The organism is Bacillus cereus group sp. BfR-BA-01453 (genome assembly GCF_022662915.1).
Lineage (GTDB): Bacteria > Bacillota > Bacilli > Bacillales > Bacillaceae_G > Bacillus_A > Bacillus_A paranthracis.
The window spans coordinates 173015-230685 of the sequence record NZ_JAKUEN010000003.1 but is presented as its reverse complement, the minus strand read 5'-3'; the positions used below and the strand labels follow the sequence as shown (position 1 = coordinate 230685).

Sequence of the window (57671 nt, the reverse complement as noted above, 5' to 3'; positions counted from 1 at the left end):
AGCGATTCCTCAAACTCTTTTTCAAAATGCTCGGCATATGAATTATGACATCCATACGGATCTGGTATATCACAGTATGGCATTCCGATATACTTTACAAAAGATGAATCAACATTTTTAGGGACTTTTCTAAATCTGTCGTAATCATCCCATGAAAATATAAAACGAGTCTTTTTCCCTAAATCTTGAAGCGCCCTTACAACAAAATAAGTCGTTACGATTTCACGAAAGTTCCCAATATGAACAGAACCAGATGGACTAATTCCAGATGCGCAAACAAAAGTTTCTTTGTTTGGATGTTTTCTAATTAATTCGTGTGCTACTTCATACGCCCAATGCATATACTACTCACCTCAATTATATTTTTGTTCTCACATTTTCATTTTTTTGCACTAAAAAAACTCCCACCCCCAAGATTATTCATCTTGAGGACGAGAGTTATTAGCTTCGTGGTACCACCTCAGTTTGTTAATATGTCGCCATATTAACCTCTTCAGGTACGGCAAAATATGCTTATACCCTATCTCTATAACGGGAGATCCCGTCGCACCATCCCTAAATAAATTAGTTCCTTGCGCAGCTCCAAGTCTTTTTTCATTAAGATGTATACTGCTCTTTCTCAGCTACCAGAGCTCTCTGTACGTATTCTTTCTTAACTACTCTTCTCTTCCATGCCATTTTACATATTAGTTTTTTCATATGATAATTTAAAAAAGTTTTATTGTCAAACTTTTCCGAATCAAAAACGTATACTTATCTAAAAAAATTCTTTATCGCCTCTAATTGAATTTTATGACTACACTCATCACAACAATATACCCCTTTTGGTTTCTCTTTAAATCGCTTATATTTTTCACTGCCTTCATAAACACGAAATATATTTTTACAAGAAAAACAAACAATTTCATAAAACATCATATGCATTTTCCTCTCCAGGTATATACATTTTTTTAATCACTTAAGAAAAGCAAATTTCTATAGTACAAATCTTAATATCCTCTGACTAAAAGGTTTATCTTCATTCTTATCGAATTATATAAATATCTTATAAAGCGAGGTGAACATCTTGGACAGTAATATAGAATTAGTTGTAGATGCGAAAGCAATTTTAGCCGAAGGACCATGTTGGGATGAAAAAAAGCAACTTTTATACTGGGTTGATATTGTGGAGAAACAATTATGCATATTTAGTCCTACCGCTAATACAAACCGAGTAATTGCTCTCGATCAACAAATTGGCTGTGTTGTTCCATATTTAGATGACGTACTACTCCTAGCTATGGAAAATGGCTTTTATTCTATTAATATCAAAACAGAAAAACTGACACATATTTTTGACCCTGAACCACATTTATTTAAAAATCGTTTTAATGATGGAAAATGTGATCCGGCAGGACGTTTTTGGGCAGGTACTACAGATACATACGGTATTAATGCTGCTGGCTCCTTGTATTGTTTAAATAATAATTGGAGCGTAGAGAAAAAAGTTTCACATGTAAATACATCAAATGGAATTGCTTGGTCACCTGACCATACATACCTTTACTATATCGATACACCTACTAAAAAAGTAGTTCGTTTTCATTATGATATAAGTACTGGAGAAATTTGCAATCCAAGCGATGTAATCCTTTTCTCTGAGAATGAAGGTTTACCTGATGGTATGACAATTGATGAAGAAGGTTGTTTATGGATTGCGCATTGGGGAGGTTCAAAAATTACTAGATGGAACCCTTCAACTGGTGAACAAATATTAATTATCCCGATTCCAGCGCTATATGTAACATCTTGTACATTTGGAGGGCCTAATTTAACCGACCTATATGTTACAACAGCCAGAACAAGAATGACGGATGACGAATTAAAGCAATATCCACATGCTGGTGGTATTTTTCGAATTCAAACAAATGTAAAAGGTTGTCCTACCCATTCATTTTGCAATAATAATATTGGAGCTGAAACACTATGAATCGTATCGATTACATTAGACAAGAAGAAAAGAAATATCATGACCTTTGCTATGAACAATATAAACTATTTGAAACTGGTTCTTGGCTGTATAAGCCGGTTAAAACAGTTATGGATTTGATGGATTATTTTGAAGGAAACAACAACTTGCAAGTACTTGATCTCGGCTCTGGCGTTGGAAGAAATAGTATTCCCATTGCCCAAAAGATTCAAAATGCGAGTGGTACTGTTACATGTGTGGATTTACTTGATTCTGCTTTAACAAAATTACAAACTTATAGTAAAGAATATGGTGTAATTAATAATATGAAAATAGAACAAGCAGCAATCGAAAACTACTATATCCAACCTAATACTTATGATTATATCGTTGCAGTATCCAGTTTAGAGCATGTTCAATCAGAAGAAGATTTAAAAAACGTGCTCCATTCTATGAAAGAAGGTACAAAAAGCGACGGTATGAATTGTTTAATTATTAATTCGAACATACAAGAAATTGACTTACATACAAATGAAGAATTAGATGCTTTAATTGAAATTAACTTTCCTACTGAAGATATGATACATCTATTAAAAACTATTTATAAGGAATGGAAAGAAATTAAAGTTGAAATAAAAGAATTAGTTTATAATATTGTTCGCGATGAAAGGCATATTCAATTAAAAACAAATGCTATTACGTTTGTTGTTCAGAAATAAAACTATAAAAGGTAAGGTTTTTCCCTCATATATTCAGAGAAACACCCTTACCTTTCAATTATAAATTCTTCAAAAAATTGCTTCGTTATTACTTCATCTAAAACATTATTTTTATTAGAAATACTATTCAGCTAGTAATTGAATTCATTCATTTATTAATAATTGCTTGTCGAGCTTTTTCTTTATCATCAAAATGAATAGTTGAATCTTTTAAAATTTGATACGTTTCATGCCCTTTCCCTGCAATCAAAACAATATCATTAGAAGATGCCATGTTTATTGCGTGATTTATTGCAAGTTCACGATTTACTTCTACTTTATAATTCAAATCATTTTGAATCAACTTTCACTCCGTTATTCCCCATGAGCCCCGTATGATATCCATAATCACTTAAAATTTTTTCAAGTAAATAGGAAGTAGTTGTTTTTCCATTTGTACCTGTAATTCCAATTAGCTTCATTTTATTAGATGGATAACCATAGAAGTGTGACGCAATAACTGCCATAGCATACCTAGCATCTTTAACAATTATTTTAGGTATCTCAATATTTACATCCCTTTCTACAATTAACGCTACAGCACCATTCTTCACTGCATCTTCAACAAATTGATGTCGATCTTCAAGAAAACCATCGATACCTGATACACATATAAATAGATCTCCATCAGTTATCTTTCTAGAATCCATTTCTAACCCTGTAATTTCTACATCCATATTGCCAATAGTTTCTTTAATCAATAACAAATTCGCCAGCTCTTTTAGTTTCAAATCTCCCGCCCCCTTAAACATTTCCCCTATTTATTTTACCACTTTATATAAAATAATGGCTTAAAATCCCATACGGGTTTAAAGAAATTTATTCATCTTAAATAAACAAAAAATAAAAGAGCACTTGTTTCCGCAAGTGCTCTTTTGGGGATTTTGAGATACCCTATTAACGAAAGTTAAGGTTACTTAAAGTTAAAAGGTATTTATATTATATGCTTGTCCTTTTTATTTGTGCACAATCAATATCTAAGAATTTATATTAACACTAAATAATTTTATTAATTACTGTTTTAGAATAAAGGTTATTCAACTCATTGCAAATAGCCTAAAAAAGATAAGCCAAAACTATTTTTAAAATATAAAATTATATGCAAACAATCAAAATTAACCTAAAATATATAAAGGGTATACCATTCTAACAGTTAAATGCTTAGATTTGTCCTTTTCCATAATTAACAAGGATAGAGTAACATGAAAATAGAGAACTAGTACCGTTACTAATCACATGAAGGTTCTATGAAAATTACATTTTCATACTATAAACATAAATAAAAGGGGTACATATGAAATGAATGGTTTAATGGAAAATAATTCAAGAACTTTGTTCCTTCTCTTTGTAAGTATAATTGTCCTAGTATTTCAAATTATTGTTTTTGTAAGAATAGTAAGAAACTGGTTCAAAACCAAAAATATAGATAAATTAAAAGAAGATACACAGTATATTAAGAAGCTAACTATAATATACATAGGAATTATGGTAATAGGCGCTATTACAAACTTACCTTTATTCGGATTTATATTGTTAGGTTTTATGTCTAATACTATTATATTAATGTCTTTAAAGATAGAATTGTCTAATACAAAATCAAATCAGTTGAAAACTGTGAAGAACTCAAAGCTCATGTTATGGTTTGTAATGAACACTGTACACTTAGTACTTTTCTTTGTTGAGGGGATAAAACTCATTAAAAGTATTTAAAGCGATACTTTGAGATAACGATACATCACTTAATTGCATTACATTGACAAATTTATAGAAGCGATCGTATCTTTTAAAAGAAACAGTCGCTTCTATAAACATATATGTATTAAGATTTATATTTTTTTACTGTACAAGGAATAGTTACGATATACAAATCTATAGCATAGATTGTAACCCAAATCCCTTTCCCTTCAGCTTTTAACTTTTTATTTAGTTGAGATAAATGCTCTGAAACTTTTCTTTTCCCCCACCTTCTAGGAAACCATTGAAAAACTTTAGGGACATTATGTTTCTTATTATACCAAGCATTCAATCTCCAGAAAGCGAAAAAAAACAAGACAATACTTATAATACAAAAAATATCAAAATATGAAATCCCTAAAATCATATTTTCTCCTCTTCTTCTTTTTCTGACATTAAAACTCCACAAAAAATATTTAAACACATTTTGTTTCTAATTTTATCACTGTATTTCCCCGTATTTTAAGCGCTATCTAATCTTGTTTCTCTAGATTTATCTTTATTCAGACTTCTAGTTCATTTATAATTCCTAGTATGTTTGCCTTTATTATTTATGCAGAATATACAATTAATATATACTAATTTTTCACAGGTCTTTTCTACATTTTATCATTAAGAAATTAATTGCAGGTTTATTTGCCATGTTTTTATTTGGTTCATCAATTTCCGAAACTTGTACTAATCCATATTTTTCAAAACCTTGTTTTATAGATTCAGAATCATAGAAGAACATTTTTACACCTTCCATTATCTCATAATAATCTTTATCCAACTGTTTTCCTTTGCCATACATTGGAGCCTTTTTAGAAACAGTTGTAAAAACCATATATCCACCAGGTTTTAACTGATTATAACAATCTTTAATAAATTTCTCTCTTTCCTGTTCATTCAACAAATGAAGAAGAGCATGACTAAATATCCCATCATAAGATTTATTATCAAAAGGCATTTCGTTTACCGAGCCGTGATATATACTAATATCTTCTAATCCGTTTTGTTTCGCTAAATCAATAGCTCTTTTTGAAATTTCAATCCCTGTTACATTTATATCATTATCGATAAACACCTTTGCGTTTCTGCCATATCCAATACCCGGAATTAATATATCCTTAACATTCTTTTCTAGAAAAAAATCTTTTGTCAAAATTGTAGATTCTGTAGGTTCAAAACCCCACATCGTTTGTTTCTCAATAAAACTTGATTCCCAAAATTCCATTATGATTCTATCTCCTTGTTCTAATCCTATTTTTAGTATCACATTAAAAACTTATAAATTTTAGTGCTGCGGTTACCTATGCCAAATTAATTTTTCACCACATTCACTATAGGTTCATTGAATATAGCATAATAATAAGCCTATATCTAATTTTAAGATTGGCTTATTATTTCCCCTATATTAGTGTGTAAAAAAATAGAAAAACCAATACTTCCGTTGTAGTATTGATTTTTCTTAAGATAAATTATCTTTTTATATTGTACTGATCTATTACTTTTTCTAACACTTCTAAAGTGATTGGCTGAGCTTTCTCTATTAATTGGTAACCAATCCGCCCATTTGGTTCAGCTGTAACTTGCTGTAAACTTTTTAAATCATGAATCCCTTTTTCTCTTAGTTGCATATATAGTTGTTGTTCAGACATTTTTGCCTTCATCAAGTTCGCTTTAATAATCTCTCCATTTTCAACAATTACAAAACTACTGCCATTTAGGAATCGTTCCACCTTCCTTGATTTCAATTCAAAGAAATGAATGATAAGAAGTATGCTTGCAAATATTACAGCCGCAAATATAGATGGGACTACTTTCCTACTTAATACAGGCTCTACAATAATACGTCCAATCGATACTACTATAATAATTTCAGCTCTTGTCATTTGGCTAACAGATGTACTACCAGTCATTTTTAATGCTATCATTCCAGTGAAAATTAATATAATGCTTTCCAAAATAATATTCATTATGGCCCAATCCTTTAATTGTGAATATTATTAGCATTCCCATTTCATATAGCATTCTAAATGAATTTCAATTAAATTTTTTTGTAAAAATCAAACAATCTATTTTGATTTACCTTTTTTCAATAAAGATTTAATACTACATTGTCCAAAAAATAAAAAGCACCCAAATGGATACAAAGATTAAACTTATTCATTATTACTTTCTTCACTTTTATCATCAACTGATTTCAAGTCTAACATGCTGCCTATATCAGGCGGTAAAGCTAACTCTATTCCAGCTACTGGTTGATTATCTTCATTAAACCATTGTTTCTTAAATTTAATCAATTCTTCATTTTTCTTTTTTTCATCCATATTACCCCGCCTTTTATGTACATGATATGAAACATTTTACTTAATATGTACATTAAGAAAGATAATATACTATATATACTATTTGTACATATTGGAAAAGCAAAACCTCTTCTTTGTTTACACAACTCGTTGTACCTGGTCATTTATCGATCTGTTTTGTGTTTGACATAATTATGAACGTATTCCCCGCTCTTTTTGTAAAGACGTTATAAGTGATATTGTAATCGATTTAGATAACGACTATATTTATTTACCTAATAGATAAGCCTATCCTTGTCCTTTGCCTTTATTTATTGTACATTTCTGCCCAGCATTTAATAAAACAATTAACCATACATTACGATTACTATTCTGATAACATTTTCAAAAAAGTTGTTGCCGCCCAAATGAAATACGCAAGTTGCGTCACGATATACATCGTAATTTCAAAACCTGTAAGTTTTCTTTCCCTTTTTATTTTCTTTAAATATCTATAAAAACAAAATGAACATAAGATTAGTAAAACAATAGACATTTGATATAGATTTTCCACTAAAAGAACTGCCATTCATTTCATCACCTTTCCAATAAAAAAGTATATAGTTCAAGCATATCATGTTAACGGAATTAATTACCATAATTTTCAAATCAAATGATTTTCCTAAGTAAAAGAAGTCACTTTTTTTAAATGTTTCAATACAATATTATGTAATTCACTACGCTCTATATACTTTTTCTTTTAATGTACATGCTTAGGAGGAAGTTTTACATGCAATTGATTCATAACATAAAAAAAGCGTTTCATAACTTATTTGACTACGATACGGCAAATCTAATATCCGCTATTCAATCATTAAATATTACACTTCATAAAATATCTCCTTTTATTACTTCACCACTTAACCTTGAATACGGAAGAAATGTTATCTATAAGTCTGAATTTGTGGAGATTTTAGTATTAAATTTCCCTAGCAAAGCAAAGACTCTTATTCATGATCATGGAATATCTATAGGATGTATATTAATAGTCAATGGTACGCTACAAAATATTACGTACGAAAAAAATAGCGAACGGATTGAAGAGTTTACAGAGGGAAATATTTTCACCGTAAAAAAAGATACTGTGCATAAAATGTATAATGGTACAGATTCAACAGCAATAACATTCCACGTATATTCACCACCATTAAAAGATGTACAAATATATGAGTAGTCTTTAAAAGGAGGAAATATGCAAAATTTAAAGGATCACTATATAAAGAGCTTACAAGATGGTCGAAATGTTTGGCTCTATGGAAAAAAAGTAGATGTAACTACAGACAACAATTTTGCGGGGACACTATGTACCATTTCTAATTTATTTTCGTTATTTGATGATCCCAAACAGAGAGATTCTATTGGATATGTGAGCCCAAAAACGAAAGACTTTGTTCATAAATCATTTTTAGTTCCCAATTCCTATAATGAATTATTAATGAGAAGAACTGCATTTGAAACATGGAGTTATGCTACAGACGGTGTAATGAGTAGACTATCTGATTACGCAAGATCAAGACTTACTGGCTGGTACGTATCAAGAGATTTTTATAAAAAGTTCGATGCACAGTTTCCAAATAAAATCGCATCTTATTACGAAAAAGCTAGGGATAATCACTTGTTTTTAAGTGTAGTCCAACGTGATCCACAAATAAATCGCTCAACAGAATCAATGTTAAATGCAAATGACTTAGGGTTGCTAAGAGTTACAAAGGAAACTTCTGATGGAATTTATTTAAGTGGTGCGAAAATGATAGGAACTGCTTCTCCTTATTCAAATGATTTATTAATCTACCCATTAACAAAACTGACTGACGCTCAAAAAGATTTAGCTCACTTTCTTATCGTGGCAGCCAATTCTCCAGGATTACATATGGTTTGTAGAGAACCGTATGCGAATACAACTTCAAGCACAGTTGATTCCCCCATTAGCTCACAGTACGATGAAATGGATGCACTATTGATCTTTGATAATGTATTTGTCCCTTGGGAACGTGTTTTACTTTATAATAATCCAGAAGCAATATGGGCTATAAAATCAGATACAGCCTCTAGTAGTTTAGCTTATCATCAAGCTATAGTACGATTACTAATAAAGCTAGAATTTATAACTGCGATTGCTTTTGAAATTGCTGAAGCAATTGGAGCTCACACTTATTTGCATGTTCAAGAAAAACTCGGAGAATTAATTATGCAAATCGAAACAATTCGCGCACTTTTAATTGCTGCAGAAGTTGAAGGTACTACAAATGAAACAAAAACTTATTTACCAAACTTTAAATATATCGAGACTGCAAGGAATCTTGGTTCTAAATACTATCCCCGTGCAATAGAAATTTTACAATTAATTGGAGCAGGTGGCTTCATTCAACTTCCTTCAAGCTCGATTGATTTCCAGAGTCCAATAGCTGATTTATTAAAAAAGCACTTTAAAGGAACAAATATAGATGCCGAACAACGCACAAAATTATTTAAGTTAGCCTGGGATATTATTGGAAGCCCATTAGGATCAAGACACGAATTATACGAAAGATTTTACGCGGGAGATCCCATACGAAATACAGCTACACAATATGTAAATTATGATAAAAATCACTTTAAAAAGATGCTAAGTAAATATTTATGATGAAAAAGAGCACCCTTTGCTAAGAGTGCTCTTAAAAAATATATAATTATCCAGTTATATATATAATTGCTCCGGCCACAACTGCTACTTTTCTCCGTAATGGTTTCATCTTATTCACCTTTATGTTTCTAATTAAGCTTTAAACTTTTGGTATATGCTTCCTATCATATTTCTTCGTATAGGTTTCTCCATCTGGAGTAACGAATTGTAATACAATCTCACCACAAACTCCATCTAGTATTTCAAATTCACCTACTGCATTTGAAATACTGCGTTCCTTACCTTTAATAGAACCTTCATAAATTTTCACATTAAATATAGGTTCGTTATTTTGACCTATGATAATACCTCTTGAATACTTACCAACGGCAATGCATTTCTTTTTTATAATAATTAGTCACAACTATAGCTCAAATTATTACAACGGTACACACAAACAAGAGAATTATTTTACGCCTCACAACAAACCTCCTTATTCACTTTATTCTTTTTTAAATTGAAAATTTAGACGTTCCACTTGATTGATTTCCTCCATTACTTTACGAATTCCTTCCTCAATCCTATCTTCCTTTACATTCGATACGTTCAACTTTAATAGTCTTTGTTTCGGAAAACCTTTCAAATAATTTTTATCAATCGTATCAACACTGATTTGCATTTCACTTAGTCTTTGTATCAACATTTCCGAAATACTTGTTTTATGTACTTCTAAACAAGTATGGATTCCAATTGTATTTTGCTTTTTATATGTGAATAAAAGCGGGTTTTCACTCTGCATTCTTTCTAATGCTTCTGCTAGTTTTTTTGATCTATTATTATAGGAAGATTTAATTTTATTTTTATGGCGTTCGAACATGCCACTCTTTATATAAATTTCTAAAGCAGCTTGGGATATCATTGGGCTATCTATATCTAAAATTTTTTTATATGTATGGAAAGCACTCGAAATAATCGGTGGAATAACTGCTACACCAACTCGTAAACCCGGAAAAATAATTTTAGAATAACTTTTCAAATATATGACATGATTACTATGATCCAAGCTATATAACGGATCGGCTTTTGAATCTGTTTCTAGATCTGCTAAATAATCATCTTCTACTATAAATACATTGTATTTCTTAGCCAATAGTACAATTTTTTCTTTCTCATCTTTAGAATAAGAGGTTCCAAGTGGATGATGATATCTCGGTATTGTATAAAAGAATTTTATTTTACCAGTTCGAAAAATACGCTCCAATTCATTTAAATCAATACCTTCATTCGTACGTTTAATACCGATTACAGGAACTTTATTTATTTCTAGATATTCTATATATAAATGATACGTTGGCTGTTCAACTAATATTGTTTCATTTTCATTTGAAAATGGTATAGAAGTTAATATTGCAAGTGCCTGCTGCACACCTGACGTTATAAAAATATTGTCTTCTTTCGTGAACACTTGATAATTTGCCAACTGTTTTTGAATGACTGGAATTAAAGATGGTAACCCTTTCGGTGTTCCGTATACGAACAAATCATTTTTATAAGTATCGATTGCCTTATTCATACAATGCTGAAAATCTAAATACGGGAAAACATCAGGATCTGGTGCTGAAGAAGCGAAATCAATTATCTCTTTATTTTCTATAGTACTCCCAGATTTCTTAACAACGTAGTATCCACTTTGAGGGACAGAATATATAATGTGACGCTTTTCTAATTCATGAAGCGCACGTATAACTGTTGCCTTATTGCATTCATATTGCGCTACGAGTGACCGTATTGATGGTAATTTCTGTCCTTCTTTTATCTCTCCATGTTGAATCATGTTTTCTATATCATTAAAAATACGTAAATACTTATACATTTTACACCTCCTTCAGCAATTTTATATTTAATTACATCGATTTTTCATCCATATAGCATTCATTCCTCAATTAATTAATTTTTCGATTATCTATATCGTAAATCCCAATAGCATATGAATCATTTTCAATCCATTTCTTTACTGCTTCTGTTTTAAGTACACCTTCAATCTCTTTTTCTATTTTCTGCCCAAGTTCCCTCGTTCTTACTTCATCATCGCTAATCTTAGTTTTTATATCAATGGCAACAGGTTGATTCTTTTTATAATTTATTTGCTGAATCCCAAACCCTTCATATCCATTTTTTCTGAATACGTCATCAAATATCTGTCCAAAAACTAACTCCCATCTATGTTCTGCATTTACAATCTCCTTGTTTCTTTGAGATATATTTACTTTATAAGACATAATGCCTTGAATTTGCAATCTTTTATTAATTTCTTTTTTTATTTCATTAGCATTTTCGCTATCAGCAATCTCTAAATCTACTATTCTTGCTTTTTCATCCCATTTAACAGCACTAAAAAAAGATTCCTTCTTTACCGCTGCTGTAGCAATATCCATAACTATAGAATCTTCACTTTTGGATTCTTCCATTTCAGGCTCACAAGCACACAATAAAGCAATTGAAAATAAAAATACAATCAACTTCTTTCCTCTGTTCATTGCACTTCCCTCCGTAAATTTTCATTTACGATAACCTTTTACTTTCACATATAAATACCTTCTATAATTTTTAAATTTAACATTATTTCACATTTTCTCCTCTTAAAAAGGAAATTACAATTAATAAATAGAATATCTCCATGAATAAATAAAAAGTGAGGGATATGTCATGCAGCACTTAAATACGATTGATATTAGTAATGTACTAGAATTAGAAAATGCTCTTTCTACTTTATTAAATGAAGAGATTTCTTCAAAACTAGAGCTTGAAAACTGGTTAAAAAAGCAATCTACAGTCATTTGGGAAATTGAAGAACAATTAAGATCGCACTATATCGCCTTTCAATGTAATACGGATAATAAAAAAATAAAAGATACTTTTGAATATGATCAGCAATTTGTAAGACCTCTTTTGAAACGTTATCAAAATTCATTTGATAATAAATATTTAGAGTCTCCTTTTCGAATGGAACTTGATCCAAAAACGTATAGCTTACTAGATAAAAAAATTAAGAATGCGCAAACATTATTTTGTGAAAAGAACATTGATTTAGAAATAAGCGAAGACAAATTAGTAACCGAATACTTCGAAATTACAGGTGGTTTAACTGCATTATGGGACGGTGAAGAGAAAACAATTACTGAACTACAGTCTTACTTACAAGATCCGGATCGTCATATACGAAAAAAGGCAAAAACGCTTATTTCCGAAAAGTTTTTATCTGTTGAAAATAAATTACAACATATATTAAATGAATTAATTGCAATCCGTCACCAAAAGGCGAAAAACATTCAATTAGATAATTATCGTGATTATATGTTTAAAAAACATGAACGATTTGATTATACGCCTGAAGATTGCTATGAGCTTGCCGAATCTATTCGTAAATACGTAGTACCACTTATCGATAAAATATATAATAAGAAAAAATCTGAACTTCAAGTAGAAAGTCTTCGTCCATGGGATTTAAAAGCAACCGCACCAAATCAAAAAGTATTAAAACCTATTGAAAAAGCGAGTGATTTAATCGAAAAAAGTTCTCATATTTTACACAAACTTGACCATGAATTTTCCGCATTACTGGAACGTATGCATAAAAATAATTGCTTAGATTTAGAAAGTCGTAAAGGAAAAGGACCAGGAGGATTTTGCGAATATTTACCTGCTTCTCAATTATCTTTTATTTTCATGAATCTCAATCATACACATTATGATGTTACTACTTTCCTCCATGAAATGGGCCATAGTATTCATAATGATTGTATGAAGCAGTTAGAACTTCAAAAGTATTTAGAAATCCCTTCAGAATCAGCTGAACTAGCTAGTATGACAATGGAATTGTTTTCGATGGAGTATTGGGATACTTTTTATGAAAATAAAGAAGAATTTATAGAAGTAAAATTAGAGTTCTTTAAAGATATTGTTAAATATTTGCCACAAATGCTTATAGTTGATCAATTCCAACATTGGATGTATGAAAATCCTAATCATACAGCTAAAGAAAGAAATGAAAAATATTTAGAATTACATAACACTTACCAATCGAATGTAGTAAATATTGAGGGGTATGAAAATTGGGTTGCAACTGGCTGGTTACCTGTGCTACATATATTCGAAATACCATTCTATTACATCGAATATGCAATTGCACAATTTGGTGCGCTGCAAATGTATAAACAATATAAAGAAAATCCTAAACAAGCACTTGAAAATTATAAAAAAGCCTTATCATTAGGTAGCTCTAAATCTTTAACGGAAGTATATGAAGCAGCTGGAATTCGTTTTGATTTTTCTGGCGAAATAATTAAAGAACTAATGTTATTTGTAGAGGGAGAATTAGAGTTACTTGAACAATTGTAAAAAGAAAGCTGTTCCTATATTTTAGGTTCAGCTTTCTTCTTTATTTTATTAATCAGCTCTATGTACTGAGAATCCCCATATCCGATTGTTGGAAATAGCTGAAACAACTTTGTTAATAATTCTTGAGTTGATAAATCTTTATTTTTAGAGAGAAATTTCATTACAGTATTATCTTCTGTTAGCATTTCTAAATATAAATCTATAGCCTGATACATTACAGGTGGTACCTTATAGAAAGTCTTTTTATGATTTACTAATACTTCATTGTATACCGAAGAATAATTTCCTAATTCAAGTTCAATTTGATTTACTTTAAATTCATCTTCTCTGAAGCTATTTAAGTATACCTTCCCTTCATAAAACGACTGTTCAAGATAAGTAAGTATGGTAAGTAAGTTCATTTGGCAAAACATATCTTCACCAAACCATAAAACAATACATTTATACTTTTTCGTAAAAAGTTTTTCTAACGGATCTATAACCTTTTTTGTATAACTTTCTACGGAACTGTTGTGTCCTTCCGCTCTTGTTTTAATAAAATCGTCATCAAAAACTTTTATAGTAGCGGGGTTCACACACATCGCCTCATTAAATGGTGCATAATCAGAATCACCCATTAACTTTTCGTTTTTAAATTCTTCATACATAACTTGACCATTTAATATGTTAAGTACTTCTTTATCAAATAGCTCACTCTTCCTATTTCGTAACTGTTCAACCTCTAATTTTCTAGAAATATTCATATTAAACGCCCCTTCATTATTTAAATTGAGTTTAACAAATGATTGAATAGGCATTTTGCTAAGTTGGTATTCTTTGGGATTCATTCCAAAAACATTTTTGAAAGCTCTACTATAAGCTTCTTGGGAAGAGTAATCGTAATCCAATGCGATCTCAATTATTTTCCTACCAGTCTTTAAATCTTCTGTAGATAAATACAACCTTCTAAGAAGAATATAACGTCTAATACTGAAACCCGTTACTTGATGAAATTTAAAAGAGCAATAATAAGGAGAATACCCAATATAACGAGATAATTCATCTAATGAAAATCCCTTTTTCAAATTGCGCTCAATCCAATCAATCATCTGCTGTATATGTTCATTCATTTCCTTCACTCCTTATATAAAAGTATAAGAGAAGTGCGTTTCATTCTTTTGATATTTCTTGTGTTTTAAAACATGAGCCATTCTATAAAATCTATATATGAGTATTAGTTTTATATTTTTTACCTATCTTATTTTGACATACCTTCTATTCATTTTTCAATTTAGTGTTAATTCGTATGCTGGCAAGACCTAACTAATTATTAAAGGTCAATTTACATCATATTTCATTTTAAAGGATTTCAAAAATGAAACTAGAATTTTGTAAAATAAGATTCTTTTAATTCTCTAATTAAAAAATAAAAGTTTAGAAAGGACGTTACAATGAACAAACTAGAAAAAGAAAAACTTCAATTCATAAATGAACTATATCCGTTGAATTTTATTAACATTACACCAATAACAAATGAAATGTATAAATGTCTTACAGAACAAGGAACATACTTCATTAGAATTACAAACTACAAAACATATGAAGAACAATTAGAAGAAGTTACATATACGAATTTTTTATACGAAAACGGTTTAGATGTTCCACCAATACTCCCTTCTTTACAAGGGAATCTTGTAGAAAAATTAACATTAGACAAGGAGCTTTTTACAGTATTATATAAAGCTGCTCCTGGTATACATTTACCAAGGTGCGAATGGAATTCTACTATATTTAAAAAACTTGGTCAACAAATCGGAAAATTGCATCGTATATCTAAAATCTTTGAAAAAGCTAAACCGGTTAAATATATTAACGACTGGTATGAGAATGAGGAATATAATTTCCTTGAGTATATTCCTCAAGAAGAAACTACTATTAGGGAAATTGCATCTAAAGTTTTAAATTCTATAAAAGAGCTACAAAAATCCACTTCAAATTACGGCTTAATTCACGGAGATTTATGGCTAGAAAATATTTTAGTTGAAAACAATTCAACCATAACAATGATTGATTTTCAAGATTGCGAAAAACATTTTTACCTATTCGATTTAGCTGTTCCTATTTATAGTGCTTTAGAATATTCATTTGCTGGAAATGGGAATATCATTGACTATGAGCATTCTATTACAAAAGCTCTATTTGAAGGGTATCAAGAGGAAAATGAACTACCTAAAGAGATGATCGAGAAGTTTCCATTGTTTATTAAATTAAAGGAGATTTTTGAATATAGCTTAATGCACATGTATTGGGATAAGGAAGAATTAACTGAGGAACAAGTACGGATAATGAATCTTTATAGGATGAAGATTGAAACTAAATATACCTATTGTTTAAAAACGCTGTTGTTTAACTAAAGTTCCCTTGTAGTTAAACAACAGTATTTATTAATTAGCTACTAGACAACTTTTGTTGTATTACTTATAAATACTGATTCAATAATTTGTTTAAATCCACTTCATTTTGCGGAGATACCTTCTCAGAAAATCTAGCTGCAGTTATAATAGGAGCCCATTGAAAGATCTCCCCTCTTGTTAGGTCGGTATTACGGCAATATATTTGTAAATACATTTCTGCTAATTCTATATGAGACTGCGCATATAATAAATATGTACGAAACACATCTGCACGAATATCACCTGAACAAGCATCTACCCAGTCTATAATACTTACATTCTTTTCACTTAAAATTAGATTAAATGGATGGAAATCGCCATGGCATAATCTAGAATCAAATTTGATTGAATGTAACTTATTCAATATATTTTCCTTTTGTTTTTCATCCAATTTATGTACAGATTTAATTTGACGCTCTAACCTTTCCTCCATTGCTTCCATTTCACCCGTATTCACACGTATAGCGTGAATCTTTTTTTGTTCATTCACACAAATATTTATATAATACTCTGCCTCATTTAGATTATTAAGCAGGAGATCACCTATACTGTCCCCTTTTACGTATTCCATAATAATTGCCTGTCTATTTTGTATCTTAGTCACTTCAAATACGTTTGGAACTGATAGCCCGCATGAATACGCATATTTTTGTTTTTTTGCTTCATTCATAGACTCTGTATTTGGGAGGTAATCTTTAAATAATTTTACAATCTTATTGTCATATAGATAAATTTCTGCTGTATTTCCTTTTGCAATCAGATTATCTAGATTCATTTCGTTTACCTCCATAAAATAAATTTGAATAGTGCCTTTTCCCTTTCTTTACATTCACTGTAAACATAACAAAAACCTTCTTCACGAAGATACAAAAAATCTACCACTTTCCATCCTTAAATAGAAAGCGGTAAATTTAATTTACTTGGAATATCAGCATGGAGATTTGGTGTATGCAAGATAGTAAATGAATATCCTTGCTGAATAAATGATACTTCATTATGTTTACATTCATATGGAACACTATTCTTCTTCAAGTTATTTTGTATGCGTTGTAAAAATGCTTGATCTGGTGTTCCAAAAGAAACATGTACTTTCGGTGGTAAAGCTTTCATCGCAATCGGAATCCATGGTCTCTGCCACCAAGTTGCAACAATATATGCAGTGCCACCTATAACAAAGTTAAAAATATCCCCATCTTCCATCGTTTTCATATCTAGATTTGATTTTAACCATTTCGTAAAAACAGGTACACTTTGAACGGGAAGACCGATTTCTCTTACATATAAAACGTTTAATGGTGAATGCGGTATTAGTACATCTTCTTTAACATAACTATGTGCGATAATTTCGAGTAGATTTCCATCACCATCTCTGAAATATAAGTTGAATCGGCCGCTCTCTTCATCAATTGTATGACCATCTTTCCATTTCACAATGAGTAATCCAGACTTTTCAAGCCATCTTGCAGTTTCATGAAATTTTGAATATGGAATCTCAAAAGCAAAGTGCGCAGGTGCGATTGGTTCGTATACTTCTTGAAAACTAATTGTTGTGTATGGTGTTACTTCAAATTGAATAAAAGATGCCGTTTCTTTTTTTATTGGAAAAGATAATATGTCCTTATATACTTGTTTTACCCCTTCTATGGAAACCGTTTGTAATTTTATATCTGATATATGTGTAATCACGTTACATTCCCCCTTGTTTCTTATTATCTATTCGTATTGTATTACAATTATAAATAGATAAAATCAAACGGAAGGATGGATTTTTCATATGAAAACTACAACTTTAGTATGAATATGTTAGCTTCAAAAGTCTTTTTATTTGATACACACCATCAATAAAGGTATATTTTTAAGTTTTTTCTAATTTAGAAACTGCTGAAGTAATACAGGATCCTCTTTTAAAAGTTCTGATAAAAACATAAGTTGTGGAAAAGATTGTAAAATTAACTCTTTATCCATTGTTTCTTTCAATATAGCAACTCCGCCTTGATTGATATAATCATTTAATGTTATTTTCCCCGTGCAAATTAATTCAATATCACTCAATGAAAGTAATAGTAGTCCATTCGTTTCAGAAGATGGTTTAGGTGGAATCTTTGAATAGGCGACATACATGATAGATAAACTTTCATCTAGACTATCAATAATTAATATTGGATTGACTTCATTTTCTACTTTTATTTTCTTTGATTGTGCATTCCAATTCTCTTTATAATATGTAGTTGGTGAATTTAATATAGTAATATCGATAGAAGCTTCTTCTTTCACTTCTCTTTTCGCAGTTTCTACTGCTGTTTCATCCGCCTCTTTATGTCCTCCAAGTCTTACTACACCTAATGTATCACCTTCACTCGTTGGTCCCACTTGAAAAACAAATGAATTCTTATACATTACATACGCACCAGATGTTCGTACATTCTTATCTATATGTATCAATATTTCCCCTCCTAAATTAACCATCTCACAAACCAGTTTACTATAATTTTGTTATGTTCTTAAATAAGCTTCAACCCAAAAAACTGCCTTTATTTTTATTTCCTCCTTAAAATACATCTAAAAAGTAGGATTCACAAAATAATCCTAGAATTCTATACATAACAAATATTGGACGAATTATTTTCAAATTTCTCTATAATAAAGGTGGTATAAACAGTGTGAAACTTATGCAAGAACGTAGCCTTACCGTAAAGACAACTTTTACTAAAGAATACAAGATTTTCATTTTTGGTTTACTCATTTCACGAATTGGGGACTCACTATATACTTTTGCGTTACCTTGGATTGCCTATCAATTAACCGGTTCAGCTGTAATTATGAGTTCTTTATTTGCTATTAACATATTGCCAATCGTTTTATTTGGCCCTTTAGTTGGTGTAATAATTGATCGTTATGATCGAAAAAAGTTACTTTTGGTAGCGGATATTACTAATATTATTTTAGTAAGTCTTGTTCCAATACTACATTCATTACATCTATTAGAAATCTGGCATTTATACATAATTACTTTTATGTTAGCAGTTATGTCCATGCTTTTTGATGTAACAACTGTTACAGTCATTCCGCAAATTGCTGGAGCATCCTTAACGAAAGCCAATTCTTTCTATCAAATGGTCAATCAATTAGCTAGTTTATTTGGTCCAATGATAGCTGGAGTTTTCATTTCTTTTATTGGCGGCTTTCAGTTGCTTTGGATTAATGTTCTTTCATTTATTGCAACATTAGTTGCTGTGATGTTATTACCGTCTATAAAAACCACAAATAAAAAATGTGAAGATAAAAATACACTTCAAAATGTACTATCTGATTTGGTTAATGGATTTAAATGGCTCAAAAATGACCGCTTAAATTTAGCTTTATCTTTTCAAGCTATGATAGGAAACTTTGGAGCAAGTGCAGTTTTAGGTGTATTCATGTATTATTTATTATCCACATTACATCTTACCCCAGAACAAAGTGGGGTTAATTATTCATTAATTGGAATAGGTGGTCTTTTAGGAAGCTTGATTGCAGTTTCTTTAGAAAAGAGGTTGCAGCGCGGTATACTATTTCCTTTACTCCTATTTGTTGGAGCAATTGGCTTAACTTTTGCGCTTTGGAGCACATATTGGCTCGCTCCCGGAATTGCTTTCGGTATCGCAATGACTTGCAATATTGCATGGAATACAATTGTAGCCACCGTTCGCCAGGAAACAGTTCCATCAAATATGCAAGGAAGAGTTTTAGGATTTTCACGTGTACTTACACGATTAGCTATGCCACTCGGGGCATTAGTAGGAGGTATTATTTCAGCCTATAATCCAGTGTTTATATTTGCTTTAGCTGCTTTTACTAAATTAATTGAAGTCTTTATTGCTTTATATAGTCCGATACGAAAACTATAATAGAAGGACAGATAACTATGATTGGTTAATTGCAATTACGGATAAGTTTATAAAGAAAAAAGGCATATTATAATGCCTTTTTTCTTTATCATCATTTAACTGGATAACAAACTTCTGTAACCCACTTATTAGGATCTGATTCCATTGCTGGGCTCACATGATAAATATTAAACATCGGGCCTGCTAATTCGTAACCTTCTGTCTCAATCCATTTTGCCGCAGCTTCATTTACAGCTGTCATCTGTTCATAACTTCCATTAACTGTTATAGAAGCTACATTAGCTGATTCCACATTTTTAAATGTAACGTCTTTTGTATTTTCGTGCTTTCCTAGAATACTTAGCTGTATTTCTATATCTACATCATTTTCTTTGTATTCACGATCATGGAAAACCGCAATATTATAACTCGGATGGTCAATACTAATATTCTCCATTTGAATTTCTTGCATTAATATACTCCATAAATCACCTTCGCAATTATACGATGGAATAATCTTTCTAACACTAGCTACAGTTCTTTCTGGAATTTCTTTTATTGAAACATGATAATTCATCTCAACAACATCCTCTCTCATCGTTTTCATTGAGTCTTCGAGGAGACGTAATTGTTTTTTGAGGTTAGTCATGTCTTTTTTAATTTGAGCACTACGATTTAAAAACTGCTCCTTAATACCATCTATATTATCGCATTCTATTATTTCTTTAATGGTAGCGATATTAAACCCCATATTTTTTAACGTTTGAATTTGATTTACTTTCTTTAATTGGGCTGCTGAATAGTATCGGTATCCACTCTGCTCATCAACTTTTATTGGTTGTAATAATTCAACTTTATCGTAGTGTCTCAACATACGTATACTAATGGAAGATAGTTTCGAAAAATCCCCTATTTTAAACATGATTTCCTCCTATAAGTTACATCTACTTTGAAGCTCAACTTTATCTTAAACAATGACATTGTGTGAGAGTCAACTGTTTATAACACTTGAATTATATTTCTTTAATTATTTATCCTTAAAACAGACAATAAAACAAAAAATTAACAAAAACAACAAATACCACTTACCAACCATTTTTAATCTTAATAATCACTTTTATAATATAATAATTACATAATTAATATAACCTTTAACGTTATTATCCTCTTAATTCAAGAACCTTATCTTTATATATTTCAAACCGTTGTTGCCATTCATCTTTAGAAAATTCTTTTTCTTCTCCTTCTAGAACGGCAGAAAAAAGATCTAAACAAATATGCCAACCAGCTATATCTTTCGGTGTATGATCAGTTAATTCGTGAATATATTCTTTGAGAAGTAAAAGGGTACCATTATCCTCTTTATGTATTTCAAATCGGACCCGATCTTTATTCCAAGTAAATTCAAGCACTGAATTTACTTGACACTCTATAATATCAATATTTATAAATGAACCATCCATCATGTCGAACTTTATTACACCATTTGTTTTAAGGCTTTCAATCTGCAAATTGGACATCCATTTTTTTAACTTACTGTTTTCTGTTAAAACTGACCAAACTTCTTCTATTGAATATGAAAAATGACGATCAAATTGTACTACGTATTCATTATCTTGTTTATCTATTACAGCTAACATTATTAATTATCCCCCTTCAAATACGAATGTACGTTCCATTTTACACGATTTTATAAAAAAAAGAAATATCTATTCACTCACTTAGTTTAATTAGTTTTTGTTATATTCATAATTGATTGACTTATTGTATATGCAAGTTCTAATCTGGTTGACCATGCTTTTATTGGATCAGTAATATTATCTTGATTAAGACTATTGACGTATTTTAAACCATCTACTGCAATATACTCGATTTTAAAATCGGTAAATTCTTTTATAATCATCGGCCATTCACCATCAGTCATTCTGCATTTAGAATATTTTATTATGTAATCAGCTGCTTGTTTTGAAATCCCACATGACCCTGCTGTAATATCTACTTGTTTCCCTAATTGTAATGACATAATTTTATTTGATACTGTTTCTGTAACTTGCCATTCTTCAGGATGTGTCTGAAAAGCTCGATCCGTTCTGCCGATGATTAAGTAATCTACATCCGCTATATTCTGAATGAACGAATTAAGCTCAGCTGGATATTCTTTCATCCAAGTTAGCAAACGATCAAAATCACAATAGTGATAGTAATCATGATTATAGTTACTAACATACTTCAAACAGTCCCTACGTGCGTTCCCTACCCCTGATTTTTCTACTATATTTATATGGAAGTTACATTCCTCTAGTTCTTTTACAATTTCTTTAAGTGTTACATTACTAATTGTTATATATTTTTTATGATAATTTAAATGTATTAATTTCTCTTTTAGCTCTTTTATTGTAGATAATAAGCTCCCTGTTGGATCATGAGTAATACATGTTAATGCCACTTGTTTTATAGGTTGCATATTATATTCGTTCCCTTTGCAAAATAAAAAGCAGAAAGACTACTTTCTGCCAATTTTATAATTAGTATTATATTTCTTATGCTCAATTTAATTCATATTATGTAGCTTTAAGGAATTCCCCTTATGTTGCGTTCTCATTTTCATCGAACATAGAATTACAGCATATAAAGAAACGCTATGACTCATGCAATTATTATGCTAAATCTACTTACTTGAAAAACTTATCGTTTAATCGCATCAACAATTAACGATGGAAAACCAAGTTTATCACCTTTATTTCTAGAATCATACCTTTTCGAACGGAAAATAACACCGTCGTTTGCATCCCATTCATTGTAATAAAACTGACCATTTTCATCACAATATTCAAGCAAAACTACCTCAAATCCAGCAGTTTCAAACATTTTCGTTAAAGTTTTATAATTATGAACAATTTTATGACTTGCTGCTGGGTGATCTTTCGGACCAGGGCCACCTATTTGAACTATGTTTTGGTACACCTCATCCCGAAAAAATGCATCAGGGACGCCGCACCGAATATGCCCTGTTGGCTTTAAAAATTCATAACAAATCCTAGCTGCTCTTACACCTTCTTCAAACGTAAGATGTTCCCATACATGTTCAGCTAAAATAGCTGAAATAGAGTTGTATTCAAATCTTTCTTCCCAAGTAGCTTTATCTAGTAAGTTAAGTTCATTTTCTTGCGTTTGTATCCATCCAGGATTATTATTAAACACCCCTGCTCCGACTACTACTTTAATTTCGTCTTGTTTTATTGCCATCACCTTCACTTCGTAAACATTTTAATTATTAATATATTCTATGTTTACTATTATTCTACCTTCTAAAATAAATTAAGAAAAAATGGTGATTGCTTTAACAAAAATGAGTTATGGAAACAATTCATGATGCACAATTATTTTTGTACTCTATTCTTCAAACGAATAAGCTGTACTATCTACTTTTATATTTTTCTAAATTTGCGAACTAAAGTGAACACTATACCTGCAAAAACCATCCATAAGCCCATTGTTGTACTATTAGTTGTACTGCCCCCCGTGTTTGGAAGCTCTTTATATGTAGATTCTTTTTTATTGGAATTACTGTTGTTTTGGATATTATCGTTATTACTGTTATTAGTACTACCTTTAGCTTTGCTAGCGTCTGTATCCTTCACTAATACTTTTTGTATTGCATGTACCTTATTACCTACAGAATCTGTGACACTATATATTATTTCAAAAGTACCAACTTTAGTGGTATCTCCAATATCTTTATATACTACTTTAGAAGTAAGATCACCGTCTTCTTTATCCGTAGCTGATACACCTACCATTGGATTGAATTCATCTCCCTTAGTAATTGTAGTTGTAGCAGGTACTTTTAGTATTGGTATGTCATTCTTAACTTCTTCTCTACCTGTGACTGTTACAGTTTGTTTCGCAATTTCTTCATGGCCTTTAGAATTTATAACTGTATACGTTACTATGTAAGTACCGACTTTAGAGGTATCTACTTCCCCCTCAACTTTTACTTTAGAAGTAAGATCGCCGTCTTCTTTATCAATAGCTTTTACTTTTGCCATCGGATCGAATGATTCTCCTACAGTAATTGTCGTTGCAATAGGAACTGTCAATGTAGGTTTTAGATCTGATGTTTCTCCATCTCCCTCTACAATTACAGTCCGTGTTACCGTTGCTTTCCCACCTTGAGAATCAACGACAGTGTACTCCACAATGCATTTGCCTGGTTTAGAAGTGTCTACATCACCTTTATGTTCTACTCGATTTGTTAAATCACCATCTTCTTTATCAATAGCTTTTACATTGCTCATCGGGTCAAACGTATCACCTACACGTAGTGTAATTGTTGGCGGTACTGTTAGCTCTGGGACTTGGTTTGCCTCAGTTTTTTCGTTTTCTTTCACTGTTCCTTTAATTTTTGCTGCATCAAAAGCTTTTTGGACCGTTTCAACCTCAATGGAATTTGCCCCATATTTATTTGTTGCAACTTTAAGACACGCTAATCTTAATTCAGAGAAATTAGAAGTCATATTCAATTCATCAGTATTTGCATAATAGAAAATATCAAACATTTTATCTTCACCAATACCATTTACAGTTACACCGTTATGAGTGCCACCTTGTGCAATTAAATACGCGACTTTATTAATAATACTTGAGTTGAAATGAACGCCCTCATTATCCTCTCCGTTTAAATCACTGTATTTGCTATAATCATCTGGATACGGTACTCCATTAAAGAATTTGACTGAAGATGGATTTTTCATATTACGGAGAACTGATCCACTTTGTTCTCCTATTGTCCAATTAAATTCCCCATTATTTATATATTTCTCAATAGCCGTTCCCATAATATCAGATAACGCCTCGTTAATTGCTCCAGATTCTCCAAAAAATTCAAGATTAGATTCACTAGATGTAACCGCATGTGTAAATTCATGACCCGCTATGTCAAACGATCTAACCATTGGATCACCATATATAAGCATACTAACATTGTTAATATTAGCGCTAAATGCATTCCCCCAATTTTTAGGATCATTTGTTTCTCCAGAATCCCATGCATGTACAACTGAAACTACTTTTTTCCCTTTATTATCAAAACTATTACGCTTATATTTGTCTTTATAAAAATCATATACGTTTGTCGCTAAGAAATGAGCACTTACCGCTTTTGGGTCATTAAATGTTGTTGATGTGCTAGTTGTTAATATACCAGGATAATATTTTTCTTCAAAAGTAATATCTCTATAATTTACATCATACGTCTCAATTCCTTGCCCTCTTGTATAATCAGCAAGCGCATATTTCCCGTTACTTTGTTCAGAAATACCGAATGTACGAGTTATTCCTAAATCATCTTTTCCAGTCCCGGTTAATGATTTAAAATTACTTTTTTTACTCTCCTGAATAGCTTCAACACGCTCTTCATTTACTTTTAAATCTGACTCTTGCACCATATTTTTCAACATATCACCACTATGAGCATCCACTAAATAAGTTCCAGATACATAGTTTGGTGTGGCAGCTGCAAATGTAACTTGATATGCATTTGTAGCTTGCCCACGATTTTCATCAACAAAAATAACTTCCTTAACTTCTGCCTCAGAAATAAATTGAATATCATTTCCGTACTTCGTATAAATATATTGTTTTGCTTCTTCTTTTGATAAATTAATAGGATTCTTTAAATCTTCTTTTTCTAAGTTTTGTGCACTTTCCCCTGAAACACTTTTAATAATACCCTTTTTATCTACATGAGCAGTCAATTGGTGTCCGTATACTTCTTTACCTTCATATATTTGTTGCAAACGCAAAAGTGTAGTCCCATCATATGAACCGCGTTTTTGAAGAACCTTGTAATCTACCCCTTTGTCTCCACTCACTTGTTTTGGAGACAAAGCATGCTCCGTCTTTTCCTTAAGTGCATCTTTCACTACATTCTCTGGCGTTTTTTGTGATGGTTGTGTCAGTTCTCCTGTGCGGAACGAATCTTCTTGAATATCAACTTGCATTTGCCCCGTTTCCTCTGCATAACCTACTCCATATGGCGTTACACTTGTTAAAACCAATCCTGTTGTTAATGCAACTATAGCTATTTCTTTTTTATTTTTCATGTTATTCCCCTCGTATGATTTCCTAAAATATGAAATTACTAAAATTTATACAATCTATCTCTTACATAAAAAGATGACTTTTGTAATCAACAAAAGTCATCTCTTCAATATGTAATATACCTAATATGTTTTTAATATATAATTTCTATATAAAACAGAAAAAGCATTCATTAACGAGCATTTTGCATTACTTTTATTAGGTCATTTATATTTTCAACTTTCTGCTGAAACTGATCAAATCTACTATGTAACAATGAAGGATTCTTATCTTCAGTTGAAATAACTTTTTTTAACTCCTGTTCTAATATATCATATGTATTAAAGAAATTATCAAATTCTACACTTACAAGCTCTTTATTTTCACGATAAAATCTTTTTGTTTCTATATAAGTCATGTATGATTTATTTAAAAAACCTAATGAAATTAAATATTTAGAAGTGTTTTCTTGATAAATAGCAATATCACATGCTATTTTCATATCAGAATAAGTTCTTTGAACGAAAGAATGCAATTCAAAAATCTTAAACTTTAATCCATTATTCATTTCATCCCCTCCCATCCTATCTATTCTACATAAAAAAAGAATATTATACAAAGTAAAATATCAATATAGTACAAAAATAAAAAGCGAAAGAATAACTCCTTCCACTTTTTACAGCAATACATACATTTCATATTGTGCTAACGAATTCTTTTCAAATCCAGTTTTCTTTAAAAATCCTTCTAGTAAATTGTTGTTTGGAAACCCAATTGATAAACTTGATACATTTAAGTTTTCTCTTGCCAGTTGTAATAATCTTGATCCAATACCATGATTTCTATAGTCTTTGTCTACAAAAAGAAAACTAATTTTACCTTGTTCATTCATACATATAGAACCTTTTAAATCATTATCGACATATGCACCATAAAATGTATGATTTGTTTTTTCGATATAATCCATATCATTTTGCCAGTTTATATGGAAGTGTAACCATTTCTGAATTTCAACTTTAAAAGCTGCAAATTCTAATTGTTTTACTTCAATTCCTTTACATTCTTTAAGCATTATTTTAGTCATATCTTTTAAATTATAATAAGATAGATCGTACACTTTTTCATAGCCTAATTTATTATAAAAACGAATCGCCCGGTCATTACCTACAATGACTTCAAGAAAAAGTTGCTTACACCCGTTTTGAATCGCTTCATCTTTATGCAGTTCAAATAACTTTTGACTCACACCAATACCACGGTAATTGGGATGAACTGCTAATGTTCCGCAGCGCATTGTTTTTATGTTTTCATAATCCTTTATCCCACCAAGTATTACACCAACAGATTTGTTATCGTCTAAAGCAAGAAAGGAATGTTGTAGTGAATTCCCTTCTGGCCCAAAGAATCTTTTTATAAAATCTTCTTTTGAAACTTCCATTTTAATAATATAATCTGAAAATCCATCTTTAAAAGCTTCATACACTAAATCTATACTTACTTCACTGCATCTTTTATATTGAATCATATAAAATTATCCCCCACTTACTCGTGTTAAACTTAACGTTCAAATACATAAGATCTACTAATCACATCATACTTTAATTTTGAATTCTACTGCTTAATTTGAAATGAACGGACACTTCCCTACATATCTATCACTATTAATTTGTTTTATAACAAACGGTGCAATATCGCCATTTTGTATTTTAATTCCTGGCATATCTACTAAACTCTCGTTTATACGTCCAATACCATTTCCCTCTATAACAAATGGTAATCTAACAATTGTCCAATCTACTTTACTACTTTGGATAATTTGTAATTCTTTATATTTATCTTGCATCATTTTTGATAAAAAAACTTTAAATAAGGTAGCTCCAATTTTATTTACAATTCCCTTTTGATCTCCTGTAACATTTAAAGAGCCTCCGGAAATTACAATATATCTTTTTATTTCAAACTCCTTCATTGCTTCTAAAATATGCTTCGTTACTGTGCTAAAAATATAAGATTCATTTTTCGGTTGACCTACTGCATTAATTACAGCTCCACACCCTTTAAGTAATTTGCGTATTGAAGCAAAATCACGTGCATCTCCATTAATGATCTCTATATTTTCATTTGTTATTTTGATATTATTAGAATTTCTTGTTAATATTTTTACTTGATACCCCTTATCTAGCGCTTCTTTTACAAGGAATTTCCCGGCTTTTCCGTTTGCACCCAAAATAGCTATTTTATTTGTACTTTCCAATATTAAGCCCCTCTTACTATCTATGATTTACTACATTGATCTCATACACACGTAAAAAAGCAATTAAATGCTCACAAGCTCGTTCACATGCTAACATTTTAAATATTTTTTGTTCCTCTTTCGTTTTATCATTTGCTTGATCTGAAGCAGCTTTTAAACATAAAAAAGGCTTCTTATTGATTTGACATACATAAGCAAAAGCTGCGACCTCTTGATCAACCGCCAATGCTCCATATACAGTATGGAGTAAATATCTCATTTCTGAACTACGGATACGTTGATCTCCAGATAAAAATGTACCGAAATGAATCGGATCATAAGATCGTATTTTTTTTATTCTTCTTACAAGCGATTTTGTTGTTTCGATAGGTGCTGTTCTACCATTATATAAGTTAAAAACATCTTCACCCGAACCAGCAGCAGTGACATCGTGTTGTATTGCGCTCAGTGCCACTACAATATGACCATTTTTCACCTTATGTGATAAACTCCCGCATATCCCTGTCATAAACAACTCATCCGGCTGAAACTCACTAATTAATAATTGTACACAACTAGCACAGCTTACTTTGCCAACTCCAGTTACAACGGAGATAACTTCCAAATTGTTCATATAATGAAAATGAAATTCCCAAGCTGCTCGTTTTTCAATACGTTCACTTGGATAATATTGATGTAAATACGTGAGTTCTGGTTCCCATGCAGATACGATTGCAATACGTTTCATAACACGCTTCACTTCCCCTATTGTTATCATGTAAATACTTTATCTATACTTTCTCGTTCATAATCTGGAATCCAATCTTTATATTTCTCATATAAATTTCGTATTGTTTCTTTATTCTTCGAAATTACTTCACTTCCTCTATCATCATACATAAACATGATAATATCTTTTGTTGCATTTATGAGAAATACATCTGGATAAGAAATTTCTTTTTTGCGTCCTAAACTAGGATAAAGACCTGGTAAATCTTCATGATTCGCTGCTTTAATAAATCTTTTATACTTTATATCACCAGCGAAATATTTTAATGAAAATTGATATGTACAATACAAGGTAGTTTCTTCATCTTCAAATAAAAAAGTATTGTTTTTTGTCTTGTATGATACTTTAAATATCTTTTTTGAATAAATCGACTATATATTTATTTTCTGTGAATTTTTTACATTTCCCTTTTTAAGCCAATAAACATTTACTATTAAAAACACTTTATCTTCTTTTGAAAATATATCTTCAAATAAGTGTTTATTATATGTATGGTACTAATGTAACCCCAGTAAATATTTCATTCATATATTCTTTTAACTGTATTTTATATTCTTTCTACTCTACAATTTCTTTTAACTGCCAATATGCATCTTCTAGCCAAGGATGTATAACTTTCAACGTGTCTTTTCTATCCCACACATATGAAATATATGCAAAAACTGCATGTTCTAAAGATTTTTCTAACCCCTTTTTTACTTCTACTAAGTATGGTGGTGTCCCATTTTGATCCCATTCTAGTTTATCAGCAACAAATAACACTAAATCCATCTTCGTTGCATGTTTACGCAGTGTGGTATGGCAACAAATTGCATTTAAAGTCTCTTCATCATGCACTTTAAATATCTCTTTTGCGATTACTCTCGAAAGTTTTTGATGAATAATCATTGGGAATTTTCGTTCTTCTTCTAATATCTCTATTCCAAATTCTTCAGCAACTACAATCCGTACTTCATTTGGAAAAATTGCACTAATATCATGTAAATATCCCGCAATCGCTGCTTTTTCTTCATCTTCATAAAACATTTTTGCAATTTTCCTCGCCTCATTTGCTACACGAATTGAATGTTTATATGTAGGCTTCTGATTATATTTTAATAAAAAATCTTTAATATCATTTTCTATTTTTCCAGTTGGAGAAAATGAATATATCTCCTTATATAACATAGTAAATCCTCCTTAAAACTAACTTTCAATATAATATATAATCTTAATATCCTTGTGTTTTGTATTCGTTATAAATGTTGTAATCCCTTTTTTAATACGTTACATGAAATTTTATACAGAATCATCGCTACAAGTACATAAATGTTTGATATTATAGTAATGTTAATGATTTGTAAGGAAAGGAACTACATAATGAATAAAAATATATTAATTATTGATGATGATAAAGAAATTGTTGAATTACTTGCTGTTTATTTGCGAAATGAAGGCTATAACATTTATAAAGCATATGATGGCGATGAAGCATTAAAAATGATTTCTACATATGAAGTTGACCTTATGATTTTGGATATTATGATGCCAAAACGAAATGGATTAGAAGTTTGCCAAGAAGTTCGTGAAAATAATACTGTACCTATTCTTATGCTGAGTGCAAAAGCAGAAGATATGGATAAAATATTAGGACTTATGACAGGCGCTGATGATTATATGATTAAACCATTTAATCCATTAGAATTAGTAGCTAGAGTGAAAGCTTTGCTACGACGATCATCTTTCCAAAATGCCACTTCCCAAAAGAATGAAGATAGTATGATTCGCATTCGTTCTGCTGAAATACACAAACATAATCATACCGTTAAAGTAAATGGCGAATATATTAAGCTTACATCTATTGAATTTGATATTTTATATTTACTTGCGAGTAATACAGGAAGAGTATTTAGTTCTGAAGAAATATTTGAACGTGTTTGGAATGAAGATGGTTATGGTTCAAATAAAACTGTAATGGTCCACATTAGTAATTTACGGGATAAGCTTGAAACAGGAATGAATGGAGAAAAATTTATTCATACTGTTTGGGGAGTAGGCTATAAAATTGAGAAATGAAGCATTTGATATATTAAAAGATATCCCGAAATGGAAACTTATTTTTTGGCTCTTATTAGCTATTACACTCACTCCTATTACTGAATTAATTATATATCGCCTCGTTACGAGTGTAATTGAGAGTTCGCTTACGTTAAGCGAACTTGGCAAAGAATTCATTAGAATTTTTGGTTATGAAAAATATAAAGGAATAAAAGAATCTCTATGGATGATGATTGTCTCTTATTTATTTTTATTTTCTATTTTCTCATCCTACCTATACATTTTTTATCGTCATGAAAGAAAGCTTTACTATGAAACTTGTATAAAAAAAATGATAGAAGAGATTCGCTATATTGCAAATGGAAACTTCAATCATAAAGTTTCTATCGTAAACCATAATTATCTAGAAGAGTTAGCAAGCGGGGTTAATCAAATTGTTGAACAATTGAAAGTCTCGATTGATGAAGAAAGACAGGCAGAACAAGCAAAAAGTGAGCTTATTACAAATGTATCGCACGATTTACGCACTCCTCTTACCTCTATAGTTGGATACGTGAATTTAATCCACCATGATAATTATAGAGATGAAGTAGAATTACGTCATTATATACAAGTCATTTACGATAAAGTAACTCGTCTTAACGCATTAATGAATGATTTGTTTGAATATACACGTGTTCAAAATAAAGAATTAAGTTTATATTCTGTCCCTATTGATATTGTGGAGCTTCTTGGACAATTAACAGTTCAATTTCGAATACAGCTGCAAGAGGCTAATATTGATTGTCGCCCCTTTTTCCCATCAAAGAAGCTAATGGTATTAGCTGATGGAGACAAATTAGTACGCGTATTTGAAAATCTAATTATTAATGCTATCGCTTACGGTAACGATGGTGATTATATTGATATTACTGCTTATGAAAGTAATAATATGATCGCAATCGATATAACCAATTACGGCCAACCTATTCCAAGTACCGATTTACCTCATATTTTTGAACGTTTTTATCGCGTTGAGAAATCGCGTTCTACAAACACTGGTGGATCTGGACTCGGATTGGCAATTGCAAAAAGTATTGTAGAGTTGCATAAAGGAACAATTGAAGTGTATAGTGATGACAAAAAAACAACATTCACTGTAAAACTACAACCATATAAATGTTAATACAGCTTAATTTTAGGTCCAATTTCTTACGATATAAGAAATTGGACCTTTTATTTTCCAGTAACATCCAAAATTTAATAATCCTTTATAATTCTTTAGAAATTCTTTACCTTTTCTTTCTTCCTAATTAAGCATTCCTTTTTACAATATTATTATCGATGTCATAATAGGAGGATCGCTTATGCAATTCTTAAAAAAATTCACAATTTTATTATTATCTTTTGTTATTACTGCACTTATCGTTTTATATTTTTATCTTTATGTAAATGGCCCAATTATTCAAGCTAAATCAGCTATTTTAATAGATGCTCATTCAGGTGAAGTTGTTTATACAAAAAATGAAGAAACTCCTATACAATCGGCTACTTTATCTAAATTAATGACTGAATATATCACACTGGAACAACTAAATGAAGGAACTATACAGTTAGATGAAGTAGTAAAAATAAGTAACGAAGTTTTCCGAGCAGAAACGAGTCCTATACAAGTAACTTCGAAAGATAAAACGACGGTTCGTGATTTACTTCATACACTGTTATTGACAGGAAATAATCGTTCCGCACTTGCTCTTGCAGAACATATCGCTGGAAACGAAGATAATTTCACACAGTTAATGAATGAAAAAGCAAAACAACTAAAGTTATCACAACCATCTCCGTTTCTAAACGCTACTGGAATGAATAACGATACAAATAAACTTTCAACTACAACAGCAATTGAAGTTGCTAAACTAGCAACACAATTAGTAACAGACTTTCCAGATGTACTGAACGTTACAAAACTAACCTCTTACCAGTTCACCTTCAAAGATACGAAAGTTTTCAACACCAATAAAATGATATATTCCCTTAATAAAAACATTAAACACCAAGGTGTTGATGGCTTACAAACTAGTTTTTCAACTAATGGTAATTATAGTTTTGTCAGTACAGCAAAACGAGGAGATACTAGACTTATTTCAGTAATATTAGACGCCGAAAATGAAAACAGTACTTTTATTGAAACAAAAAAGTTACTTCAGTACGGCTTTGATCCTTCTTCATACTCTGCACTCCAAGCATTTAAAGATGCTGTTACATCTTGGACAGTTTTGCTTCAGTTTAAAAATTTAATCATACAAACATTATTGATTTTCTTCATTATTACAATTTTAATGTTTTTACATATACGTCAGAAAAAATCCGAGGATTTCAATTAGGAAATCTTCTTATATATATAAAACGGCTTGCATTTACAGTACAAGCCGTTTTTTTAACTATAGTTCTCTTCCAATTAAATTCGCTGAAACAGGCTGAAGATTTAGTTCTCTCGCCCATATAGATAGCTGACCAATGTGATGAATTTCATGTACAATTACATGTCTTAACACTTCACCGTATGTATATGTTTTATCTGTCCACGAAGCTTTTAATATTTTACATTCTAGACTAGATGACCACAACTGCAAAAAATCATCTAATTCTCGTTTATATAAATCAGATAACGCTCTCACTTTCTGGATTGATTGATACTCTTTAAACTGCGGTGCCCGATCTTCTTTTTCTTGAAGCGCATTAATCCAGCTATACTCAACATCAACAATATGAAATAATGTTTCTAAAATACTTCCAACACCACCAACAAGTTTGCGGAGTAATTCTTCCTCTGAAAGTTGCTCACACCACTTAAACCAATCATCTCTTACTTGCCAATTGTATCGAAATAAAGTGTACACATTTATCTCTCCCCTACCTCGATTATCCACTTTACAGCATCTATTATATATTGCGGCTCATCTTTTTGAATACTTGAATACATTTTAAAATCATCAACTTGTACATATCCCTCTATACATTTAACCATGGACGATCACTTCTCTCCGATAAAGTTCTTCTTCAATTTGATTAATTATTTCATCTATAGATAAAGCTCCGTCCAAAACAATATCTGAATTTGGCTTTACAGTATGAAGCGCCTCCAAATAGCCTTTTCTAGCATATGTTATATAATGCTTTAAATCATTATGTATTTCACTCATTGTTTCTTCCTTAAAATCTCGCAAAATTCTTCTAGCCATTGCAATATCTAAAGGCGTATCGATAAATATAGTTACATCAATGAACTGTCGCATTTCACTATTTAAGTATGCAAAAGGATAATCTACAATAATATAATCTACCTTACTATCTCGTATAAGATGCTGAATATCCTTAATTAATGGTGTGAGTACCCATTCATCATAATTGGCTCCATCATCAATCCATTTACAAATATCAGTAGGACAGTTTTCAAAGTGATAGCTATCAAAATATAGTGCTTTTGAATTTGTTAGCTTTTCAGTTAATTTTTCTGTAACTGTCGTTTTACCTCCTCCTGATACAGCTGCAATTGTAATGATTTTCGTCTTTTTATTCATCATTTTCCCCCAATCCCCTTTTAATTAACATAACATAATTATAGAAAACAATTATATTTTAGCTCTCCATTCATATTCTAACATACTCATTTCCCATAAATTCCAATATGTTTCCCCTACTTTTTTCGACTCTCTTAGTAAACCTTCTTTTACAAATCCTATTTTTTCATAACATGAAATAGCCAATGTATTAAAATCATAAACACCAAGCGTTACTCTATGTAGTTTTAATTCATCGAATGCAATATGAAGTACTGCTTTCATCATATGCTTTCCAATAGAACGTCCTCTCATTTTCGTATCACCAACTAGTACTTTACCAATCCTTGTAGATTTATTTATATTGTCTATTTGCCCAAGTGAAACATGACCAACTACTTCTTGAGTCTCTTCATCTATTACTTTGAATGCAAGTGTATTTTCACTTTCTATATATTTTTCTAATTGTTCTTCATTTAGGGGATATGTAAATGCATTTCCTGACCACTGTATTAAAAATTCTTCGGAATCAATCCAGTTTATTAATTGTTTGAAATCGGATCGTTTAAAAGGTTCTAATTTAATCAACTTCATTCTCCTTTCATACACCATTCTATATATCCTCAAACTTATTTCTATATATAGAATATATTCTCCTTTTATACGAAATGAAAATAAAGCCATTCATAAGAATGGCTTCACAAAAAACATAGCCTAATTATGCTACGTTTCCTATGTTAACAATGGTTCAATTGCTTCAATTTTACAAACTGAAATAATTACTGTAACTACGCCAGCACTATTAGCAAGCTTTACAACATCACAAGTGACGGAAGAAACAGTTCCTGCATAATTATTAGTTCCTGTTGTAATGCGCACTGATCTGTTTACTAACTTTCTCAGCTCATCTCTAATTCCTTGTACACAGCAACAGTCACATGCCTTATTTTGCTCTTCATGTTCTTTTTTACACTCTTCAAAAACGTCCCAACAGTCATCCTGTTTACATGAACATTTCTTTCTAGAATTACTATAACGATATCCCATAATCTCACCCCCTAATCATTTCTATTAATATAGTATGTCCACTAACTTTAAAGTGTACGAGGCAAAAACATAGAAAGGAAAAAACAAACACATGTACTAAATTATCCTATATATATAAAAACTGACCTCTAACAATTTAGAGGTCAGTACACATTATACATGCTTTAATTTTATAATTTACTAGACTGCAACCCCTGAATAAACGGAACTACCTCAGGATTTACAAGTGACGATAAATCGCCTAATTCTTTTCCTAAATAAGCGGCTTTAATGACGCGTCGCATTACTTTAGAATTACGTGTTTTCGGTAAATCTTCTACAACGTGAATATCTTTTGGACATAATGCTTTTCCAATATGAGAGTTTACTAAACTCATTAATTCTTTCTTTAATTCACCTGAGAATGTTACATTGTCTCTTAATACTACAAAACAATGACAAACTTCACCTTTTACATCATCTGGTACACCAATCGCAGCAGCTTCTATGACATCATTATGCTTCACAAGAATAGATTCATATTCAGCAGGTCCAATGCGTTTTCCAGCAATGTTTAGCGTATCATCTGAGCGTCCTGTAATAATATATTGTTCACCATCATAAACAACCCAGTCACCATGAACCCATTTATTTTCAAAACGTGACCAATATGTGTTCACATAACGTTCATCGTCTTCCCAGAAACTTTTCGTCATACCAACCCAAGGTTTCTCTAAACATAATTCTCCAACTTCATCACGAATCGGATTGCCCTGATCATCGAGCACAACCGCTGCCATTCCTGGTAAAGAAGCGTTAAAGCTAATCGGTGCAATTGGTTTAATAAGGACGTTTCCGAAAATTCCACCAGAAATTTCAGTCCCGCCTGAATAGTTACAAATTGGTACATTACTTTTTCCAACCGTTTCAAATAGCCACATCCAAGGATCTGGATTCCAAGGCTCGCCTGTTGAGGCGAATACTTCTAAACTCTTAAGCGAATGTTTATTTACATACTCATCACCTTTTGCCATTAACGCACGAATTAATGTTGGTGATATACCGAGATGTGTAATTTCATATTTATCAACTGTCTCCCATAAACGATCTGCTTCTGGGAAGTCCGGAACACCTTCATACATAACCATCGTTGCTCCATTAATGAGAGAGCCAAATAGTAAAAATGGTCCCATCATCCAGCCCATATCAGTTACCCATAATACGCGGTCACCTTGTTTAATATTCATTCCGAACCCCGCATCAAAAGCTGCTTTCAAAGGGAAACCAGCATGAGTGTGTACGGTCCCTTTCGGTTTTCCAGTAGTACCTGATGTATAAATGAGCATTAATGGATCATCACTATGCATTTCTTCAGCATGTACAAATGGCTTTTCTTTTTCTAACGTACTCCATGAGAAATCATAATTATGTGGTGTAAAATCATTTCCTGCATGACGCACGATAACAACTTTTTCAACAGTTGGGCAATGTTCACAAGCTTTATCTACTTCATCTTTTAATGAAACAACTTTACCTCGGCGTGAAAAACCATCTGCAGTAATAATCATTTTAGATCCTGCCGCTTGCACACGTGTCATGACTGCATCAGACGCAAATCCTGAGAATATTGGTGAAATAATTGCTCCAATTTTCATAACCGCTAGCATCGCAACAACTGTTTCTGGAATCATCGGCATATAAATTGTGACACGGTCACCTTTTTCAATACCTGCATGTTTCAAACCGTTTGCAACGCGACTTACCCAGCTATCAAGCTCTTCATATGTAAATGATTTTGAAGTTCCATTTTCCCCTTCATACTGAAGTGCTGGTTGTGTTCTTGTTTCATCGTCTGCAAGCCAGCGTGATAAAACCGATTCTACAACATTACATGTTCCGCCATTATACCACTGTGCAAACGGCGTACCATTTTCTAAATCTAGTACTTCTGTATATGGTTTCATCCATTGATAGCCAACTGCTTTCTCAGCTTCTCCCCAAAACCAAGCTGTCTCTTCGATTGACTTTTTATAAAACGTTTCATAATCTTCATAGCCCAATGATTTCATCCAACCATATAAACGCGTTTTTTCTTTATACTCTTCTGTTGGAAACCAAACTGCTTGTTTCAATGTTTTCCCCTCCTTGACTTTTTGAGCAAGAAAGCCCTAAATAGGGCTTTTAAACTGGATAAACCGGATGTTTACGATCCGTAAATACTTGATATTTACTCATATACATTTCGAATCGTCCTTTTAACTCTTCTCTTAAATTGTTTGGATGAACAATACCATCAATGACCATCTCTGATGCTAAATGGTAAATATCAATATCCTTCTTATACTCTTCGCGTTTTTCAGCAATGAAGCTATCACGCTCTTCTTCTGGTAAAGCTGCAATCTTATTTGCATATACAGCATTGACCGCGGCTTCTGGACCCATTACCGCAATAGAAGCTGTCGGTAATGCTAGGCAGCAATCTGGTTCAAAGGCTGGACCCGCCATCGCATATAAACCAGCACCATATGCTTTACGAACAACGATAGAAATTTTCGGTACAGTTGCTTCACTCATTGCGGAAATCATTTTTGCACCGTGACGAATAATACCAGCACGTTCTACTTTTGTACCAATCATAAATCCAGGTACATCTGCAAGGAATAATAATGGAATATGATATGCATCGCATAAATTAATAAACTTCGCTGCTTTATCAGCTGAATCGTGGAATAATACGCCGCCTTTCATTCGCGGTTGATTTGCAATAATACCAACTGGCTTACCATCAATACGTGCTAAACCTGTTATTAGTTCTTGAGCAAATAATTTTTTTACTTCATAGAAAGAACCTTCATCAATAACTCTATTAATGAGATCTTTCATATTGAAAGGAGCATTTTGATTTTCTGGAATGATTTCTTCTAACGTTTTATCGAATTGTTTCGGTTCTTGAGGTGTAACCAATGGAGTCTTTTCTAAGTAGTTATTTGGAAAATATGAAATGTATTGTCTTGCTTGTGTAATCGCATCTTCTTCTGTCTTACATAAAACATCTCCGCATCCTGATACAGAGCAATGCATACGAGCTCCGCCCATCTCTTCTAAAGTTACCTTCTCACCGATAACCATCTCAGCCATACGAGGAGATCCTAAATACATAGATGCATTTCCCTCTACCATCATTACAACGTCACAAAAGGCTGGAATATAAGCACCACCAGCTGCAGAAGGTCCAAATAATAAACATACTTGCGGAACTTTACCTGATAATTTCACTTGATTATAGAAGATTCTTCCTGCACCGCGGCGCCCTGGGAACATTTCAACTTGATCAGTAATACGCGCTCCAGCAGAGTCAACTAAATAAAATAATGGAACACGTAATTTTTCTGCCGTTTCTTGAATACGTAAAATCTTTTCAACTGTACGTGCGCCCCATGATCCAGCCTTTACTGTTGAATCATTTGCCATTACGCATGCCGTACGACCATGTATTTTACCTGTTGCTGTTACAACACCATCAGCAGGTAATCCTGTTTGTTCACAATTTGCAAATAATGCATCTTCTACATATTCACCATTATCAAATAAAAGAGCTAAGCGATCTCGCACGAATAGTTTACCTTTCGCTTTGTTTTGTTCATGATATTTTGGTGCGCCACCTTGTTTAATCGTTTCAACTCGTTCTTCAAATGTATTTGATTGTTCTTTTTGATCTATCATATTTACTCCCCCTTATACATTGGTGTGCGTTTTTCCTTGAATGCCTGTAATCCTTCTAATCTATCTTTCGTATGGATTACACCTTCATACGCTTGTTTTTCCATTTGTAATCCGGTATGTAAATCAACTTGAATACCGTTTGAAATTGCTTTTTTTGCTAATCGAACGGCAATAGGACCGTTACTCGCAATTTTCTCTGCTATTTCAACGGCTTTCTCCTCAAGTAAATGCGCTGGTACAACAAATTCTACTAGACCATATTCTTTCGCTTCTTGTGCTGAAATACGTCTGCCTGTATAAATTAATTCTTTCGCTCTGCCAACACCAATTAATCTTGGTAAACGCTGCGTACCACCTGCTCCTGGTATAATTGCAAGAGTCGTTTCAGTAAGACCAAGACTTGCAGTGTCTGAAGCAATTCTAAAATCACAAGCTAAACTTAATTCCGTACCACCACCAAGTGCGATTCCATTTATAGCAGCAATAACTGGCTGTGGTAATTGTTCAACCATTTCCATAGTAGTGCGAATCATACTAACAGCATGACGAACTTGTTCTTCATTCATGCCAGCACGTTCTTTTAAATCAGCACCAGCACAAAACGCTTTGTCACCAGCACCTGTTAGAATAACTACACGAGTATTTGACTCTTCATTTATTTGAGTTAAAATGTTTTGTAACTCTTCTAATAAAGCTAAAGATAATGAGTTGGCTTGTCTTTCACGATCTAAGGAAATCTTTACAACGTGAGGTGTTACATAATCAACTGAAATGTTTTGTAATTGTAGCATCTTCTCACCTACTTATCGTTTTATGTTGAAGCGCTCTATACACATGACTCGGTAATTGGATATTTAATTTACTCTGAATAAATTGACTCGCTCTCAATAACTTCTCTTCATCAATATTCGTTTGGACACCTAACTTATGGAGCATATGAACTAAGTCATCAGTTGCAACATTACCTGATGCTCCTGGTGCATATGGACATCCCCCAAGGCCACCACAAGAACTATCAAATGTTGTAATACCATATTCTAAAGACTTTACTACATTCGCAAGAGCCATTCCGTACGTATTATGGAAGTGCATTGCAAACTGCGAAGCATCATATTTCTTTAATAAATGCTCTAAAACTTGCTCTACTTGTAGTGGATTTGCTACTCCGATTGTGTCGCCAAGAGATACTTCATAAATACCGTATGAAAATAGTTGATTACATAATTCGTCAACTGCTACGAGACTTATATCCCCTTCATAAGGACATCCAAATACAGTAGAAACATAGCCTCTTACTTTTTTCCCTTCGAATAATGCCTGTTTTGTTATATCTTCAATTACAACTAATGCTTCTTTAATTGATTTATTAATATTACTTTTATTATGAGATTCACTTGCTGATAAAAAAACATTCACCTCATCTACATTTTGCAAAAAAGCTCGTTCCAAACCATTTTGATTTGGAACAAGCGCTGCATATGTAACATTGGGATCCCTTTTCAGCTCAGAAAACACATCATTTGCATCTGCTAATGCAGGGACCCATTTAGGGTGAACGAATGAGGAAACTTCAACGTACGATAATCCAGCCTCTGTAAGTAGTTGAATCCATTTTACTTTATCTTTTGTGCCAACAATCTTTTTTTCATTTTGTAAGCCATCACGTGGCCCGACTTCTTTAATGACAGCAAAATTAGGTAGTTTCAATTCGCTTCCCCCTATATCTCCCTATTCAATTTCTAGTAATACATCTCCTTCATTTACAAAATCGCCTTCTTGCACATTAATTTTCATAACTGTGCCAGCTTCTTCTGAAACGATTGGAATTTCCATTTTCATAGATTCCAAAATGACGACATCTTGCTCTTCCTCTACTGTATCTCCTACTCCTACAACAATCTTCCATACATTTCCTGCCATCGATGCATATACTTTCGTCATCATTTTTTCCCCCTTAGTATTGTTAAATCTTATTTTTTAACAAGTTGTTTCGTTACAAAACCCGTTGTATAAATACCACTTTTGAACACATCATCTTCCAATACTTGAAGCAGCATTGGCGTGTTCGTTTTAATACCTTCTACTTTTAATTCTTCTAGAGCATCATGTAATTTCGAAATTGCTTCTTCACGCGTTTCACCATGAGCAATGACTTTCGCAATCATTGGATCATAGAAAGGTGTAATCGTTACTTGATTCTCCAAAAAGTGATCGATACGTACATTTGTTGGAAGCGTTAAATTTGTAATTTTCCCAGGTGATGGGAAGAAAGTTTTCGGATCTTCTGCATAAATACGTGCCTCAATGGCATGACCACTACGTTTTACATCATCTTGTGTAAACGATAATTTTTCACCACATGCAATTAGAAGTTGTTGTTCTACAAGATCTAAGCCTGTAATTTCTTCTGTAACTGGATGCTCTACTTGTAATCTCGTATTCATCTCTAAGAAATAGAAGTTCTTCTGATCATCTACTAGAAACTCAACTGTACCAGCATTTGTATACCCTAGAGCTTTGGCAGCTTGTACAGCAACTTCACCCATCGCTTTTCGTGTACCTTCATCTAAAAATGGTGAAGGTGCTTCTTCAATTACTTTCTGATTTCGGCGCTGTACTGAACATTCACGCTCCCATAAATACACTGTGTTACCATGTGTATCTGCTAAAAGCTGAATTTCAATATGATGCGCGTCTGCTATATAGCGCTCTAAATACATTTCTCCGTTACCGAAGAAGTTTTGTGCTCTCGTTTTGTTGCTTTCAAATGCTTTGGTGAGCGTTTGCTCAGTTTCCATCAACTGCATTCCAATGCCTCCGCCGCCTGCGGATGCCTTCAACATTAATGGGTAACCAATTTGTTTAGCAATTTCAATTGCTTCTTCAGCAGTTTCAATATTTGTAGTAATACCCGGAACTACTGGCACATCTGCAGCTTGCATCGCAATACGTGATTCAATTTTACTTCCCATCTTCGTAATGATTTCTTCTGACGGTCCGATAAATACAATTCCTTCTTCTTTACAGCGAACCGGAAAAGACGGATTCTCAGATAATAATCCATATCCCGGATGGATTGCTTCAGCATTTGTCTTCTTAGCTATTTCAATAATTTTTTCAAGGTTTAAATAGCTTTCTTGGACACGCGGCCCACCTACTAAGTAAGCTTCATTTGCCATTTTTACATGCAAGGCGTTTTCATCAGCCCCAGAATAAATAGCAACAGTGCGAATGCCAAGTTTTTGACAAGTTTTCATAATACGAACTGCGATTTCCCCGCGATTAGCAATTAATATTTTTTGAAACATAGTGATTCCTCCTTTTTATCTACATCCTAAATGTCTAGCAATTACGAGACGTTGAATTTCAGAAGTTCCTTCACCAATTTCTAATAGTTTTGCATCACGAATATGTCGTTCTACTTCATATTCACGCATATAGCCATATCCACCGTGAATTTGCACTGCTTGATTTGCAATACGGCTTGCTGCTTCAGATGCGAAAAGTTTTGCCATAGCCGCTTCTTTACCGAAAGGTTTATCGTTATCTTTTAACCAAGCTGCTTTATGTACTAAATTACGCGCTAGCTCTACTTCAGTTGCCATATCAGCTAATTTAAATTGAATCGCTTGGAAATTAGAAATTGATTTTCCAAATTGTTGACGTTCTTTCGCATATTGCAGTGCACGTTCAAATGCAGATTGTGCAATACCAACAGCTAATGCTGCGATTGAAATACGTCCTCCATCAAGTGTATATAAGAATTGTTTAAACCCTTTATTTACATCACCAAGTATATTTTCTTTCGGCACACGTACACCATCAAGTACGATTTCACATGTATTAGAAGCACGTACGCCCATCTTATCGTAAGGGCTTGAAATCGTTAACCCTTCACTAGTAGTCGGTACGATAAATGCAGAAATACGTTTTCTACCATTCTCTTCAACACCGTTGACAGCGGTTACAATAATTGTATTTGCATACTCTGCATTTGTAATCCAACACTTCTCACCACTAATAACATACTCGTCTCCGTCTAATATAGCTTTCGTTTGTGTGCCACCTGCATCAGATCCAGCATTCGGCTCAGTTAATCCGAAAGCACCTAACGTTTTACCTGATGCCATTGGAACTAAATATTTCTGTTTTTGTTCTTCTGTACCGAAATAATAAATTGGAGAAGCACCTAATGAAATTGTTGCAGCGTAACTTAATCCTGTCCCACCACAAGCACGACCAATTTCTTCAACTGCTAACGCGTACGATACTGTATCGCCACCTGAACCTCCATACTCTTCTGGGAATGGGATGCCTAATAATCCTAGTTCGCCCATTTTTTGAAATGTTTCATATGGAAACTCTGCAGTTTTGTCATAATACACAGCTTTCGGTGCGATTTCCTTTTCAGCAAAGTCACGTACCATTTCTTTAATCATTTGTTTTTCGCGAGTTAGAGTAAATTCCATTCCGCTACACACCCCTTATCGAATATTGAGTTTCGACAGCGTGCGAGTTTCTACTACAAACATTACGAATGAAAAGACAAGAACATTAGTTAGATAATTGTTATAATTCTGTCATAATTCAATTTTAAAACAGATTCTGTACTAATGCACAAAAAAATTCCTACATTGTTCTACAACAACATAGGAGTTTTCTTGTCGAATTATGTAATTTTATGTTTAATAATCTCTACCTTTACCTGAATCTGAAATCTCTACTAAAGCTTCAGGATATGGTTCGAAATATGTTTGTCGTAATAAATACTTTTCATCAAATCGAAGCGCCCATGATTTTAAAATTGCAAGTAAGCTACTAAGCGGAATTTTCTTTTCTATATACTTTTGTATTAAATTTAAAAAATGATCTTTTTCTTGTTTTTTCAGCTTTGTTTTAAAGTATCCAAAAATATGCTCACATACATTTACATTTGATGTATAGCGGGGTGTGCGCATAAATAATTCATATAAAGTCTTCTCATAATTTTCAAATACAACTTCAATCTTTTCATTTTTGTGATTTGCAATTATACGCCCTAATTCCTTTTGTTTCACCTGATTATATGCCATAAATAAATATTTATTATCCGACTGAAACGATACAAGATCTTTCATATTTTTATTATGTTTAATCATCTTGTAATATGCGATTGTAAATAGCCTTGTAAAGAAATGCTCTCTAATAATAAAATTCGACAATCTGCCTTCCTCTTCAATAGGAAGATGCGAAAATTTTTTTATTACTGCTCCGCCAAATAAGCCTGGTCCCTTTCCTTTTGCTGGCGCTTTTTCAAAACTAGAATAAATTTTCACATCACGCGTACCACAACTTGGTGAACGATTCTTTAAAATAAAACCATCCACATCCGATATCATTTGTAAAAAGTCATTTGAAAACTGCTCCATTTTTTCAGTTACATCTTCTCGTGTTGACGGTTGCACAAGTCTATTCTCACCATTTTCTTCTACAATTCGTATCGTTTCACGAGGAGTCCCTAATCCAATCTCGACTTCTGGACAAACAGGTATAAATGTAACAAATGGCTGCAAATTTCGTATTGTTACATCCGGAATCATCTCTCCATTATAACGACAAGCATCAAACTCTAAACATTTACTTACAACAATTTTCGGTTTAGCAAATTGCCGCATTTCATTACCTCCTTTGTGCTAGTCCTTACCATATAAATTGTACTAAGTTTAGTATCATAATCAAAGTTTGTTTTATTTATATTTTAACAAACATTTCCAATGACATTTTAACAGTTATTTAACTCTACGACGTAAAGATGTTCACTTTATAAATATGGTTTGATACTGTCATATGAATAATGCACAAAAGAGTTGGAGAATTTAATACGTAAGAAAGGAGGGGAATTTATGAAGAAAAAATTATCATCTATTTTAAGTGTTTTAGCACTATCTATTATGTTTTTAGGTACATCTGCACAAGCTGAATACGATGGAACTAATATGAATAGAGTTAATAACACTGACATTTCAACTCGAGTGAATGACAATAACTTAGACAGAGTTAATAATGATGTGAGAACTCGAAATGTAAATACGACAAATGATTTAAATGATAATCGTGATAGAAATAATAATTGGGCTTGGCTCGGTTTATTAGGACTAGCAGGATTATTAGGTCTTAGAAGAAGAGACAAAGAAGTACGTTAATCTAGAATGTTTTTCGTAAACAAGTACTTATTTATCAAAAATATAACAAATATAAATCGCCTTTTTAAAGGCGATTTATTATTTTACTTAAATGTAACATATGTAATTCATACTTCGACGATTAATTTCGTGGCGTTAATCCGTACAATATAAACTGAATCGTATTTTCAATTTCAGTTTTATCATCCCATTTTTCTTCAGGCAATAATAAAAACCGTGTTAATAATAAACCTAATACAGCTGATAAAGTAAGTCGTAAAACAGTAGCTGGGGGCATTTCAATAATTTCCCCTTTTTCTTGAAAATTTGCAATCAACTTTTTAAAATGTGTAAGTAACTCTGTTTCTACTAATTGTTGTATTTCATTTTTCAGTTCTGGCTGAAATGGCACTTCTTGAATTAATATTTTTATCATTGGAAAATGCTTTTTTGCAAATTCAAATCTATTATGAATAACAACTCTTAGAAGCCCTTCATATGATTCATACTCCGATTTAAATATTTCCTTTGCGAATGTTTGTACGAAAAATGGTGCAGCAAACTTCGTTAATGTCGGCATGACTACTGCTAACAATAAATCTTTTTTTGTTTTATAGTAGCGGAAGATTGTTCCTTCCGCTACACCAGCCCGTTTTGCAATTTCACTTGTTGAAGTTGAAGCGTATCCTTTTTCTCCAAACATATCAACAGCCGCCTCTAATATACGCATTTGACGTTCATTTCGTTTGTCTGTATTTGTTGCGGCAATTAATTCTTCCAGCCAATCCTTCTTCATCTATAATGCCCCTTTGTATCATCATTATATTTTTCGATGTTTCTTTAATGCAAATACATTCCCTATTGCAAATAATATTGAAAAAAGTAATAATACGGTAAGATCTAATGCAATCTCTGTAAATCCTTGATTTCGAATCATCACCTGTCTCATTGCGTCAGCGCCGTATGTGAGCGGAAATAATTTCCCTAACATTTGGAGCCACTTATTCATCGATTCAATTGGAAACAAACCAGAAAAGAATATTTGTGGCACAATGACAAGCGGTATAAACTGAATCATTTGAAATTCATTATTTGCGTATGCTGATAAAAATGTCCCTAAAGTTAATGCCGTTAAAGAAAGCATACATGTAATAAGTAGCGTTAGCCATATAGAGCCAGCTACATACAAGTCTAAAATATAAACTGAAAAACTTACAATTATAATGGATTGTATAAATGCAAAGATCCCAAAACCAATAATATATCCTACAACTATTTCCCATCTTTTAATTGGAGTTGATAATAACCTTTCTAACGTACCGCTTAAACGTTCTCTTACGAAAGACACCCCTGATAAAATAAATACAAAGAAAAATGTAAAGAAACCGATCAATACAGGGCCAAGCCCATCAAACATTGTAAAGTCTTTAGAGCCATGTAAATAATTCACTTCAGGTTTCATTATTGATATATCGTTCTTCTCTGTACTTTTTTGTAATATTTGAAGTACAGCACGATTTTTTGACGAATCACTACCTTCTAATACAATATTCATTTTTCCATTTTCTAAACGAATGACTGCATCTACCTTTTGATTTTCTAGCTCAGACATTGCCTTTTCTGTATTATATTCATAAATTGACGCTTCCTGACTTTTCATCACTTTTACTAACTGAGCGGGCATATCAACAACAGCAATATGCGGTACATAGTCCTTTTGTGTAAACACTAGCGACAATAACCAAAGTAATAACATAGGTGCCCCAAACATCATCGCTAACGAACGTTTATCTCGAAAAAATTGGCGAATAATACGAATGATTACACCGGTAACTCTCATAATTCAGCCACCTCTTCCAACAAAAAGACATCTTCAATCCTTCCTGATGATACCCGCTTTTTCAATTCTTCAGTTGTACCAGTCGCAACTAGCTTTCCTTCTCTAATTAACCCTAGGCGTTCACAAAATTCAGCTTCGTCCATAATGTGTGTTGTTACAATAATGGTAGTGCCTTTCTTTTTCAAATCATAAAATTTTTCCCAAATCGTTTTTCTAAGAAGCGGATCTATCCCCACTGTTGGCTCATCTAAAATTAATATTTCTGGTTCATGAAGGAGTGCTATTGCTAATGATAAACGCTTCTTCATCCCGCCTGAAAAATGCTGCACTTGCTTTTTCATATGTTGTGATAATTGAACAAGATCAAAAACCTTTTCAATTCTTTCTTTTTTATGCTTTCCCTTTAATCCGTACATCGTTGCCATAAAATCTGCATTTTCATATGCTGACAATTCTTCGTATAATGCATCCGCCTGAGCCATATAACCAATTCTTTTCATTTCATTTAAATTAGGCATATTAGTATTATTAACAAGCACTTCACCTTTCGTTGCCTCATTAATACCTGCAATCATTTTAATGAGCGTTGTTTTCCCCGAGCCAGAAGGTCCAACAAAACCAAAAATTTCTGCTTTTTCAACTTGCAATGAAAGATTGTGTAACACTTCTTTTTTTCCAAAACTTTTTGATACAGTCCGTAAAATAATTGAAGGTTGTTGCACGTTTCATCCTCCTTTTCCAATAAAATGAGTGAGTACTCACTTTTATTTTACTCTTGCTTAATTATATGTCAAACTTCATTGATTAGTATGTATGTTCAATCAACGATATGAAACAATGAAACAGAGTCGACATTAGAATTTTATTTCCTAAAATCGACTCTGTTTCATTTAAACTATAAATTTTACTTTACGTTTTTAAATTCATATACTTCCTAATTCTAGCAACATCTAAAGAATATTCAATAACTAATTGCTGTAACGGTAATATAACTGTGTCGGGATATAAATGTGCATATTGTAATGTTTCTGCATATTTTTCTAATCTTTTTTCTAAATACTTTATAATTTGATCAGGATGAGTTACTAATAAACATTTACAATAATAATGTATTTGTTCCTCAATCGCCGTATACTCTTCAATTTCGTATTCTTTATGCATGTGTACACCCCTTTAAGTTTTTTACATGAATTACTTATCACACTTTTCACTCGACAAATTTTAAGTTTTTTGATTATTTACACTATAACAAACAATCAGGGTCAAATTTTGTTACTTTATGTAACGTAGAAAATTTTTAACAAAATTGTAATGTTAACTTGTATAAAATGCATATAACCTAATTTTTCTGCACAAAAAAGTCGTACAGTTCAATTTAACTGTACGACTACAAGTTCTGGCCTATTAAAAATTCTTTGCGGAATGATACTATTGCCTAATCCTCTACTCACTACCATAGACGTATTTTGTTTTTCATATAACCTGGCTGTATATGTAGGTAAAACGCCTTGATTTGGAGCCACTAATTTGCTGATAACTAGTAACCTAAATTGCCCACCATGAGCGTGTTCTGATAAAACTATATCTATTTGCTCATCAGCACAATTCTGAATGAATTTAGGTCTATAGAATAAATCATCTATTTCTCCTATTTTAATGTGGTGCTCCTATATATAGATATACTCCTATTCCTATGTAATCCGCAATTTTCCTTATCGGATAAATTAATAAAAAACATTTCCCTACACATTGAAACTACAAGTTATATAAGGAAGCTCTTCTTTTTTCCATGCAAGGAATCCTCCCTTTAGATTCACCACTTCCTTTATACCAGCTCTTTGTAAAATACTAGCTGCTATCGCGGAACGCAATCCGGTTCGACATTGTAAAACGATTGGGCAATCTTTTGGTATACAATCTAGCTGCTTCAATAGATTTCCTAAAGGGATATGTATTGCATCATGAAGATGTCCTTCGTCCCACTCTTTTTTACTACGTACATCAATTACCTTAACCCTACCATCCTTTATATGCGGATATAATTCAATTGATGTTTTTTCTTTATAACTTTCAAATCTATCGAGTCTTTGTATTACTTGTAAGGGTGCAAAAGCAATAATATTATCTAGACCAATAGATTCAAAGTCTCTAATAACCTCCTCCACTCTAACCTTTTCCTCATCTAGAATGATTAAAGTTTCTGTTTTATAATCTAGTAACCATCCACACCAGGTTGTGAAGGAATTGTTATACGGTATGTTAATTGATTTCTCGATGTGACCAGAAGCAAAACTCTCTACATCCCTTATATCAACTATTTGCTGAACACTCCTCATAATTTCTTGAAGTTCCTCTACTGTTTTAATAGCAAAAACTTCTCTCTTCTTACGAATTGGTGGACCGTACTTATTTAAATCCTTCATTAATGAAAAATATTTTGGCGGCTCTGGCTGTCCCGTCAATAAAGTCGATACAAAATCACTTTCTTCATTACACTGAAATGCCCAATTGAACATCTTTTCATAGCCTAAGGTAGAAGTTGGAATTGCTCCTAATGCTTTTCCACATGCGCTTCCTGCACCATGTGATGGCCATATCTGCAAATAATCAGGGAGTATTTTTATTTTTTGTATAGAATTAAATAATTGTTTCGCTCCTATTTTTGCAGTATCTTTCATACCTATAGCGGTTTCTAATAAGTCCGGCCTTCCTATATCTCCTACAAAAATAAAATCACCTGTGAATATTCCTATCGGCTTATCATTCGTATAATTATTTTGACTTGTATCAGTTACTAAAAAAGAAATACTTTCAGGCGTATGCCCTGGTGTGTGCATTACATTAAATTTTATATGACCTACTTTAAACTCTGAGCCCTCTCTAACTAATTTGTATCGACTTTCGTTAAGATATTGATATTTCCAATCACAATCCCCTTCATCAGATACATATAAATTGGCATGATAAAGAGTAGAAAGTTCTCTAGACCCAGAAAGAAAATCTGCATGAATGTGAGTTTCAGCCGCAGCTATTACTTCCATCCCCTCTTTCTTAGCAAATTCTATATATTGTTCTATATAGCGACCTGGATCAATTACAATTGCTACACCTTCCTTCTGACAACCGACTAAATAGGAAGCATGTGCTAATTTTTCATCATAAAAATATTTTAAAAGCATAGCTATTCCCTCCAATTAGTTATTTCAAATTGCTTTTCAATTTTAATTTTTATAACCACTTTCTCTTTTCTCTTATAGGATCCCTTTCAACATAAAATTCCAATACATATAGGGCAACATATATCTTTTAAGTAAAAACATACTATACCGTTCTTTCGCTTGATTAAATGGAAACGTTTCTTGAGGCTCATGTTTATAGTTAAATTCAGCGAGTATAAGACTTTTATAACCTGTAACAATGGGGCACGATGTATATCCATCATATTTAGCATGCAAGTCTCTGCCGTTAAGTACGTCCATAATATTTTGTTTTAAGATAGGTATTTGTTTTCGAATTGCCGCTCCAGTTTTAGAGGTTGGTAAATTGGTACAATCTCCAAGTCCGAAAATATTCTTATACTGCACATGTTGTAAAGTATAAGGGTTTATATCTACCCACCCCTGAGAATCACTTATTTCACTCTCTTTAATAAAATTAGGTGGCCCCATTGGTGGAACAACATGGATCATACTGTATGGTACAGTTTCTCTTTTCGGTGTTTGCGTATCTTCAAAAATTGCTTCTCTCTTTTCGGCAATAATTTCTACTAAGTTTTTATTATAATTCGTTATAATTTGCTTTCTTTCTAGTACTTGTTCCAATGTATTAGCATAACGTGGAACCTGAAATATGTTAGTGTTCGCAGTATAAAACATTACTTCACTTTTGTTTCTTATACCGCTATTAGAAAAATACTCTTCTGCTAAATACATAATCTTTTGTGGGGCACCACCGCATTTAATAGGAGTATTGGGGTGGGTAAAAACCGCATTTCCTCCTTTAAATTTTTTAATTTCTTTCCAAGTAGAATCAACATATCTATAAGAGTAATTGCTACAAACCCCATTAGTCCCAATAGACTCTTTTAAACCTTTAATACCGTCCCAATTTATTTGTATACCGGCTGCTACAATAAGAATTTCATACTCAAGCAGCAGTCCATCATCTAAAAGTAACTTATTTTCATCCGGAAACAACTTAATAACACTTTTAGGGATCCATGTTGCCCCTTTTGGAATAAGCAATTCTTGATCACGCATCGTAATTTCCTTTGAAACAATTCCTCCCCCCACTAAACTCCATAGTGGTTGAAAGTAATGTTTTTTTGACGGATCAATAATTGCAATACTTTCTTTCAATAGGGGTACATTTCGTAACAAATGTGCAGTAGAAGATATTCCAGCAGTCCCAGCACCAATCACAATAATTTTATAACTATCTCTGGTCTTCATTATCCTCTTCCTATCTAAAATTGATTTTTAAAATAACTATTAGTAGCCTTATTTTCATCGTAATAACATTATTATAATTTAAAAACACCATGTATTTATTTGATTCAAATGAAAATTTTGTTAATTTAATCTTCAATATTACTTTATGCGTAAATCCCCTATGTTACTTCCCTCTTTATATATTTCTCAATGCTATTCTTTTTCCTATCTTACTTTAATTACAATTTCTCTCTACGCTCAAATATATCTTTATCTCTTTTTCCAAGAAAGCGCTTCTTCTAGACCTTCTTCACCATTCACTTCATAGCTTATTTTCCAAGCTCTAATCGTTCCAGAATTAATAGAAAACTTTGCCGTAATGTCAGCTATCGCATGATAACCATCTTATAAAATAGTTCCATTCATCCAAAAAACACCCCTGATTTCTATTATTCATAGGAAATCAGGGGTGTTTATCAGTATATAAACCTTTTAAATTATTAATAAGTCTTCCTTTAAAATATAAATGGTTAAACAGATAAAAAAACTTCCACTGTTATATTATCCCTTATTTCTTAAATACAGGTGCTATTTTATCAATGCGATTTGTCCAAATTCCACCTGTATAATCGTTAGGAAGGCGTTTTATATCTTCAGATGAGTCAAATCCACTTGAAAACCCAAACCCATTTCCTCCTACAATGATAACTCGAGTATCTGCTTTATCCATTCGATTAAGAAAACGATTTGGCCATCCCCAAAGCCAAGGAGCTACTTTGTCTGGTATATGTAATTCTCCATGCTTCAGGCTTGAAGGTATGTAGCCAGTCCATCCTAATGCCATATAAGTAATAAGATCTTTTTTCATGGTCGCTTTTGACATTGTTCTTAAACTAGGGATGCGCTCTTTTATCACAGCAATTGGTTTATCGCCACCATATACAGTTAGTTGATCAAGGCGTTTCGCTGGTAATTTCTTCAGGTGAGTAGCCAATTGGATTCCTTCATTTTCATCATTGCTTTTAATATGAATAAGAAAAGAACGATCTGGAAAATGGGTAAGTACTTCATCAAGTGTTGGCATAAGATTAATCCCTTTGCCACGAAATGGGAATGTTTTGCCTCCATCAGCTGTATAACCGTAACCAATATCAAGTGCTTGTAATTCTTTTGTTGTAAAATCTCTTGTAACACCTTTACCATTAGTACGGCAATCAAGCGTCCAATCATGAAAAATAACAAAATTATTATCTTTAGTTGGTTGAACATCAAACTCTACTAGATCAGCTCCAGCTTTAAATGCAGCTTCCATAGATGGAATTGTATTTTCTAAATAAGAGTGTTCAGGTTTATTTATACGTTCTGCTGTACATGTATCACTCTCAATCTCTTCCATGCTAAATGTTTGCGAAAGTCCTCGGTGAGCAAGAAGAAGAGGTGTTCCATCTTCCCTCTTAGCAAAAAAAGAACTGTTATTTACATAAACAAATACGAATAGGATAAGAATTATCCAAGTCGCTTTACGTTTCAATAACCTTTTTAGTTTGTTCATTGTATGCTCCTCTTAAATTTGGTTGAAAAATGCCTTAAACAATTTTCGGCATTTAAATACTGGTAAATATTACAGTCTATCTTACCTTTTCGCAATGGATATAATTGTTAATTAAAGGCTGGTACTTTGATACAAAACGGTAGCAATTGAAATCAATCCAATAACCACTCAACCTTCAGTAAGAATAATTTTGAAAGATTTCTATGAGAATTTAATATAAATGGATATATGTAATATCCCATTATTTAAGAATCAATTTACTATATGTATAATTATCTGACAGCATCTTAATCACCTTATTGAAGGATTAGAGGCCGTCTAAATAAAACTGGATAATAAATTAACATCATACCTACAAATGAGCAAACTAAATAAAAAATAGCCTCGTATTTTATTACTAGAGAAATATTATTATCAACCTTTTTTTCATCTCTTTTATATATCATTTTGAATAATACTCTATATAATAAATACCCAATAATTGCTCCCAGGGTGTTCATAGATAAATCATCAATATCTGTAATTCTATTATCTAGCAATTGACCTAACTCAATAGCCAATGAAAAACCGAATCCAGCATAGGCAGTACTTTTCATTCTTCTAAACTGCGGCCAAATAGTCGGCAATAAAAAACCTAATGGCATAAACAGTAAAATGTTTAAGCCATAAGTAGTCATACCTTTAGAAGCAAATGGAATCAAGTTAATTTGATTTGCACGAATTAATGTTTCGTATCTGCCTATGTCCCATATAGTCCCTATCTGCGTCACTTTATATACTAGTGAAAGGTAGAATAAAAAAACATACACCCATAGAAAATGCTGAATAGATATATTTTTTTTCGTTTTAAAATAAAATCCAATTTGAAACATTATACAAAAAATAATAGTAAAAAAATAAGTATATAAATAATTAATCAAAACTCCTGAATGCATTTAAAATCTCCTAACTTTACATTGTAATCTATAACTTTTTCATTTTAGAATATAATTCAAGAATGGGTGGTCACAATCGTCACATCCATATCTTCCCAGATATTTCATAAAAATTCGTTCACTGGTATTTCAACGTCAATTGTCTTGTTTTGAAAAAGGGATAATATAAAATCGTATATTTTTCCCCTGAATATTTACTGAAATGCTCTCGTCTTCTTTTAAATAATCCAGATATTCTTCCAAGGCTAAATTCATTTTGGCATAATCGTACTGTAAGGCAAACCGACATAGCGAATATGACAAGGTTCATATTGAATACCTGTAACATCCGTTTTATCCAAGGGATAGCGTAAGATAAAGCATTATTTCCAAGCATTTTTTCTATCCACTTCCCTTCAGGTGCTCGGTCCGTTTTCGTTAAGCCGATTCCTACATCAAGTGATAAACCTGAATTATGTTCACTATAACCTGCTGGTAAGGCATAATCAGACCTCATCTCATGGTAAAGTCCACTTTGCTCATCAAAGTCACGATAGCCACTATTAATTAAAAATTGATTAACGCCTTCCTTTATAACATTATTAATCATCTCTGAAAATTTTTTTGCTATTTCTTTTGATAAATAAACATTTGTATTAAGCAACCCGTATCCATTTATCAATTCATTATGTTTAGATAAATTTACGATATCTGATTTCACACTCTCTTGGCGAATAGGGTATGTACTGTTAATTAAGAGCAGATTCCCTTGATAGATGTGTTCTTTTACAATCTCTTTCTTTTGAATAATTGAGGTAGTCCCTGTATTATCTATGTTATCTTTGTGATTTTGATCATATTTTTGAACCTCTACTTTACTCTGAAAAAACAGCGCTTTATTCATGTAAGCTATTTTAATCCACGCATAAGTTATCATATCTTTCTTTGACGAAATAAAAAAAACTCGTTCTTATGGTTTAAATCTACCGCATAAGAACGAGCTATTTATTAATATTAAATTGTTAATTCCCTAAGAAAAAGTAGAGATAACCTTAAGAATTTCTTAAGAAACAATGATTATTTTCTAAGAACTCCCTTTATTAACCGAGTCTTGGAAGACTGGAAGTTCTACCGTGAAAATCGTAGAGTTATCATTACTTTCCGCGTAAATCTGTCCGCCATGTTGAACAATGATTTCTTTTGCAATCGCCAATCCAAGTCCCGCGCCGCCCGTATCAGAAGAACGGGCATCATCCAATCTGTAAAACTGTTCAAATATGGTAGCAAGTTTATCTTTCGGGATGTTTCCGTCGTTCTCGAAAACGATGGATACCACATCTTCGGATAGGTTCGCCGTAATGTCAATAACGCTGTCGTCCTTGCTGTATGCAGTGGCGTTTTTCAAAATATTGTTAAAGACCCTCGCTAGCTTATCAGCGTCACCAAATACGGTCAAATCTTCAGAAGCATGGAGTACCACCTGTTTTCCCTTCGCAGCTAGCTGGGGATAAAATTCATCAGTCATTTGCACCAGCATATAGTATAGGTCTATGTACTTTTTCGTGAGCGTAATTGTTTGAAGGTTATATCGCGTAATCTCAAAAAACTCGTCGATTAGCTGTTCCAGACGATACGCTTTGTCTAACGTGATATGCACGTACTTTGCCTTTTGCTCTCTTGGCATGTCTGGTGCCTCGTCAAACAGGATCAGATAACCGATAACTGATGTAAGAGGCGTTTTAATATCATGTGCCAAGTACATAACAACTTCATTTTTTCTTTGTTCGGCCAGCTTTGCATCATGCTCTCGCTTTTCAAGGGTTCGCTTTAATGTGTTGAGTTTCTGTTCCATGAACTCCAATTCTGCAGAAAGCTCAATTTGTTTATCTTCGTTCTGAATAAGTATATCAATACCGGTATTTATCTCTTCAAAGTATTTTACAAATTTTAAAAGCATAACTCGGCATAGAATAAGAATACTAATGGCAACCGCCACATAAATAAAAATTTCTATATTGTTCCGTATAGTATACTGATATATTATCATTGCGTCCCAACGCTCTAAATGATAACTGTTTTCCAAAAAACGTACAATCCACTCCCCAAGTGTCCCTTGGATAAATAGACGCAAAAACAGCACAAATACAACTGCTGCCATGACAATTGTAAGGATATATTGGTAGAGTTTCCGTTTTAATTTTGAATAATCGATTTTTTTATTCTTATTTTTATTTTTCAATTTTATAGCCGATCCCCCATACCGTTTTTATATACTTCGGATTATCAACCGTATCGTTCATCTTTTCTCGCAGATGTCGGATATGCACGGTGATAGTGTTATTACTCTTGCTGAAATATTCGTCACCCCATATCTCATGAAACAGCTGCTCAGAGCTAACCACATTCCCCTTGTTCTCACAGAGGATACGCAGGATTGAAAACTCGGTGGGAGTAAGAGATAACGGCTTCTCGTTCAGAGAACACTCATGCGTGCTTATATTAATGACAAGACCAGAGTGTACGATAACATTCTCGTTCTGTGCCGTTACTCCATTGTATTTTTTATATCGGCGTAACTGCGCCTTGACTCTCGCAATTAACTCTAGTGGGCGAAAGGGTTTTGTAATATAATCGTCCGCACCAATTGTTAGCCCTGTAATTTTATCTATTTCTGTATCTTTCGCCGTCAACATGATAATTGGATAGTTGTGCTTGTCCCTTATTTTTTGACAGATAGTGAGACCACTTACGTCGGGAAGCATGATATCCAATATTGCAAGATCAAGCACATTCTTATCTATACATTCCAATGCTTCTTTAGCGGTATAGTATTTGAAAACCGTATAATTCTCATTTTTCAAGTAAAGCTCAACCAAATCGGCAATTTCGCGTTCATCTTCCACAATAAGTACTTTATCACTCATGGTTACCAATCCTCCTCTATGGATGTACTTTTTTTCAATAGGAATCTTTTCCGAATAACGAGCCTATCATACCTATTACTCCAAGTAAAGTCCATTGTTGTATATAGACAGAGTCGGTTACACCAAATAGATTTTCAAATTTACCCATTTATTAAGATTTAATTTTATGTCAAGAATAAAAGATTTATCTGACTCAAAATTATTTACAATAGATAAAGCAATATACTCTCCCTTTAGAAAAAGGAAACAATTCCACCTTAAATTGACTTTGTATAATCTTAACTTGATAGCAATGTCCACATTAGCCAAAATACAAAAATCTCCTTCAAAAAAAGAAAACCAGTAACTAATGT

Annotated in this window: 59 protein-coding genes, 6 pseudogenes and 1 other annotated feature (1 of these 66 cut by a window edge); of the genes and pseudogenes, 13 read left to right on the top strand and 52 right to left on the bottom strand. The window is 32.3% G+C overall.

The window, feature by feature from the left end; all coding sequences use genetic code 11:
• Together lysS and MR070_RS08545 are read right to left on the bottom strand one after the other, a co-directional pair.
• Window positions 1-341, bottom strand: partial view of a lysine--tRNA ligase gene (gene lysS / locus MR070_RS08550; RefSeq protein WP_044792393.1) — the 5' end (the start) only. The gene continues 1213 nt to the left of window position 1, outside the view; only the first 341 of its 1554 coding nucleotides appear in the window; it begins with the start codon at window positions 339-341; the stop codon falls past the left edge of the window.
• Window positions 342-424: 83 nt separating this feature from the next.
• Window positions 425-681 (bottom strand) — a binding site (T-box leader).
• A gap of 72 nt (window positions 682-753) precedes the next feature.
• Entirely contained in the window at window positions 754-924 is a 171-nt protein-coding gene (locus MR070_RS08545) for a DUF2197 domain-containing protein (RefSeq protein WP_000551046.1), read from the bottom strand.
• Window positions 925-1066: 142 nt separating this feature from the next.
• Here MR070_RS08545 and MR070_RS08540 point away from each other — a divergent pair, with 142 nt between their 5' ends.
• Window positions 1067-1969, top strand: coding sequence for an SMP-30/gluconolactonase/LRE family protein (locus tag MR070_RS08540; RefSeq protein ID WP_242261062.1), 903 nt, complete (start codon window positions 1067-1069; stop codon window positions 1967-1969).
• Window positions 1966-2667 carry a class I SAM-dependent methyltransferase gene (locus MR070_RS08535; protein ID WP_242261061.1) on the top strand — a complete coding sequence of 234 codons (702 nt, stop codon included), beginning with the start codon at window positions 1966-1968 and terminating at the stop codon, window positions 2665-2667. Before MR070_RS08540 ends, MR070_RS08535 begins: the two co-directional genes overlap by 4 nt.
• 148 nt (window positions 2668-2815) lie before the next feature.
• On the opposite strand, the gene MR070_RS27200 is transcribed toward MR070_RS08535, so the two are convergent.
• Both MR070_RS27200 and MR070_RS08525 read right to left on the bottom strand, forming a co-directional pair.
• Window positions 2816-3010, bottom strand: a complete 195-nt coding sequence (locus MR070_RS27200; RefSeq protein WP_242261060.1) for a hypothetical protein — start codon at window positions 3008-3010, stop codon at window positions 2816-2818.
• Window positions 3000-3437, bottom strand: a pseudogene (locus MR070_RS08525) (Mur ligase domain-containing protein); the annotation flags it as partial. The pseudogene MR070_RS08525 and the gene MR070_RS27200, both read right to left, overlap by 11 nt.
• Window positions 3438-4005: 568 nt before the next feature.
• On the opposite strand from MR070_RS08525, the gene MR070_RS08520 reads away from it, so the two are divergent.
• Complete coding sequence (locus tag MR070_RS08520; RefSeq protein ID WP_076870727.1) at window positions 4006-4416, top strand: hypothetical protein; 411 nt, start codon at window positions 4006-4008, stop codon at window positions 4414-4416.
• Window positions 4417-4525: 109 nt separating this feature from the next.
• Here the strand turns inward: MR070_RS08520 and MR070_RS08515 are convergent, their stop codons facing one another.
• The 5 genes from MR070_RS08515 to MR070_RS08495 form a co-directional block, all read right to left on the bottom strand.
• On the bottom strand, window positions 4526-4807 hold the full coding sequence (locus MR070_RS08515; protein ID WP_000600372.1) for a hypothetical protein: 282 nt from the start codon (window positions 4805-4807) through the stop codon (window positions 4526-4528).
• Window positions 4808-5026: 219 nt separating this feature from the next.
• Entirely contained in the window at window positions 5027-5656 is a 630-nt protein-coding gene (locus MR070_RS08510; RefSeq protein ID WP_000397625.1) for a class I SAM-dependent methyltransferase, read from the bottom strand.
• Window positions 5657-5900: 244 nt separating this feature from the next.
• On the bottom strand, window positions 5901-6398 hold the full coding sequence (locus tag MR070_RS08505) for a DUF421 domain-containing protein (RefSeq protein WP_242261059.1): 498 nt from the start codon (window positions 6396-6398) through the stop codon (window positions 5901-5903).
• Between the two features lie 186 nt (window positions 6399-6584).
• Window positions 6585-6752: a hypothetical protein gene (locus tag MR070_RS08500; RefSeq protein ID WP_242261058.1), complete on the bottom strand. Its 168-nt coding sequence runs from the start codon at window positions 6750-6752 to the stop codon at window positions 6585-6587.
• A 346-nt stretch (window positions 6753-7098) separates the two neighbouring features.
• Window positions 7099-7299, bottom strand: a complete 201-nt coding sequence (locus MR070_RS08495) for a hypothetical protein (RefSeq protein ID WP_000279697.1) — start codon at window positions 7297-7299, stop codon at window positions 7099-7101.
• A 201-nt stretch (window positions 7300-7500) separates the two neighbouring features.
• On the opposite strand from MR070_RS08495, the gene MR070_RS08490 reads away from it, so the two are divergent.
• Window positions 7501-7944, top strand: coding sequence for a cysteine dioxygenase (locus MR070_RS08490; RefSeq protein ID WP_001176001.1), 444 nt, complete (start codon window positions 7501-7503; stop codon window positions 7942-7944).
• Window positions 7945-7962: 18 nt separating this feature from the next.
• A complete protein-coding gene (locus MR070_RS08485) occupies window positions 7963-9393 on the top strand; it encodes a 4-hydroxyphenylacetate 3-hydroxylase family protein (protein ID WP_001180372.1) in 1431 nt (476 codons plus the stop codon).
• 139 nt (window positions 9394-9532) lie between these two features.
• Here MR070_RS08485 and MR070_RS08480 read toward each other — a convergent pair.
• The 3 genes and pseudogenes from MR070_RS08480 to MR070_RS08470 all read right to left on the bottom strand — a co-directional run bounded on the left by MR070_RS08480 (window position 9533) and on the right by MR070_RS08470 (window position 11909).
• Window positions 9533-9800 (bottom strand): annotated as a pseudogene (locus tag MR070_RS08480) (carboxypeptidase regulatory-like domain-containing protein).
• A gap of 74 nt (window positions 9801-9874) precedes the next feature.
• Window positions 9875-11245, bottom strand: a complete 1371-nt coding sequence (locus tag MR070_RS08475) for an aminotransferase-like domain-containing protein (protein WP_242261057.1) — start codon at window positions 11243-11245, stop codon at window positions 9875-9877.
• A 70-nt stretch (window positions 11246-11315) separates the two neighbouring features.
• A complete protein-coding gene (locus MR070_RS08470) occupies window positions 11316-11909 on the bottom strand; it encodes a DUF4030 domain-containing protein (RefSeq protein ID WP_242261056.1) in 594 nt (197 codons plus the stop codon).
• A gap of 169 nt (window positions 11910-12078) precedes the next feature.
• On the opposite strand from MR070_RS08470, the gene MR070_RS08465 reads away from it, so the two are divergent.
• The gene (locus MR070_RS08465) at window positions 12079-13770 is read left to right on the top strand and encodes a M3 family oligoendopeptidase (protein WP_242261055.1); all 1692 of its coding nucleotides are present in this window, start codon (window positions 12079-12081) and stop codon (window positions 13768-13770) included.
• A 14-nt stretch (window positions 13771-13784) separates the two neighbouring features.
• Here the strand turns inward: MR070_RS08465 and MR070_RS08460 are convergent, their stop codons facing one another.
• Window positions 13785-14879, bottom strand: a complete 1095-nt coding sequence (locus MR070_RS08460; RefSeq protein WP_242261054.1) for a helix-turn-helix domain-containing protein — start codon at window positions 14877-14879, stop codon at window positions 13785-13787.
• A 321-nt stretch (window positions 14880-15200) separates the two neighbouring features.
• Between MR070_RS08460 and MR070_RS08455 the strand changes: the two genes are divergently transcribed.
• Entirely contained in the window at window positions 15201-16163 is a 963-nt protein-coding gene (locus MR070_RS08455) for a phosphotransferase enzyme family protein (protein ID WP_001037128.1), read from the top strand.
• 64 nt (window positions 16164-16227) lie between these two features.
• Here the strand turns inward: MR070_RS08455 and MR070_RS08450 are convergent, their stop codons facing one another.
• The 3 genes from MR070_RS08450 to MR070_RS08440 form a co-directional block, all read right to left on the bottom strand.
• Window positions 16228-16977, bottom strand: coding sequence for an aminoglycoside phosphotransferase family protein (locus MR070_RS08450; protein ID WP_242261053.1), 750 nt, complete (start codon window positions 16975-16977; stop codon window positions 16228-16230).
• 116 nt (window positions 16978-17093) lie between these two features.
• Window positions 17094-17888, bottom strand: coding sequence for a VOC family protein (locus MR070_RS08445; RefSeq protein WP_242261052.1), 795 nt, complete (start codon window positions 17886-17888; stop codon window positions 17094-17096).
• Window positions 17889-18068: 180 nt separating this feature from the next.
• Entirely contained in the window at window positions 18069-18644 is a 576-nt protein-coding gene (locus tag MR070_RS08440; protein WP_000581298.1) for an NUDIX hydrolase, read from the bottom strand.
• 218 nt (window positions 18645-18862) lie between these two features.
• On the opposite strand from MR070_RS08440, the gene MR070_RS08435 reads away from it, so the two are divergent.
• Window positions 18863-20089, top strand: coding sequence for an MFS transporter (locus MR070_RS08435; RefSeq protein WP_242261051.1), 1227 nt, complete (start codon window positions 18863-18865; stop codon window positions 20087-20089).
• Between the two features lie 91 nt (window positions 20090-20180).
• Here MR070_RS08435 and MR070_RS08430 read toward each other — a convergent pair whose 3' ends face one another.
• The 11 genes from MR070_RS08430 to yqeK all read right to left on the bottom strand — a co-directional run bounded on the left by MR070_RS08430 (window position 20181) and on the right by yqeK (window position 30339).
• Window positions 20181-20990, bottom strand: a complete 810-nt coding sequence (locus MR070_RS08430) for a MerR family transcriptional regulator (protein ID WP_000472605.1) — start codon at window positions 20988-20990, stop codon at window positions 20181-20183.
• A 238-nt stretch (window positions 20991-21228) separates the two neighbouring features.
• The gene (locus MR070_RS08425) at window positions 21229-21708 is read right to left on the bottom strand and encodes an SRPBCC family protein (protein ID WP_000881621.1); all 480 of its coding nucleotides are present in this window, start codon (window positions 21706-21708) and stop codon (window positions 21229-21231) included.
• An 86-nt stretch (window positions 21709-21794) separates the two neighbouring features.
• On the bottom strand, window positions 21795-22532 hold the full coding sequence (locus MR070_RS08420) for a hypothetical protein (protein WP_242261050.1): 738 nt from the start codon (window positions 22530-22532) through the stop codon (window positions 21795-21797).
• A gap of 221 nt (window positions 22533-22753) precedes the next feature.
• Window positions 22754-23314, bottom strand: coding sequence for a class I SAM-dependent methyltransferase (locus tag MR070_RS08415; RefSeq protein ID WP_242261049.1), 561 nt, complete (start codon window positions 23312-23314; stop codon window positions 22754-22756).
• A 182-nt stretch (window positions 23315-23496) separates the two neighbouring features.
• Window positions 23497-26172 carry a M4 family metallopeptidase gene (locus MR070_RS08410; RefSeq protein ID WP_242261048.1) on the bottom strand — a complete coding sequence of 892 codons (2676 nt, stop codon included), beginning with the start codon at window positions 26170-26172 and terminating at the stop codon, window positions 23497-23499.
• Between the two features lie 170 nt (window positions 26173-26342).
• Entirely contained in the window at window positions 26343-26717 is a 375-nt protein-coding gene (locus tag MR070_RS08405) for a hypothetical protein (RefSeq protein WP_001059031.1), read from the bottom strand.
• Window positions 26718-26825: 108 nt separating this feature from the next.
• Window positions 26826-27674 (bottom strand): GNAT family N-acetyltransferase, encoded by an 849-nt coding sequence (locus tag MR070_RS08400; RefSeq protein ID WP_242261047.1) that lies wholly within the window; start codon window positions 27672-27674, stop codon window positions 26826-26828.
• A gap of 93 nt (window positions 27675-27767) precedes the next feature.
• Window positions 27768-28403: an SDR family oxidoreductase gene (locus MR070_RS08395; RefSeq protein WP_139895427.1), complete on the bottom strand. Its 636-nt coding sequence runs from the start codon at window positions 28401-28403 to the stop codon at window positions 27768-27770.
• 16 nt (window positions 28404-28419) lie between these two features.
• Window positions 28420-29157 (bottom strand): 5'-methylthioadenosine/S-adenosylhomocysteine nucleosidase, encoded by a 738-nt coding sequence (gene mtnN, locus MR070_RS08390; RefSeq protein WP_142285836.1) that lies wholly within the window; start codon window positions 29155-29157, stop codon window positions 28420-28422.
• Window positions 29157-29462 (bottom strand): DUF3885 domain-containing protein, encoded by a 306-nt coding sequence (locus MR070_RS08385; protein ID WP_242261046.1) that lies wholly within the window; start codon window positions 29460-29462, stop codon window positions 29157-29159. The genes mtnN and MR070_RS08385 overlap by 1 nt, the downstream gene beginning before the upstream one ends.
• A gap of 268 nt (window positions 29463-29730) precedes the next feature.
• The gene (yqeK, locus tag MR070_RS08380) at window positions 29731-30339 is read right to left on the bottom strand and encodes a bis(5'-nucleosyl)-tetraphosphatase (symmetrical) YqeK (RefSeq protein ID WP_242261045.1); all 609 of its coding nucleotides are present in this window, start codon (window positions 30337-30339) and stop codon (window positions 29731-29733) included.
• 192 nt (window positions 30340-30531) lie between these two features.
• On the opposite strand from yqeK, the gene MR070_RS08375 reads away from it, so the two are divergent.
• The 3 genes from MR070_RS08375 (at window position 30532) to MR070_RS08365 (ending at window position 33572) form a co-directional block, all read left to right on the top strand.
• Complete coding sequence (locus MR070_RS08375) at window positions 30532-31227, top strand: response regulator transcription factor (RefSeq protein ID WP_242261044.1); 696 nt, start codon at window positions 30532-30534, stop codon at window positions 31225-31227.
• A complete protein-coding gene (locus MR070_RS08370; protein WP_001243301.1) occupies window positions 31217-32374 on the top strand; it encodes a sensor histidine kinase in 1158 nt (385 codons plus the stop codon). The genes MR070_RS08375 and MR070_RS08370 overlap by 11 nt, the downstream gene beginning before the upstream one ends.
• Before the next feature lie 181 nt (window positions 32375-32555).
• Window positions 32556-33572, top strand: a complete 1017-nt coding sequence (locus tag MR070_RS08365; RefSeq protein WP_070806074.1) for a D-alanyl-D-alanine carboxypeptidase family protein — start codon at window positions 32556-32558, stop codon at window positions 33570-33572.
• 57 nt (window positions 33573-33629) lie between these two features.
• On the opposite strand, the gene MR070_RS08360 is transcribed toward MR070_RS08365, so the two are convergent.
• From MR070_RS08360 to MR070_RS08300, 13 genes and pseudogenes are all read right to left on the bottom strand, one after another.
• On the bottom strand, window positions 33630-34088 hold the full coding sequence (locus tag MR070_RS08360; protein WP_242261043.1) for a DinB family protein: 459 nt from the start codon (window positions 34086-34088) through the stop codon (window positions 33630-33632).
• 2 nt (window positions 34089-34090) lie between these two features.
• Window positions 34091-34159: pseudogene (locus MR070_RS08355) on the bottom strand (alpha/beta hydrolase); the annotation flags it as partial.
• Window positions 34160-34208: 49 nt separating this feature from the next.
• Window positions 34209-34769 carry a nucleoside/nucleotide kinase family protein gene (locus MR070_RS08350; protein WP_242261042.1) on the bottom strand — a complete coding sequence of 187 codons (561 nt, stop codon included), beginning with the start codon at window positions 34767-34769 and terminating at the stop codon, window positions 34209-34211.
• A gap of 51 nt (window positions 34770-34820) precedes the next feature.
• Complete coding sequence (locus MR070_RS08345) at window positions 34821-35360, bottom strand: GNAT family N-acetyltransferase (protein ID WP_041184109.1); 540 nt, start codon at window positions 35358-35360, stop codon at window positions 34821-34823.
• A gap of 120 nt (window positions 35361-35480) precedes the next feature.
• The gene (gene exsK, locus MR070_RS08340) at window positions 35481-35795 is read right to left on the bottom strand and encodes an exosporium protein ExsK (RefSeq protein ID WP_000542330.1); all 315 of its coding nucleotides are present in this window, start codon (window positions 35793-35795) and stop codon (window positions 35481-35483) included.
• A 170-nt stretch (window positions 35796-35965) separates the two neighbouring features.
• Window positions 35966-37906 (bottom strand): AMP-binding protein, encoded by a 1941-nt coding sequence (locus MR070_RS08335; RefSeq protein WP_000806464.1) that lies wholly within the window; start codon window positions 37904-37906, stop codon window positions 35966-35968.
• Window positions 37907-37955: 49 nt separating this feature from the next.
• Window positions 37956-39497, bottom strand: coding sequence for an acyl-CoA carboxylase subunit beta (locus tag MR070_RS08330; RefSeq protein ID WP_044792430.1), 1542 nt, complete (start codon window positions 39495-39497; stop codon window positions 37956-37958).
• A gap of 2 nt (window positions 39498-39499) precedes the next feature.
• Entirely contained in the window at window positions 39500-40288 is a 789-nt protein-coding gene (locus tag MR070_RS08325) for an enoyl-CoA hydratase (RefSeq protein WP_044792431.1), read from the bottom strand.
• A 4-nt stretch (window positions 40289-40292) separates the two neighbouring features.
• A complete protein-coding gene (gene mvaB / locus MR070_RS08320) occupies window positions 40293-41204 on the bottom strand; it encodes a hydroxymethylglutaryl-CoA lyase (protein WP_000775431.1) in 912 nt (303 codons plus the stop codon).
• A gap of 21 nt (window positions 41205-41225) precedes the next feature.
• Complete coding sequence (locus MR070_RS08315) at window positions 41226-41441, bottom strand: acetyl-CoA carboxylase biotin carboxyl carrier protein subunit (RefSeq protein WP_001985297.1); 216 nt, start codon at window positions 41439-41441, stop codon at window positions 41226-41228.
• Window positions 41442-41467: 26 nt separating this feature from the next.
• Window positions 41468-42805 (bottom strand): acetyl-CoA carboxylase biotin carboxylase subunit, encoded by a 1338-nt coding sequence (locus MR070_RS08310; protein WP_242261041.1) that lies wholly within the window; start codon window positions 42803-42805, stop codon window positions 41468-41470.
• Window positions 42806-42820: 15 nt separating this feature from the next.
• Window positions 42821-43966: an acyl-CoA dehydrogenase gene (locus MR070_RS08305; RefSeq protein ID WP_000397274.1), complete on the bottom strand. Its 1146-nt coding sequence runs from the start codon at window positions 43964-43966 to the stop codon at window positions 42821-42823.
• Between the two features lie 216 nt (window positions 43967-44182).
• On the bottom strand, window positions 44183-45151 hold the full coding sequence (locus MR070_RS08300) for a YbgA family protein (RefSeq protein WP_001248615.1): 969 nt from the start codon (window positions 45149-45151) through the stop codon (window positions 44183-44185).
• Window positions 45152-45379: 228 nt separating this feature from the next.
• Between MR070_RS08300 and MR070_RS08295 the strand changes: the two genes are divergently transcribed.
• On the top strand, window positions 45380-45679 hold the full coding sequence (locus tag MR070_RS08295; RefSeq protein WP_044792435.1) for a WGxxGxxG family protein: 300 nt from the start codon (window positions 45380-45382) through the stop codon (window positions 45677-45679).
• Window positions 45680-45800: 121 nt separating this feature from the next.
• On the opposite strand, the gene MR070_RS08290 is transcribed toward MR070_RS08295, so the two are convergent.
• The 12 genes and pseudogenes from MR070_RS08290 to vanR-A form a co-directional block, all read right to left on the bottom strand.
• The gene (locus MR070_RS08290; protein WP_242261040.1) at window positions 45801-46454 is read right to left on the bottom strand and encodes a TetR/AcrR family transcriptional regulator; all 654 of its coding nucleotides are present in this window, start codon (window positions 46452-46454) and stop codon (window positions 45801-45803) included.
• 24 nt (window positions 46455-46478) lie between these two features.
• Window positions 46479-47498 (bottom strand): ABC transporter permease, encoded by a 1020-nt coding sequence (locus MR070_RS08285; protein WP_242261039.1) that lies wholly within the window; start codon window positions 47496-47498, stop codon window positions 46479-46481.
• Complete coding sequence (locus tag MR070_RS08280; protein WP_242261038.1) at window positions 47495-48220, bottom strand: ABC transporter ATP-binding protein; 726 nt, start codon at window positions 48218-48220, stop codon at window positions 47495-47497. The genes MR070_RS08285 and MR070_RS08280 overlap by 4 nt, the downstream gene beginning before the upstream one ends.
• A 187-nt stretch (window positions 48221-48407) precedes the next feature.
• Window positions 48408-48659, bottom strand: coding sequence for a hypothetical protein (locus tag MR070_RS08275; protein ID WP_000548624.1), 252 nt, complete (start codon window positions 48657-48659; stop codon window positions 48408-48410).
• A 209-nt stretch (window positions 48660-48868) separates the two neighbouring features.
• Window positions 48869-49132 (bottom strand): annotated as a pseudogene (locus MR070_RS08270) (metallophosphoesterase); the annotation flags it as partial.
• A 108-nt stretch (window positions 49133-49240) separates the two neighbouring features.
• Complete coding sequence (locus MR070_RS08265; protein WP_242261037.1) at window positions 49241-50677, bottom strand: MBL fold metallo-hydrolase; 1437 nt, start codon at window positions 50675-50677, stop codon at window positions 49241-49243.
• Window positions 50678-50749: 72 nt separating this feature from the next.
• Window positions 50750-51949: an FAD/NAD(P)-binding oxidoreductase gene (locus MR070_RS08260; protein ID WP_242261036.1), complete on the bottom strand. Its 1200-nt coding sequence runs from the start codon at window positions 51947-51949 to the stop codon at window positions 50750-50752.
• A gap of 547 nt (window positions 51950-52496) precedes the next feature.
• Window positions 52497-53480 (bottom strand): glycerophosphodiester phosphodiesterase family protein, encoded by a 984-nt coding sequence (locus tag MR070_RS08255; protein WP_242261035.1) that lies wholly within the window; start codon window positions 53478-53480, stop codon window positions 52497-52499.
• Between the two features lie 296 nt (window positions 53481-53776).
• Window positions 53777-54415 (bottom strand): VanZ family protein, encoded by a 639-nt coding sequence (locus MR070_RS08250; protein ID WP_242261034.1) that lies wholly within the window; start codon window positions 54413-54415, stop codon window positions 53777-53779.
• 148 nt (window positions 54416-54563) lie between these two features.
• A pseudogene (gene vanY, locus MR070_RS08245) lies at window positions 54564-55331 on the bottom strand (VanY-A/VanY-F/VanY-M family D-Ala-D-Ala carboxypeptidase); the annotation flags it as partial.
• A gap of 147 nt (window positions 55332-55478) precedes the next feature.
• Entirely contained in the window at window positions 55479-56633 is a 1155-nt protein-coding gene (vanS, locus tag MR070_RS08240) for a vancomycin resistance histidine kinase VanS (protein ID WP_242261033.1), read from the bottom strand.
• Complete coding sequence (gene vanR-A / locus MR070_RS08235) at window positions 56623-57318, bottom strand: vancomycin resistance response regulator transcription factor VanR-A (protein WP_242261032.1); 696 nt, start codon at window positions 57316-57318, stop codon at window positions 56623-56625. Before vanR-A ends, vanS begins: the two co-directional genes overlap by 11 nt.
• Before the next feature lie 100 nt (window positions 57319-57418).
• Between vanR-A and MR070_RS27195 the strand changes: the two are divergent.
• Window positions 57419-57550 (top strand): annotated as a pseudogene (locus MR070_RS27195) (Tn3 family transposase); the annotation flags it as partial.
• Between the last annotated feature and the right edge of the window lie 121 nt (window positions 57551-57671).

Excerpts from the sequence above, each read along its gene's own strand:
- MR070_RS08545 (WP_000551046.1), bottom strand. The coding sequence starts at position 924 with ATGCATATGATGTTTTATGAAATTGTTTGTTTTTCTTGTAAAAATATA.
- MR070_RS08535 (WP_242261061.1), top strand. The coding sequence starts at position 1,966 with ATGAATCGTATCGATTACATTAGACAAGAAGAAAAGAAATATCATGAC.
- MR070_RS08520 (WP_076870727.1), top strand. The coding sequence starts at position 4,006 with ATGAATGGTTTAATGGAAAATAATTCAAGAACTTTGTTCCTTCTCTTT.
- MR070_RS08515 (WP_000600372.1), bottom strand. The coding sequence starts at position 4,807 with ATGATTTTAGGGATTTCATATTTTGATATTTTTTGTATTATAAGTATT.
- MR070_RS08510 (WP_000397625.1), bottom strand. The coding sequence starts at position 5,656 with ATGGAATTTTGGGAATCAAGTTTTATTGAGAAACAAACGATGTGGGGT.
- MR070_RS08505 (WP_242261059.1), bottom strand. The coding sequence starts at position 6,398 with ATGAATATTATTTTGGAAAGCATTATATTAATTTTCACTGGAATGATA.
- MR070_RS08500 (WP_242261058.1), bottom strand. The coding sequence starts at position 6,752 with ATGGATGAAAAAAAGAAAAATGAAGAATTGATTAAATTTAAGAAACAA.
- MR070_RS08495 (WP_000279697.1), bottom strand. The coding sequence starts at position 7,299 with ATGGCAGTTCTTTTAGTGGAAAATCTATATCAAATGTCTATTGTTTTA.
- MR070_RS08490 (WP_001176001.1), top strand. The coding sequence starts at position 7,501 with ATGCAATTGATTCATAACATAAAAAAAGCGTTTCATAACTTATTTGAC.
- MR070_RS08485 (WP_001180372.1), top strand. The coding sequence starts at position 7,963 with ATGCAAAATTTAAAGGATCACTATATAAAGAGCTTACAAGATGGTCGA.
- MR070_RS08475 (WP_242261057.1), bottom strand. The coding sequence starts at position 11,245 with ATGTATAAGTATTTACGTATTTTTAATGATATAGAAAACATGATTCAA.
- MR070_RS08470 (WP_242261056.1), bottom strand. The coding sequence starts at position 11,909 with ATGAACAGAGGAAAGAAGTTGATTGTATTTTTATTTTCAATTGCTTTA.
- MR070_RS08465 (WP_242261055.1), top strand. The coding sequence starts at position 12,079 with ATGCAGCACTTAAATACGATTGATATTAGTAATGTACTAGAATTAGAA.
- MR070_RS08460 (WP_242261054.1), bottom strand. The coding sequence starts at position 14,879 with ATGAATGAACATATACAGCAGATGATTGATTGGATTGAGCGCAATTTG.
- MR070_RS08455 (WP_001037128.1), top strand. The coding sequence starts at position 15,201 with ATGAACAAACTAGAAAAAGAAAAACTTCAATTCATAAATGAACTATAT.
- MR070_RS08450 (WP_242261053.1), bottom strand. The coding sequence starts at position 16,977 with ATGAATCTAGATAATCTGATTGCAAAAGGAAATACAGCAGAAATTTAT.
- MR070_RS08430 (WP_000472605.1), bottom strand. The coding sequence starts at position 20,990 with ATGTTTAAAATAGGGGATTTTTCGAAACTATCTTCCATTAGTATACGT.
- MR070_RS08425 (WP_000881621.1), bottom strand. The coding sequence starts at position 21,708 with ATGTTAGCTGTAATAGATAAACAAGATAATGAATACGTAGTACAATTT.
- MR070_RS08420 (WP_242261050.1), bottom strand. The coding sequence starts at position 22,532 with ATGCAACCTATAAAACAAGTGGCATTAACATGTATTACTCATGATCCA.
- MR070_RS08415 (WP_242261049.1), bottom strand. The coding sequence starts at position 23,314 with ATGGCAATAAAACAAGACGAAATTAAAGTAGTAGTCGGAGCAGGGGTG.
- MR070_RS08410 (WP_242261048.1), bottom strand. The coding sequence starts at position 26,172 with ATGAAAAATAAAAAAGAAATAGCTATAGTTGCATTAACAACAGGATTG.
- MR070_RS08405 (WP_001059031.1), bottom strand. The coding sequence starts at position 26,717 with ATGAATAATGGATTAAAGTTTAAGATTTTTGAATTGCATTCTTTCGTT.
- MR070_RS08400 (WP_242261047.1), bottom strand. The coding sequence starts at position 27,674 with ATGATTCAATATAAAAGATGCAGTGAAGTAAGTATAGATTTAGTGTAT.
- yqeK (WP_242261045.1), bottom strand. The coding sequence starts at position 30,339 with ATGTTATATAAGGAGATATATTCATTTTCTCCAACTGGAAAAATAGAA.
- MR070_RS08375 (WP_242261044.1), top strand. The coding sequence starts at position 30,532 with ATGAATAAAAATATATTAATTATTGATGATGATAAAGAAATTGTTGAA.
- MR070_RS08365 (WP_070806074.1), top strand. The coding sequence starts at position 32,556 with ATGCAATTCTTAAAAAAATTCACAATTTTATTATTATCTTTTGTTATT.
- MR070_RS08350 (WP_242261042.1), bottom strand. The coding sequence starts at position 34,769 with ATGAATAAAAAGACGAAAATCATTACAATTGCAGCTGTATCAGGAGGA.
- MR070_RS08345 (WP_041184109.1), bottom strand. The coding sequence starts at position 35,360 with ATGGTGTATGAAAGGAGAATGAAGTTGATTAAATTAGAACCTTTTAAA.
- exsK (WP_000542330.1), bottom strand. The coding sequence starts at position 35,795 with ATGGGATATCGTTATAGTAATTCTAGAAAGAAATGTTCATGTAAACAG.
- MR070_RS08330 (WP_044792430.1), bottom strand. The coding sequence starts at position 39,497 with ATGATAGATCAAAAAGAACAATCAAATACATTTGAAGAACGAGTTGAA.
- MR070_RS08325 (WP_044792431.1), bottom strand. The coding sequence starts at position 40,288 with ATGCTACAATTACAAAACATTTCAGTTGATTATGTAACACCTCACGTT.
- MR070_RS08315 (WP_001985297.1), bottom strand. The coding sequence starts at position 41,441 with ATGATGACGAAAGTATATGCATCGATGGCAGGAAATGTATGGAAGATT.
- MR070_RS08310 (WP_242261041.1), bottom strand. The coding sequence starts at position 42,805 with ATGTTTCAAAAAATATTAATTGCTAATCGCGGGGAAATCGCAGTTCGT.
- MR070_RS08305 (WP_000397274.1), bottom strand. The coding sequence starts at position 43,966 with ATGGAATTTACTCTAACTCGCGAAAAACAAATGATTAAAGAAATGGTA.
- MR070_RS08300 (WP_001248615.1), bottom strand. The coding sequence starts at position 45,151 with ATGCGGCAATTTGCTAAACCGAAAATTGTTGTAAGTAAATGTTTAGAG.
- MR070_RS08295 (WP_044792435.1), top strand. The coding sequence starts at position 45,380 with ATGAAGAAAAAATTATCATCTATTTTAAGTGTTTTAGCACTATCTATT.
- MR070_RS08290 (WP_242261040.1), bottom strand. The coding sequence starts at position 46,454 with ATGAAGAAGGATTGGCTGGAAGAATTAATTGCCGCAACAAATACAGAC.
- MR070_RS08285 (WP_242261039.1), bottom strand. The coding sequence starts at position 47,498 with ATGAGAGTTACCGGTGTAATCATTCGTATTATTCGCCAATTTTTTCGA.
- MR070_RS08275 (WP_000548624.1), bottom strand. The coding sequence starts at position 48,659 with ATGCATAAAGAATACGAAATTGAAGAGTATACGGCGATTGAGGAACAA.
- MR070_RS08265 (WP_242261037.1), bottom strand. The coding sequence starts at position 50,677 with ATGCTTTTAAAATATTTTTATGATGAAAAATTAGCACATGCTTCCTAT.
- MR070_RS08260 (WP_242261036.1), bottom strand. The coding sequence starts at position 51,949 with ATGAAGACCAGAGATAGTTATAAAATTATTGTGATTGGTGCTGGGACT.
- MR070_RS08255 (WP_242261035.1), bottom strand. The coding sequence starts at position 53,480 with ATGAACAAACTAAAAAGGTTATTGAAACGTAAAGCGACTTGGATAATT.
- MR070_RS08250 (WP_242261034.1), bottom strand. The coding sequence starts at position 54,415 with ATGCATTCAGGAGTTTTGATTAATTATTTATATACTTATTTTTTTACT.
- vanR-A (WP_242261032.1), bottom strand. The coding sequence starts at position 57,318 with ATGAGTGATAAAGTACTTATTGTGGAAGATGAACGCGAAATTGCCGAT.